The sequence below is a fragment of the Nocardia sp. alder85J genome (assembly GCF_020176955.2).
In the GTDB taxonomy this organism is placed as follows: domain Bacteria; phylum Actinomycetota; class Actinomycetes; order Mycobacteriales; family Mycobacteriaceae; genus Nocardia.
Genome location: NZ_JAIUCZ020000001.1, coordinates 1,086,925 through 1,142,489, shown reverse-complemented (window position 1 = coordinate 1,142,489; position 55,565 = coordinate 1,086,925). Strand labels below are relative to the sequence as shown.

Genomic DNA, 55,565 nt, shown 5'->3' with positions numbered 1-55,565 from the left:
GATAACTCCCGCCGCCTGTTCGGCATGAGCATAGACAGGGTCACCAGCCCGGCAAGCCAGCATCAACAGCGGTTTACCAGCCCCTGCCCGGGAGGCGGCTTGGAAATCCTTGTTCGCCGCCACCAACTTCCCGAACGCATTACCGGAAAGTATCATGTTCTGCCAGTCGGGGTTGTCGTCGGTACCGAGGTTCGCGTCGATGCGGAAGCCCCTCGAATCCGCGTGGGCCTGCACATAAAGCATCCCGTCCTGGGCATCATCGGCCCAAGGCGCGGGCTGGCCGGGTCCTGCTTCTGCCCAGTAGGGCTCGCCCCCGTCGACTGGGGTGACACGCTGCTCGGGGTAGAATTCGGTGTCGCCCAACCGATTCGGCTGCCGCGACCATGCCGAGTAAGCCTCCTCGTCCGGAAAAGATACGCCGGGGTCCCCCTCTCTCGCGGTCGGAAAAGAAATCCCGAAAATGTTCCCTTCATGATCCACCAACGGATTGACACGTATGTCACTGACATGAAGCAGCGCGCCCTGAGAATCGCTCACATCGAAGCTGTATCGGCCCCGGTTGATGACCTCCGCGCCGTCCGCGTCAACGTTCCTCGCACTGTTCACGGCAGTACGAAGCGTGCCCGCGAGCCCATCGATCCGGTTGCCGATCGACCGAGCACCGGTATCGAGCGATTGTGCGATCAACTCGGTTGCCTCGCACATGGCTCGAGTCGGCCCAGCACCCGCACCGGACATCGGCTCGCCTACCACACCGCCGGTGACGCGCCCTGGGGATTACACAAGAAGGGCATCACTGATAAATCCTCCGCGCACCAGGGGCTTCAGCCGCTTCACCGCGTCACACGCGGGGCGGACATCGAACACCACAGGCTAACTATGCGAAGTTCGGGCCCGCAACCAGAGGTGGGCACCATGAGATAGTGGTGCTACCGGAGTTGGAAATAACGTAAGGACCAGGCGCTGTGGGAAAACTTCCACCCGAAGCTGTCCGGCACAACAACTGGTTCGTGCTGGTCGATCCCGTCTGGAACCGCACCGATCCTGCCGCCGCCCCGTCCGTGGACGTCATCGTGGGCGGCTGGGAACTGCACATTGATGGCACGACCGGACCGTTTCGGCCGAATCCACGCTACCGCCCCAGCGCCGCGAGCGTGCCGACCGATCCGATCGACGCCGTACTGCGCCTGATCGCTGACGGGCAACGGCTCGGCACCGAACTGGTCGACGCCATCCGGGACTCGATCGTGGAAATCGGCTGCGATGCGCACAACCAGCCACTACTGGGCACCGCCCCCGACCAGACACCCTGCGTCGTCGTCGCCACCGCCGAACTCCAAAAGACCCACATTGACGTCGAGCGCTGGATTCCAGTCCACGGCAGCACACTCATCGACATCATCCCGACCAGCGCCGACGTTCTCCTCAACCCCACCGGTGTCGCTCCTTTCCGGCTCCGAACAGACACTCTCCGCGTCGCCCCGGCCGATCACGGCAGCTGAGACGAGCAACGTGCCGAGCCCGGACCCACGCAAGCGAGAAGGCGCCGACACCTTGCGGCTCAGTGCACTTCGTTGATCCGGAGCAGATTGCCGGAGGGGTCGCGGACCGCGCAGTCGCGCACGCCGTAGGGCTGGTCGGCGGGTTCCTGGACGACATCGGCGCCGCCGGCGCGCAGCCGTTCGAAGGTGGCGTCGAGGTCCTTCGTCGCGAAGGTCATGATGCCGTAGGTGCCCTTGGCCATCATGCGGGCGATGGTGGCGCGCTCGTCGTCGGTGTGACCGGGGTCGGCCTCCGGCGGATACAGCACGATGGACGTTCCGGGCTGACCCGGGGAACCCACGGTGATCCAGTGCATTCCATTGAACCCGACATCGTTGCGCACCTCGAAACCGAGCAGGTCCCGGTAGAACGCCAGCGTCGCGTCCGGGTCCGTATGCGGGAGGAAGGCCGAAGCGAGGGTGATATCCATGTCCCCCAGGCTAGATGCCGATCGGTAGCCTAAGCTTCTCGATTCCTGATCGGTCTGGTCACCTGTTTCGCCACACAGGCCGGAATTCCCTCGACCTCCCCGATCGCGTCGCGCCGGTACACACTCGGCGGCACCCCGACCAGTTCGGTGAATCGAGTGCTGAAGGTACCCAACGAGGAACAACCCACCGCGAAACAGACCTCGGTGACGCTCATGTCGCCGCGGCGCAACAACGCCATCGCCCGCTCGATCCGGCGGGTCATCAGATAACTGTACGGTGACTCCCCGTACGCGATGCGAAACTGGCGGCTGAGGTGGCCCGCCGACATGTGCGCGTCGCGGGCCAGCGCCTCCACATCCAGCGGCTGCTCGAAATCCCGGTCGATACGATCCCGGACCCGCCGCAGCCGCACGAGATCACCGGGATGCTGCGCGGCCGACTTGCTGCTCACCCCGACATGGTGCCATGCCGGGACCCCGGATGCCCAGCGGCCCCGGTCGCACCCGCTACAGCGTGCCGTTCTCGATATCCCGTTTCAGCGCGAGCTGATACGCCCGATGCGAGGCCGTCCCGTTGTCTGCGGTGAACTGGATCAGGGCCGGATCGGCGAGGAAGGTGAGGCGCTCGTCGACCGTCGTGGTGCCGTCACCGTTGTCGGTGAAGGTGATCCGCTGGTGGGTGGTGATGTTCGGGACGTCCCAGCTGTCGCTGGTGTAGTAGTGCTCGGCGGCATGCACGCGCTGCTGCGCCTGGGTGTGACCGGGAAAGGTCACCGGCCCCATCGGAATATCCTCCAGCGCAGTGAAATCGGTGACCCGGACGCCGTCCTCGTCACAGGTGCGGTGGGTAATGACATCCTTCAGGAACGGATGGCGGCCGATATCGTTGCGGATATCGGAGTACACCGCCCACACCTTGTCCAGCCCGGCGGCGATGGTGATCGGCAGATCGGCCTCGACCGAGGCCCGGCCATCGCTCGAATCCCCCTGTTCCGCTTCATAGATCGACCAGCTGGCCTGCCATTCCGGCGTGTACCCGTTGGCCGACTCGCTACAGGACGGCGCCGGCTCCGCATGCGCCACAGGCGAACTCAGCGCCGACGCCACCACAGTCAGCGCGCACCCCATCACGAACTTCACGGTCGGGACCTTACCCGACCGGGAGTCGGCTATTCCCGGATTTCCTGGTGCCGGCGCGAAGGGGTTTCGGACCGGCGAAAACAACGGGTTACGGATTTCCGTCACCTTTTCGGCGATCGCCACCGGAACCTCGCGTATCGGCGAGCAACTCGTCCAGCAGCCGTTCGGCCCGTTCGGCGCGTCGCAGCGTCTGCACTCGTGCCTCGTCGGCGGCGGTGAGCCGCTCGGCGAACTCCCGCTGGGCCTGTTCGAGCGTTGTGGCCGCCTCGGACCGCACTGTGGCGACATCGGCGGCGGCCTGTCGGCGCAACTCGGCGAGTTCGGCTCGCACGGTATCGGTCTCGGCCCGAGCGCGGGTCAACTCCTGTTTGCCCTCGGCCACGGCCTGGGTGCGTTCGGCCACCGCCGCCTCGGCCCGGGTGATGGCCCGCTCGGCATCCGCGACCCGTTGGACCGCCAGATCGCGTTCCGCGGCCGCCGCGGTGACCTGCTGGGCCGCTTCGCGCTTCGCGCGCTCGGCCTCGGCGGCCGCCTTCTGCCGGGCCAGCCCGATCTCCTCGGCCGCCTGCTCCCGGGCCCGCTGCACCTCGTCGGCGGCCGCACGCCGCGCGGAGCGCGCCTCCGCCTCCGCCGCGGTCCGCGCCTCGAACACCTCGTCGGCGGCCTGTTTGGCAACCTTCTCGACCTCGCGCACCGCATCGTCGCGCGCGGTGAGGGCCTCGGCGATCCGGGCCTCCGCGGATTCGGCGGCGACAGCGGCATCTTCGGCCGCCGCTTCCGCGGCGTCCCGCGAGTCCTCGGCCTCCCGGCGCGCCTGCTCGGCGGCGACGGTCGCCATCTCCGCCTCGGCGATCCGCCGCGCGGCATCCGCCTGCACCGCCTGGATCTGCGCCTCGGCCACCGCCGGATCCGCCAGCGTGGACAGCTCGGCGACCGCGGCTTTCAGGGTGCCGTCCACCTGCCCCGCCAGCGCACGGAACTGAACGAGCAGCTCATCGGCCCGCAACCGCGCCGCGGTCGCCGGACCCTGTTGCGTCACAGTGACGTTGGCGGCGGGTGCCTCGACCCCCTGCTGTTGCCGCTGCCGCTCCCGCCAGGCTCGCCACCGGGTGTGCTCCGGGTGATCACAGTATTCCGACGGCCGCCCGGGTCCACCCGCGCGCGTGATGGGCCGCGAACAGCCCGGATAGTTGCAAACGTTCGACACCGGTAAATCGTAGCGTTGGTTTCGTCATATCAAACGGATTGACACGCAACGAAACCCACCGCCGTATTTCCGGACGATTCCACCCTGACCGCCGATAAGTGAACCTTATCGGCGGTCAGGCTGCGGCTATCCCCTGCACGACCGTGGTTTTGATTCGTTTACGTTTGGTCGCAGCCAACGCTACGTATCCAATACGTAATTCCTCGAAAACTGTGGTCGGTGGTACGACCGTGCCATTCTCGGCGAACGCGTGAATCCGTCGTCAGGCGGTGATCACGGCAGCGACGGCCTCGGCGGCGCGCTTGGGCGGGCGTCGCAGGATCGTGGCGAGGTCGTCGGTCGGGGTGCTGGTCCAGCCGGCACGGAACGCGCGGTAGACACCGAGCAGGATGTCGACCAGATCAGCGGGGAAGCCTTGCGCGGCAACGGTGGCGGCGAACTCGTCGTCGGTGACGGGCCGATAGTCGATCGGCTTACCGGTGGTCGCGGCGGCGAGTGCGGCCAGATCGGTCCAGTCGATGCTGTCGGAGGCGGTGAGCGTGTAGAGGTTGCCGCGGTGCTCGTCCGAGACGAGTACCCGCGCGGTGGCCTCGGCGAGGTCATCGATGTGAGCCGGCGCTGTGCGCGCCCGACCGGCCGGGGCCGCGAGTGTCCCGCTCGCCATCGCGGTCGTCACATCGCGGCCGACGGTGTGAGCCAGGCCGTAGGTGGTGCGCACGATCGTCGCATCGGCCGACAGGCTGCGCAGCAATGCCTCCGACTCGACGAAGTCGGACATGATCGGCAACGGGTACAAGTCCGGGTCCGGCCAGCTCGTATAGACGATGCGCCCGACGCCGGCCTCGACCGCCGCCCGGATCGCGACAGCGTGCTGGCCTGCCCGGCGCTCGGCCGGGGTGCCGTAATTGGTGCCGTTGATCAACACCGACGTCGCACCCTCGAACGCCGAGGCCAGCGACGCCGGGTCGTCGAAGTCGACCCGGCGCACCCGGACTCCGGTCGCGGCGAGCCCGGCAGCGGAGCCGGGATCGCGAGTTCCGGCCACGATGTCGGCCTCGGGTGCCAGCCGGCGCAGCTGGTCGAGAACCGGCCGACCGAAAAGTTCGCCGTTGGCTCCGGTGACAAGAAACATACGAGCTCCTGTTAGTCTGACGGACAAAACCGGGTCACATGACCCGGTTAGAACTATGCGGGTCAGATGACCCGTTTGTCAACGAGGGGATTCCGCCGGTGAACGACCACATCCTGCGCGCCGACGCGCGCGACAACCGCGCCAAAATCCTCACCGCGGCTCGGTCGGCCTTCGATGCCCTGGGCCCGCAGGCCAATCTGCGCGAGATCGCCCGCCGCGCCGACGTCGCACAAGGCACCGTGCACCGCCATTTCCCGACCAAACAGGCGCTGTTCTCGGCGATCATCACCGAACGATTGCGGGAGCTGACGCAACTGGCGCGACAGTTGCGAGCCGAACACGACGCCGACACGGCATTCATCACGTTTCTCACCACGACCGTCGAACAAGCGCGCCACAACCGGTCGCTGGCATCGGTGTTCGAGGAGGCCGACGGCGGCGAGGACATGCAGACCGCCGGGCGAGAGATGAACGCCGAACTCGCGCTCCTGCTCGACCGGGCCCAGGCCGAGGGAACGATCCGCGACGACATCGATCTCGCCGACGTCCACGCCATCGCCGCCGCCGTCCTGGCCGTCGATACCCACCCGGCAGCCCACCCCGCAGACCGCGCCAAACGCGTTGCCATCGTGCTCGACGGCCTGCGCCCACCCGGCCGTCGAGCATGACCTCGCCACCGCCCGCGACTCGAGCTCCGTCGACAAGACCTCCGGCAAACCGGCCAGCCGCCCGGAGTCGGACAGTCCGCCACCACAGCGGCGCTCGTTCCGTCGGTGGTCGCGTCGAAGGCATAATGGTGCTCGGCGGAACGGGGTGCCGGCTCGAGCACTCGACCGGGTGGGGGTGTGATGGGACGGGTGTTGCGGCGACCCGGTCGTCGATCGATCGGCATCGGGATACTCGGGATGGCGGGGGTGGCTGTGCTCGTCGCTTGCCTGGTGTCCGGACATTCGACGCAGGTCCCGGCGGCCACGCCGGCCGCGCACCCGACCACGACCGCCGGTCCGCTCGTCACCGGATTCCAGCCGGACTCGGTGACTTTCGCGACCGTCGACGAAGGTTGGGCACTCGGTCACCTGCTCCCCTGCGCCGCCGCGCTGTGTCCGCAGATACGGCACACCACCGACGGCGGACACAGCTGGCAAGCGGTCACGACGCCGCCGATTCCGTTCGGACCGGGTCCGGGCAAGGTCGATGTGTCCGCCCGCAGGCTGCTGTTCGCCGATGCACGCAATGGCTGGGCGATCGTCGAGGACGCGCTGTGGGTTACCCACGATGGCGCGAGCAGTTGGTACCGCCTGGGTCCCGCTCCCGCGGACATCGAGGTGTCGAACGGGCTGGTGCGGATAGCGGCGGCGGACCGCGAGGGCGTCGTGATCCGTTCCGGTCCGGTCGCATTCGACGACTGGAGCGAGACCAGGATCGCCGCTGGTCTCACCGATGTCGAGCACTCGTACGTACGGCTGCACCTGCGCGGCGACGGCGGGTGGGTAGTGGTGAGTCAGGGCGAGACGACGGCAGGCGCCCGGCTTACCGCCGGTCGATGGGTGCCATGGAATCCGCCGTGCGCGCCGGCCAGCCCGCTGACGGTGGATACGACCCCCGCACAGGATCTGGTGGCGATCTGTAGCGCCGCACCCGGGTCCACCGACACAGGTCAGCGGCTGCTGGTGTCGAACAACGGCGGAGACAGCTTCACAGAAATCGCGACCGTCCCGCAGAATCTTCGGTATGCGCAGCTGGCGGGCGCGTTCACCGCGTCGGACCTCGTCTTCTGCAACGACAATGCCCTGTCGACGTCATTCGATGGCGGTGGTCACTGGACGGTCACCTACCCGGGCCAGGACGAGGACAGCCTCTCATCCGAATTCATCACGGCGAGCCGAGGTTTCGTGGTCGAATCCGAAGTGATCCACGGCTATCCGGTGGCACTGTGGCCCAGGCGGATGTTGCTGACCGACGACGGCGGACACTCATGGACGCCGGTGAATTTCGGCGGCTGAGCCACCGCCCGATCCGATCGGCACCGAAGAAACCTTCGGGAATCCGCGGCATCCCACTGCAGGAACACATCGACCTCACCGGCGGCGACCAGCATGGCGCCGTGGCACGCCCTCACCCACTGCGACAGCGACCCGCCGGTATCGCATGCGGAGATCAAGTCGTTCGCCGGGCGCAGCCGCCGAGCGATCAGGGTCGGACGTTCACGCTGGCCCGGCTGATGAGGTGCTCCATCAGCGTCATCAGGACGGTCTTCACCGCGCCGCGGTCGCGGGCGTCGCAGAAGACCACGGGTGTGTACCCGTCGAGATCCAGAGCGTCACGAACCTCGTCGGTGGTATACACCGGGGCACCTTCGAAACAGTTCACCGCGATGGTGAACGTCACCCCCCGCTTCTCGAAGAAATCGATCGCCGCGAACGAACTCTCCAACCGGCGGGTATCCGCGATCACCACCGCGCCCAGGGCACCACGAGCCAATTCATCCCACAGGAACCAGAACCGATCCTGACCCGGAGTACCGAACAGATACAGCACCAGACCCGAATCGATCGTGATACGCCCGAAATCCAACGCGACAGTCGTGGTCTTCTTACCCTCCACACCGGAGAGATCGTCGACACCCACCGACGTCTCGGTGATCAACTCCTCCGTACGCAGAGGCGCCACCTCACTGATCGACGCCACCATCGTGGTCTTACCGACCCCGAAACCACCGGCGATCAGGATCTTCACGGAAGCGGCCAGCTGTTGTTGCCCGGCCGCGGGGTCAGAGTCTACGAATGCCATCGAGAACCGCTCGCAATAGATGTACGTCGTGGGGCCCGATCTCGGTGTTGAGAGGGGCCCGGAAGTTGAGGTAGCCGTCACCGATCAGGTCGCCGACGACGATCTTGGTGACCGCGAGGGGAAGGCGCAGATGCGCCGACACCTCCGCGACGGAGTGCGCAATCCGGCACAGCCGCAGGACGTCTGCGTACTCCGGTTCGGTGTACCGCAGCTGTGGTGGCCGATCGGCGACCACCACGAGGGTGAGCATGTCGAGGTCATGACCAGCACCGACGGTACGGCCCCGGGTCACCGCGTAGGGACGCAGCAACGGAGCGTCTTCGTCGAACCAGGAAGTGTCGTAGTGCGTCATGGCATCCTGCCGTCACGGCATTCGAGGCGGAACTTGCCCGGCCAGACCACGCGAACGAGGAGCCGTCGACAGATAGTTACCCAACCGCTGCACCGTGATGTTCATCTCGTACGCGACCATACCCAGATTCGCGTCGTCGTTGGCCTGGATCGCCAGGCACGCGTTGGCGCCGGCGGCGGTCACGAACAGGACCGCGGACTCGAGTTCGATGACCGCCTGCCGCACCGCACCACCGCGGAACCGGGTCCCGGCACTGCGGGCCAGCCCATAGAGAGTGGAGGACATGGCGCCGAAGTGTTCGGCGTCCTCCCGGGTCATCGAGGTGCACCGGCCCAGCAGCAACCCGTCGGTGGAATGCACCACGGCGTAGCGGACACCGGCGAGACGGTCGACGAGATCATCGAGCAGCCAGTTCAAATCACCTGCGGTAGAAGAAGTCACCTTCGCCTTCCTGTTCGTTCGGGAGCACGGGATTCGCGGATACCTGGTCAGGGTCCGGACGCATGCGGCGGCCGTTGCGGGTACCGTTCTCGATCGCCGACATCAGGTCGCGAGCCTGGTCGGCGGTACGTGATGGTTCCGAATTGTACTGTTCGGCAACGGGGTCGTTGGCCAGTTCCGGTGCGAGACTGGCCTGCCGGCGTCGGCGCGGCAGGGGCACGCGAGGATCGCCGTTGCCGCCGACCGGGCGAGACGCCGGAGCGATCGGCTCGGCAGGCTGCTGCTGAGTGGGCCGTTCACGGACCGGGCGCTTGGACTGCGGGGGCTGGTACGTGGTGTCGATCGCCGGGATGTGGTGCCGCCCGGTGTCGAAGACCGAACGACCGAAGTCGAAGCTCGGTTGCTCCTGACTCGTGAAGGGATCGACCGGATCCGCCTGCGGCATATACGCGGTGGTGGTGCCGGAAGATTCGAGCGACGGCATCGAGTAGGTACCGGTCACCGCGGCGGGACCGTCCGGGTCGTGCCGTACGGGTACGCGGTCGCGGAGGTGGTCGGCGACCGGGGTGTCGGTAGTGCTCAAGCTGACCGGGATCAGCACGATCGCCCGGATACCCCCGTAGTCGGAATCGGTGAGCCGCACCGAGATCCCGTGCCGGGTCGCCAACTGCGCCACCACGAACAAACCCAAACGAGAATCCGCCGACAACGTCGCCAAACCGAAATCCGGGGGATTACGCAACATCTCGTTGACGCGCTCCAACTCCTCCGCGGGCATCCCCATACCCTGATCACTGATCTCGACGACCACACCCTTACCCACACTGTTACCGGTCACATCCACCCGCGACTGCGGCGGGGAGAACGCGGTCGCATTGTCGACCAACTCCGCCAGCAAGTGCATGAGGTCGGCGACCACATTGCCCATCACGAACACCCGTGGCAACCGATGCGTGTTCACCCGCGCATAGTCCAGAGTCTCCGCGACCGCCGACCGCACCAGCTCCATCAACGGCACCGGACGCCGCCACTGCCGGCCCGGCTTACCACCACCGAGAATGATCAGATTCTCCGCATTACGACGCTCACGCGTAGCCAAATGATCCAACCGGAAGAAAGTATCCAGCAGGGCCGGGTCCTCCTGCCGCGACTCCGCCTGATCCAGCAACTCCAACTGCCGGGCCACCACGATCTGACTACGGTGCGCGATGTTCAGGAACACCGCCCGCACACCCTCCCGAGTCCGGGCCTCGGTGATCGCCGCCGACACCGCAGCAGTGTGCGCACGATTGAAAGCCTGCGCCACCTCACCGATCTCGTCGGAACCGAAGTCCAGGGCGGCGGCTTCGGCGGCGGGATCGACCTGCTCCCCGGCATCGATCTTGCGCATGGTTTCCGGCAGCTTCACCTCCGCCAGCGCGAGTGTCTCGGTCCGCAGTCGACGCAACCGGCTGATGATCCGATTAGCCAGCAAAATCGCGATCGCGAACGCCACGATCGCCAACGCGATCGCACTACCACCACTGACCAACACCGCACGCGACCGCGAATGCGCCAAATCCGCGGCACTGCTGTTACTGCGGCCGTTCTGCTGGAGGATGATCTCGAAAAGCCCCTCGCCCACCGAGTTCGCGGCCGCCCGCCACTGCTCGATCGGCATCGGAAGTGGTTCCGCGGCACCGATCTTCGTCGGCGACCACGGCAGCAGGGCATTCTCCATCTGCGACACCTGCGCCATCGCCGGTCCCGCGAGCAGATCCTTCAGCAGCTTCGCGTCGGCGTCGTCCAGATCGTTCGTCAGCTGGTTGAGCAGCGAGTGATACAGGCCGACATTGTTGCTGAACTCCGTCAGCAACTTCGGCGACAGATCGCCTCCGGCCGCCGCGACGGTGAGCGCGCTGGACCGCGAGTTCGCCTCGAGCGCCTGGAACAGCTTCAGCGAGGTCAATTGATAGATGGCGGTCTCGATGGTCGGCGCGCTCTCGCCGACGATCTTGCTGCCCTTGTCGACGCCGTCGAGGATCGCGGTATAGAAGTTGTACACATCGGGGATCGGCACCGCGCCCGCGTCGACACCCGCACGCACGCCGGGCAATTGCACGTCCACCAGCTTGCGGAAGGCGTCCATTTTCGCGGCCATGTCGGCGCCGCCGACCCGCTGCATGGGCGACCCGACGGCGGCCAGGCTGGCCAGCTGCCTGTCCAGGCGCACCCGCGCCGCGGCCAGCGCGCTCGGATCGGCATCCTGCCCGGACAGATGCGCGATCGACTGTAACCGCTCGCCCTCTTCGGCGGTCATCAGCTCCTTGGTGAAGGCGAGACTGCCCGCCATGGACCGCGAGAAGTCCTCGGCGTTACCGGCCTCGCCCTCGAGGTAGATGGTGTAGCCGACGCCGATTCCGAACAGCGTGAGGCTCGGAACGAACGCGATAGCGAGAATGCGAGTGCGGATTCCGGACAGTCTGACTCTCTGCACCGGCGAAGTGTAACCACACCGACCGCCTTCCGCAGTCGAAAATTAGTCGACCGCTTAGCAAATCGGCGCCACCCGCCCCCGAATCCGACACGGACGTGCCCGCCGCGACCCCCACCCGGACGCGGACAGGCTCCCCTAGCAGCACAACGCCTCGACGACACCGCCGGGAACGATCTCGTCGAGCCGGTCGAAGCACGTTTCACTGGCGCAGATAGGACAGTGACGCGGCGCTGCACGCGCGGCCGGCGCCCCGGCATCGGCGCACTCCGCGCGTGGGATGTACAGTCACCCGGCGGGAACCCGATCGGGCGGAGCCGCTGTCGTCCCGGAACAACAATTAGGCATTCGATCAGCATTCGACGGCGGCGTCGCATGCGGCGCTCCGGCCGGGGCGCGACCATCACGGGCCGGCCGAGTACGATCCATCGTCCTGTCCACGACTCGAAATGCCTTGTCTGCGAACGAGTTATCAGCGAGGCAGCGATGCGCTGCCGGACGGCGAGAGCGAGTTCGCCTGTTACGGTGCCGGTTCGGCTCACGTGGACCGGCTGGTGGGCGCGGTACCGCGACAAACCTGCTCGAGGCCAAAGCGACTCACGGACCCAGACGGGCGGCACGGCCGTGCAGATAGCGCTGCTGCGGCAGGCTCGTCGCCTTGCCGGCCGCGGTCGTGTAGCTCGCACGGGCCCGCTCGTCATCTCCGGACAGTTCGAGCAGATGCGCGCGGACGGCGTGCAGGCGGTGGTCGTCGCCGATGCGGGGGTCGTGGGCGAGGGTGTCGATCAGGGCGAGTCCGGCGGCCGGGCCGGTGGTCATGGCGACGGCGACAGCGTAGTTGAGGGTGACGATCGGATTGCCGGTGAGTCGCATCAGGCGCCGGTAGAGCGCCGCGATCTGCGGCCAGTCGGTGGACGGGTAGTCCGGCGCTTCGTCGTGCAGCGCGGAGATCGCCGCCTGAAGCTGGTAGGGGCCGGTGCCGCCGTGGGGCAGGGCCTGGGTGAGCAGGGCGATGCCCTCGGCGATGGCGGCCCGGTTCCAGGTCCGGCGATCCTGTTCGGCGAGCGGGACGAGTTCGCCGCCGGGGCCGGTGCGGGCCGGACGGCGAGCGTCGGTGAGCAGCATCAGCGCCAGCAGCCCGGTCACCTCGCTGTCGCCGGGCAGCAACCGGTGCACGATGCGCGCCAATCGGATTGCCTCACCGGACAATTCCACTCGATACAGGTGCGGCCCGGAGGTGGCGGTGTAGCCCTCGGTGAAGATCAGGTAGAGCGTGTGCAGCACCGCGGCGAGCCGGTCGGCCCGATCGGTGGCCGTCGGCGGGGCGAACACGGCGCCGCTGTCCTTCACCGCTTTCTTCGCCCGGCCGATGCGCCGGGCCATGGTGGTTTCGGGTACCAGGAACGCGCGGGCGACCTCTGCGGTGGTCAGGCCGCCGACCGCGCGCAGGGTCAGGGCGATCTGCGACGGCGGCGACAGGGCCGGATGGCAGCACAGGAACAGCAGGATCAGCGTGTCGTCGGTGTCCGCGGGCGGCCGATCGGCGGGCGGCGCCAGGCGTTGTTCGGGCCGTGCCCGCGCGGCGAGGTCGTCCTCGCGACGCCGGCGGGCCTGCTCGCTGCGCAGCAGATCGGTCAGCCGGCGGGCGGCGACGGTGATCAGCCAGGCCCGGGGGTTGCCGGGGAGGTCGGCGGCGGACCACTGGATCGCGGCCGCCGCCAAGGCCTCCTGCACCGCGTCCTCGGCGAGGTCGAAGTGCCCGTAACGGCGGACCAGGGCGCCGAGGACCTGCGGTGCGAGGGTGCGCAGCAGGTCCTCGAAGCGCCGGTCGGGCACGGGTGTCACAACTCCAGGTCGGCGCGGCCTTCGAGGATCGGGCGGACATCGGCGTAGGCGGTGACCTGCTCGGGCCCCGGGCAGCGGTTCAGCCCGGCGGCGATCTCGGTGGCCCGGTCGAAGCTCTCGCATTCGACGATCCAGTACCCGGCCAGCACCTCCTGGGTCTCGGCGTAGGGTCCGTCGGTCACGAACGGGACGCCGTCGCGGGAACCGACTCGGCGGGTGTGCGCCGGGGCCGCGAGCCCCCGGGTCTCCACCAGCTCGCCGGAGGCCTCCAGTTCCTTCGCGAAGGACTCCATGAACGCGCCCATCGCGGCGAAGTCGTCCGGGGTCCAGACCGGGCCGTCGGTGGCCGCGCCGATCATGGCGTCGTAGTCCCGCTGGCTGCCGTAGGCCGAGATCATGTATTTCATGACTGCTCCTTTGTCGTCGACGGCACCGGGTGCGCCGCTCATGGGTGACGTCGGAGTCGAGCACCATTCTCGGACACGGCTCGGATCCGTCGTGGGCCTGGGGTACGGTCCGGTGGTCACGTCGATGTCCGAGAGCGGGGCCGAATGCCGATCAGCAACCAGCAGGTGATCTCCCACCCCTTCCTCCGCGTCCTCTACGAGGACGACTACTACCCCGATCACGTGGTGGATCGAGGCAAGGCGATCCTGTTGCGGTTGTGCGAGCGTATCGAGGCCGAACAGCCCGCCGACCTGGACGCGCTGTACGCGCTCACCCAGGCCGCCACCGAGGAGTTCAACGCGCTGGAGGAGGAATTCGATTCGGCGGGTAGCGAAATCGAGACCGTGGCCCGCGAGGAGATCGGCGAGAACTTCTGGTTCGTGGCCTGCGCGTACGGCTTCGAGGATGCGGATGCCGAGGAATTGATCGCCGGCCGGGACTGGTGACTCGCGTCAGGCGGTCAATCGGTCGACGAGAAAGGCGATGATCTCGTCCCGCGCCGCGGCGGTCGGCTCCCCCACCGCATCGATCAGGTGCGCGGTGACCACACTGTGCGGACACCCGACGATCTGCGAGAAGAACGGCGGCGGAACGGGATTCGCCGCCGCGTCGGGCAGCACCCGCGGCTGGAAACGCGGGCCCAGCGCCGCGGCATAGGCGGCGAAACGCTGCGCGGTGCAGAAGCGGTCACCCTCGAAGCGGTAGGCGCGCACCACGAGATCGTCGCGCTCGAGCCGCTCCCGCACGGCGGTGAGCTCCTCGGGTGAGATCTCCAGTCCGCCGGGATCATTCAGCGGCAGCGACGGCTGGCACAGTACCGGCGCCAGCATCGCGGGCTCGAGCATCATGGTGAGCGCGAAATTGCCGGTGAAGCACATACCCAGCGCCCCGACCCCGGCACCACCGCATTCGCGATGCGCCAGCGCGGCCAGCGCCCGCAACCACACCGCGACCGGACTGGACCGCCCCGCGCCGAACGCCCGGAACTCCGCGCTGACACAGGCTCGCTTCATGATCGCCGCACCGGCCTCGGCCTCCGGATAGGCGCCGTCGCGGCCGAACAGCGACGGCAGGTAGACGGTGAGCCCGGCGTCGCGCACCCAGCGCGCGAAGCGCGCCACATCCGGGCTGATACCGGGCATTTCCGCCATCACGACGACCCCCGGCCCGGCGCCACCGACGTACACCGTGCGGGTCACGCCGTCGAGTGTGATCGAGCGCGCGGTGAAATCGGCCAGGTCGTCATCGAGTGAATCCTGGGGAAGAGAGTGCTGCATCCCTGAAATCTGCCGCAGCGGGTCAGCACACACCACTGGCCGGATCGACACTCTTCGGTCTAATCTCGCCAGATGATCACCCACCTACCGCTGAACGGCGTGCTGGAAGGGGCGCTCGGCCTCGGCCTCGACATCATCGACACCGCCGCCGGGATCGCCGGCGACAGCGCGGGCGGGCGGCTGCGGCAGCGCGTCGCATCACTGGACGGCCGGCCGGTCCGGTCCGGCAGCGGCCGCCTGATCGCCGTCGACACCGAAATCCCGCTCGGCGCGGCGACATTCGGTCCCGGCGACATCCTGGTACTGCCCGGCCCGTCCGCGTCCAGCGAAACACGGGTGAACGAACTGCTGGCCGACCCCCTGACCGCACAAGCCGTCGGCATCATCCGCCGCGCCGCCGAATCCGGCGCCACGATAGCCGCCTCCTGCTCGGCCACCTTCGTACTCGGCGCCTCGGGCCTGCTGTCCGGCCGAGCCGCCACCACCACCTGGTGGCTGGCGCCGCTGTTCGCCCGCCGCTTCCCCGATGTCACCCTGCACACCGATCGCATGGTGGTCGACACCGGCGAAATCCTCACCGCCGGCGCCGCTTTCGCCCACGCGGACCTGCTGCTGACGCTGGTGGCCCGCCTCGGCGGCGGCACCCTGTCCGAACAGGTGGCCCGCTATCTGGTGCTGGACGCCCGCATGTCGCAGTCGCGCTACATGGTGCTCGAACACCTGCGAACCACCGACCCGGCCCTGCACGCCGTGCAACAGTACGTCCAGGCCAACCTGCACCGCCAACTGTCTCTCGCCGAATTGGCCGCCGCCGCAGCGGTTTCCCCCCGCACCCTGACCCGCCGCCTCCACGACCGCCTCGGGCTCTCACCCACCCAGTACGTCCATCGCCTCCGAGTCGGCCGGGCCGCCACCCTCCTCAGCACCACCCGCCAACCCGTCGACGCGATCGCAGGCGCGGTAGGTTACGCCGACCCGGCCGCCTTCCGTCGCATCTACCGCCGGCACACCGGGGAGACCCCGACCGCCACCCGCGGCCGCGCGATCGGATCGGCCTCGGCTGCGTCCGAGTAGGCCGACTGTGTCGTCCGCACCGACGTGATCGCCGAACTCCGTTCCCCTGTAGGTGATTTCAGACCGGCGCGGACGACGAGCAACGCGGTTCACAGAAGCCGCCGATCTTCTGCTCGAGCAATTCGGCCAGCCGCAGCGGGGTGCGGTCCTCGAACATCGGGCCGATGAGCTGCACGCCCACCGGCAGACCTTCGGGGGATCGGCCTGCCGGTATCGCGGTGGCGGGCAGGCCGGGCATGGTGGCCACACCGGCCCAGACGAGCTGGTCGAAATACGGGTACTCGACGCCGTCGATGTCGATCCGGCGTTGCAGTAGATCGGGGCCGTGCTCGTGCGGGAACGCGGGTGTCGGCGTGATCGGGCACACCACGACGTCGAATTCGGCGAACAGCTGCCGCCAGCCGTGACGGTGGAGTTCGCGACGGTTGTTCGCCTCGATCCAGTCGCGGTGGGTCGACACCATGCCGCGCAGCCGCGCCGCGTCGAGACCGCGATCGTCCGCGCTCAGCCCAGCGGCGCGATTCCGCAGTTGCTCGTACGTGTCGACGGGGAAACGCGCAACAGTGCCGGAGAACAGCAACCGCGTGTATACCGTCGCGGCTTCGGCCGGATCGGGCAGCAGCGGACTGTACCGTTCGACATGGGCGCCGCCGTCGACCAGCGCATCGGCGACCCGGTTCACGCCCGCCCGCACCGCGGACCCGGTCGGAATGAGCGGATGATCGTCGAGGACCAGGACACGGAACTCGGCGAGCCGCTCGTGACGGGCGGGCGGCAGGGTCACGTCGTACGCGACACCGTGCGTGAGCGGGTCGGGTCCGGCCATCACCTCGAGCAGGAGTGTCAGGTCGCGCGCGGTGCGAGCCATCGGACCGACGACCGCGAGGTCGAGATCGACAGGCAAGGCCGGCCCGGGCGGCGCGACCATGCCGCGGGTCGCCGCCAGCCCGAGTGTCGGCTTGTGCGCGTACACACCGCAGAAATGCGCCGGGGTGCGCAGCGAACCGGCGATGTCGGAACCGATGGACAGCGCACCGAATCCGCACGCCAGGGCCGCCGCCGAACCGCCGGACGATCCGCCCGGCGTGCGAGCGTGATCCCACGGATTGACGGTGATGCCGTAGATCTCGTTGTAGCTCTGCATATCCTGAAGTCCCAACGGCACATTCGTCTTCCCGAGCACCACCGCGCCGGCGGCCTTCAGCCGCGACACCTGCACCGCGTCCTCCGCCGGCACGTAGTCGGCGTGCTGTGGCATACCCCAGGTAGTGGGCAGCCCCGCGATGTCGTAGGACTCCTTGACCGTCACCGGAATACCGAGCAGCGGCAACTCCTCGCCACCGGCCCGCGCCCGGTCGGCCCGACGCGCGGCATCCCGCGCGCGGTCGAAATCCGGCACACAGATCGCGTTGATCACCTCGTCGTACCGCTCGATGCGGGTGATCGCCTCCTCGGTCAATTCCACCGATGTCACTGCACCAGCCCGCAAAGCGGCCGAAAGTTCTTCCGCCGAAACACAATTCCAATCCATGGATCCGACGCTATCGGCCCGCCGCAGGGGCCATGAAATGCCGATTTGCACAACGGGAAAGTCGAACGGACCACCTGTGCCGGTCGAGTCGCCCCCGCCTTCTGCCGCCGACAGGGACCCACCCCAGGTCACAGCGCCGGACGCGGGCCGACCCCATCGGGAAGGGCATGAAACCCGATCTCGCACAACGGGATAGATATCTCGGCATCGTGCCCCCCATGATGTCGGCGGGCGCGAGAGGCGGCGGTGGGCACCACGAAACCTTCGCGGCCCGGCGACCGGCCGACCCGGCCGCATCTACCGCGGGCGTACCGCGTAGGTCAGGTGTGTGACTCGCGGTGAGGGCTCGGAACGGATCGGTTCCAGGGCGATCTTGGCGGCGTCGATTCCGTCGAACAGGCGGGTGCCCGCGCCGAAGAGTACCGGGGAGAGGGCGATCGAGAATTCGTCGATCAGGCCCGCGTTGAGGTATTGCAGGATCGTCTCGCTGCCGCCGGCGATGCGGACGTCGCGGTTGCCTGCGGCGTCGCGGGCCTGGTCCAGGGCGCTGTGGATGCCGTCGTTCACGAAGTGGAAGGTGGTGTCGCCCGGGCGTTTCCAGGGGTCGCGCTGCTGGTGGGTGAGGACGAAGACGGGGGTGTGGAAGGGGGCTTCCTCCGGCCAGGAACCTTCGCCGAGGTCGAACATGTTCTTGCCCATGATGCTCGCGCCGGTGCGTTCGAAGGTCCGCGTGGCGATGTCGTTGTCCAGACCTTCCTCGCCGCCTTCACCCAGACCGAGGCTTTTCTGGAAGAATCGCTGCGGGAAGATCCACGACTGGAGTTCCATCCACTGGTTCACCCCGCGGGAGAGCAACGGATTCTGTTCCAGCTGTTCGGGTGTGGCGAATATGCCGTCCATCGACTCAGGGGCGGTGTAGCCGTCCAGGGACATCGATACGCTGAAGAACACTTTTCCGGGCATCAGTGGGTTTCCTTCCGGAGGAATTCGGTGAGGTAGGCCGCCAGGTTGCCGAGCGTCTGCTCGCCGCCTTCGATCGCGTGGTATTTGTGCACGGCCTCGTCGCGCAGTTCCGCGGTGGGGAAGATCGTGCGCATCACGAGCCGGGTCGTGGCGCCGTGCGGCGTGAAGGCCAGGGTCGACTCGAAGGCGTCCGGGTCGTCGCGAAATTCGCCGTGGCGCAACGCGATCCATTCCGGCGGGACGATCTCGGTCCAGCTGATCCACTCGGGGTAATCGGTGCCGTCCGGGCCGTGCAGCACGAAGATCCATTCGCCGCCGACGCGGAATTCGAAAGTCTTCGTGGTGGTGGTGAATCCCTCCGGACCCCACCACTGCGACAGGTGCCGGACCTCGGTGAACGCCTCGAACACCAGCTCCCGGGGCGCATCGATGACTCGGGAGATCACGATCTCCCGGTCTGCCGTGTCCGGATCCGCGCGCGTCTGCTGTCGTGCCATCGGTCAGTCCTCCTCTCGTGCCTGTTTCAGGTCCTGGACATAGCTGTCCAGCCGGTCGAAACTCTCGTTCCAGTACCGCTGGAAACCACCGACCCACTCGTGGACCGGCCGCAGCCCGCGGGCATCCAGGCCGTAGAGACGCTGCTTGCCGGCGCCGCGGAACCGCACCAACCCCACCTCCCGCAGCACCCGCAGGTGTTTGGACGCCCCGGGCTGGCTCATCCCGAGCTCCTGGGCCAGGTCGGCCACCGGCCGCTCACCCGCGCGCAGCAACGCGAGGATCTCCCGGCGCTGCGGCTCGGCGATCGCGTTGAACACGTCCGAGGTGGTCGCTGCTCGTGCCATGACGGCTATCATATTCCGATATCGGTATACGTCAACCGGGCGGTCACCCGTCGGTGACGCCCTGTTCGGGCTCGGCTGCCGACGTGATGTCCTCGCGACGCGGCAGCAGCAGCGGGCCGGCGAGGATGAGCAGGCCGGCTACCGCGAGAGCGGTTCGGGGGCTGGTGAATCCGGCGAGGACGGCGCCGAGGGCGCTGAAGACCGCGATCGATGCCTCGGTTCCGATGGACCAGGCCGTGAGAGTGCGCGCCACCAGGTGCTGGGGGTCGCCCCGCTACTCGGTGTTACTATGTACCAGTAGCTAGCATTACTTAGTACTAGGAAAGGGGACGGGATGTCCGGGCGAGATGCTCCTGCCATCGAGGTGCGGGGGCTGGAGAAATCCTTCGGGGACCTGCACGTACTGCGGGGTGTGGATTTCGAGGTGGCCGCGGGCGGTATCTTCGCCCTGCTCGGGTCGAACGGGGCGGGCAAGACCACGGTGGTGCGGATCCTGTCCACGCTGCTGCGGGCCGATGCGGGAGCGGCCCGGGTGCACGGATTCGACGTCGCCGCACAGCCGGCGAAGGTGCGCGAATCCATCAGTCTCACCGGGCAATTCGCGGCGGTTGACGAAATCCTCAGCGGGCGTGAGAATCTCGTGCTGATCGCCCGGCTCCGGCATCTGCGGCAGCCGGGCGCGGTGGCCGACGAACTGCTGGCGCGGTTTTCGCTGACCGACGCCGCGGCGCGGCGGGTGTCGACGTATTCCGGCGGGATGCGGCGGCGGCTCGACATCGCGATGAGTCTCATCGGGAATCCGCCGGTGGTATTTCTCGACGAACCGACCTCCGGGCTCGATCCGCAAGCGCGGCTGGAGGTGTGGCACGCGGTACGCGAACTCGCCGCGCACGGCACCACGGTGCTGCTCACCACGCAATATCTCGACGAGGCCGAACAACTCGCCGACCGGATCGCGATCCTGCACGAGGGCCGCATCATCGTCGACGGCACGCTCGCCGAACTGAAGCGGCTGCATCCGCCGGCGAAGGTCGAATACGTCGAGAAACAGCCCACTCTGGAGGACATCTTCTTCGCCGTCGTCGGCGCGCGAGACGACAGCAACACCGGTGAATAGGAAATCACGATGACCGAGTACTTCTTCGGCGACACCGCCGTCCTGCTGGGCCGGTCGCTGCGTCACATCACCCGCAGCGTCGACACCATCATCACCACCACGATCATGCCGATCGCCTTCCTGCTGCTGTTCGTCTACGTATTCGGCGGCGCGATCGACACCGGCACGCATTCGTACGTGAACTATCTGCTGCCCGGGATTCTGCTGATCACGATCGCCACGGGTATCTCCTACACGGCGTTCCGGCTGTTCCTCGACATGAAGAACGGGATATTCGAACGCTTCCAGTCCATGCCGATCGCGCGGTCGGCGGTGTTGTGGGCCCATGTACTGACCTCATTGGTCGCGACGCTGATCTCCGTGGTGGTCGTGGTGCTCGTCGCATTGCTCATGGGCTTCCGCTCGGGCGCGGGTGCCGGGGCCTGGCTGGCGATCGCGGGCATCCTGTTGTTGTTCACGCTGGCGTTGACCTGGCTGGCCGTAATCCCCGGGCTGACAGCGCAATCCGCGGACGGCGCGAGCGCGTTCTCCTATCCGCTGATCTTCCTGCCGTTCCTCAGTTCGGCGTTCGTGCCGACCGCGACGATGCCGGGTCCGGTGCGGGCCTTCGCCGAACACCAGCCGGTGACCTCGATCGTGAACGCGATCCGCGACCTGTTCGCGCGGCAGCCGGTGGGTTCCGGCATCTGGATCGCGCTCGCCTGGTGTGTGGGCCTGCTCGTCGTCGCCTACGGCCTCGCCATGGTCACCTACCGGCGCAAGATCTCCTGATCCAGCTCGCCCGCACCGGGACACGCGCTACCCCTGACCGGTGAGCATACCGATCAGCCCGTGGGGCGCGGTGGCGCCGTACATGACCTCCTGCTGGAGGACGGCGTCGGCCGCCTCCGCGGCGCTGCGGGTGAACATGGCCGGTTCGTACTCGGCCACGGCGGTCTCGAAGTCGCCCGGGTGCGCGGCGAGCGCTCGGCCGAGTTCGGCGCCGTCGTACATGGCCAGGTTGGCGCCCTCGCCGGACGGCGGCATCAGGTGGGCGGCGTCGCCGAGCAGCGTCACACCGGGGACGTGGTCCCAGCGGTGCGTCTCGGGCAGGGTGTAGAGCGGGCGGAACACCGGCGCGCTGTCGGCCGCGGTGATCAGCGTGGTGAGTTCCGGTGCCCAGCCGTCGAATTCGGCCGCGATGCGCGCGGTGGCCGCGGCGGGATCGGTGAAGTCGATGCCGGCGAACCAGTCCAGCGGCCGGACCAGCGCCAGGTAGGTGTGCAGGGTGCCGCCGCTCTCGCGGTGCGCCGCGATGCCCGTGCCCGGCGCGAGCGCGGCCATCGCACCCTCGCCGACCACCTTCGCCGCGACGGGGTGCCGGGTGTCGGCGGCGAACAGGTACGCCTCGACGTAGGACACCCCGGTGTATTCGGGTACCGCGGCCGACAGCAGCGGCCGCACCCGGGACCAGGCGCCGTCGGCGCCGACCAGCAGGTCCGTGGTGACGGTGGCGCCGTCGGCGAAGGTCACCTCGTGGCGGCCGCCGCCGAGGCCGCGAGTGGCGGTGACCTTGTGCCCCCACCGGACGGTGCCCGCGGGCAGCGAGTCGACGAGGATCCGCCGCAGTTCGCCGCGTTGCACCTCGGGCCGGTTGCCGGTGCCGTCGTCGGGCTGGTCGAGCAGGACGGTGCCGTCGGTGGCGAGCACCCGGTTCGCCTCGCGGCCGGGCAGGATCAGCGCGCGGAACTCGTCGAGCAGGCCCGCCGCCGCGAGAGCCGGCCGGCCGTTGTGGTCGTGGATGTCGAGCATGCCGCCCTGCGTGCGCGCCGACGGCGACGGTTCCGCCTCGTAGACGACAGCGGGGATGCCGTGGACGTGCAGGACGCGGGCGAGGGTGAGGCCGCCGAGTCCGGCGCCGACGATCGTGACGGGTGTGTGCATGGTGAGCTCCTCCGGGACCATCCCTGGTATGTCGTTCCATTCTGGTATGTCGTTCCAATGTTGGAACAACGCTCCACACCGTGTCAAGATGAGCGGCATGACAACGCGGACCCGCCGGTCACAGCGGCGCACGGAGGCGCTCTCCCGGGAGCGCATCGTCGCGGCCGCGGTCGAAGTGCTCGACGCGACCGGTGAGAGCGGGCTGACCTTCCGGGTGCTGACCGAGCGCCTGGCCACCGGCCCGGGTGCGATCTACTGGCATGTGGCGAACAAGGGCGAGTTGCTCGCCGCCGCCACCGAGGCCGTGGTCACCGCCGCCGTCGCACCCGCTGTGCTCGCGGCCGCTGCGCCTACCGAGCCCGGCGCATCGGCCGCGCCCGGTACGGCTGCCGAGACCGGCACGTCCACAGGTGCCGAGGGCAGCGCGCCGCACACGGCCCAGCGGGCCACCGCCGCGCCTCGCGAGACGATCCGCACGGTCGCGCTCGGCCTCTACGACGCGATCGATACGCACCCGTGGCTCGCCACGCAGATCGCCGTGCAAGTGTCGGCCGGTCCCGGGGAGTCGGTGGCGCCCTTGATCTTCGAAACCATCGGCAGGCAGGTCCGCGCGCTCGGCGCACCCGAGCCGAGCCGGTTCGTCGTGACCTCGGTGCTGGTGCACTACATCCTCGGCGCCGCCGGTCAGAACGCCGCCAATGCCCGCAGTGCGGCGGCCGGCCGGGGCCGCGCCGAATTCCTCGACTCCGCCGCGGCGACCTGGCAGCGGCTCGATCCGGACGACTACCCGTTCCTGCGGTCCGTGGCGGACCAGATGCGCGTGCACGACGACCGCGAGCAGTTCCTCGCGGGTATCGATCTGGTGCTGGCCGGTATCGCCACCCTCGGCTGACACCGCCGCCACCCTCTAGGGTGAGGGCCATGGGAGCACCACTCGGCCGCCGCCGTGGGCCGATCGGGCTGTGGAGCCGGCTGCACGAGATCTGGCTGGAGTCGGCGCGGGCGGGCGCCCCGATGCCCGGCGAGCCGACGCTGGCGGCCCGGCTGGATGCCAGCCGGCCCGCGATCCGGGAGGCGCTGGTGCGGCTGGAGGAACGCGGGTACATCCATCGCCGCCAGGGCGCCGACACCCTGGTCAACCGGCGGATGCTCGAGGTGTCGGCGCGCATCGACGAGCAGATCGACCGCGCCGAGCTGATTGCCTCCACCGGTCGGCGCGCGTCGATGACGGTGGTGGACAACACGATCGGGACGCCGACGGCCGCGGAGTCGCAGCGCTACGAGGTGGCGGACGACCGGCCGCTGCTGCGGGTCACCAAACTCTGGTGCGCCGACGATGTCCCGGTGATCCTGGCCCACGACGCGGTCCTGCTCGCGGAACCGATCTCCGAGGAGATCGATGGCGGCGTACCGATTTTCGATATCGCCAGGCGGTGGGGCAGCGGCGCCCCGGAATGGGAGATCGTGCATCCGGCCGCGGTCGCCGCGCCGGACACCGACGCCGCCCTGCTGGGTATCGAGCCGGGCCGGCCCGCTCTTGCCCTGACCGTGGTCGGCGTCGGCAGCCGCGGCGACACCGCCTACTGGGCGTCGGAGTTGCATGCCACGGAGGCCTTCCAGCACACGCTGATCCGGCTGGTCCGCCGCTGACGCTCGTCAGACGGGAGCGAGCACCGGCGCCAGGTTCGGCCACACCTCCGTCACGAACAGCCGCAGCGAGCGCCGGGTGTGCTCGGGGCTCAGCCGGGGGAACTGGACCAGCAGGTCGAGCCGGTCGACCCCGGTGACGGCGAGATAGTCCAGCAGCATCGCGGTCACCTCGGCGGGCGAGCCGAGCAGGACGTTCGCCCGCAGCAGGCTGTCGTCGATCGTTGCCGCGTCGGCAGCCACAGCCGCGTCGGCAGCCACAGCCGCGTCGGCAGCCACAGCCGCCTCGGCAGCCACAGCCGCCTCGGCGGCCAGATAGCCCGCGGCGACGGCGTCGCGGGTGTAGCGCGCGTCCGGACCGGCGATCATCGGGCCGTACAGCTCGAAGGCCGGGGCGAACTCCGCCAGCGCCCGGTCCCTGGTGTCGGCGATGTGCACCGCGCGCACCCCGCGCACCGAGCCGGTGCCGCCGGCGTCGCGGTAGAGCCGGATGTGATCGGCCTGCGAATGCGCGTTCTCCGCCTGTCCCACCACGTAATTGAGCCCGTGGCGGGCGGCGTGCCGGACCGACTCCGGATCGCGGCAGGCGGCCCACATGTTGGCGCGCACCCGGGCGCCGTCGTCGAAGGTCAGGGTCGGCAGCCCGGAATCGGGGTCGCCGTCGAGCAGCCGGAGGATGTCGTCGACGCAGTCGCGGTACCGCTGCTGCCGGCGCACCCGTTCCTCGCCCTGGTGGCCGGTGCCCTGGCCCAGGCCGAAATCGGCGCGGCCGCCGGAGAGCAGATCGAGCATGCACATCTCCTCCGCGGCGCGGGCCGCGGGCAGGTCCGGCAGCACCTTCACCCCGGTGCCGAAACGCATGCCCGGAATTTCGGCGGCGGCCCGGGTGAGCAGCATCTCCGGATGCGGGATGCGGCCGAAGAATCGGTTGCCGTGCCGCACGTAATGGTGCTCGCCCACCCAGACGGATCCGAAGCCGAGTTCGGCGGCGAGCCGGAAATCGTCCAGGGCCCGTTCGACCAGTTGCGCCGTCGAGATGTCCGGGGTCTCCCACATCTGATACAGCAGGCCGATCGGCAGTCGTGATTCGTGCGACGTTGCGGGGTCGCGGGATTCGATGGTCATACACGCGCCTCTCGAGAAATACTCGTCAGCGACGCTAACACATGTCTGACAAGTTTTCCGGGTGCGCCGGAACGGCTTGTGTTACGGGATCATTGCCGACGCTAAAAACGTGTTGCATCACGGCTCCGGACGCGCGAAACGGACATCCGTGGTCATACGATCGGGGCGTCGGATGGTCGGACCGGTCAGACCAAGTGGAGGTGTCCATGGTTCCGCAACAGCCCGCGCTGGGTCGTCGCACCGCCTCGGTCGGCGCGGAGATCGTCGCGCACTTCGAGCGGCAGATCTCGAGCGGTGAGCTCGCCCCGGGCGCCAGGCTGCCCTCGGAGCGCGAATTGGCGTTGTCGCTCAACGTGTCCCGCACCTCGCTGCGGGAGGCGATGCACGAGCTCGAGGTCAAGAACATGGTGGTCCGGCGACCCGGCCGGGGCACGGTGGTGGCCGAGCCCGGCGCGAGGGCCACCGACCTCTACGAGCGCATCTCCGCCGCCGAGCGGACCCTGCGCGATGTCGCCGAACTGCGCGAGACGATCGAACCGAAGTTCGCCGAACTGGCCGCCGCCCGGATCACCGGCGCCACGCTGCTGGCGCTGGAAACCGTGCTGGAGAAGACGAGAACCCCACTGTCCCGAGCGGAGTCGATCGCACTGGACATCGAGTTCCACATGCTGATCGCTCAGGCGTCACAGAACCGGCTGCTGGTCGCGCTCGGCACCCTGGCCAACGAATGGACCGCCTCGACCCGGGCGCTGTCGCATGCCGACTCCCGGGCCCGGCAATTGTCGCACGAGGGTCATCAGCGCATTTATCTCGCGGTGCGCGAGCGCGACCCGGAATCCGCGCGGATCGCCATGTTGCGGCATCTCTCCGAAGTCGCGGAACTCACCCGCGAAAATCACCCATCGTTCTGATCGACGACGATCGGCACTTCGTCCAATCATTATTCAGAAAAGGCTCGGCCCATGCATTCGGTACGTTCACATCGGCGTCTCCTGCGCGCGGCGATCGCGGTCGTCACCGCCGTCGTGGCGCTGTCCGCGACAGCGTGCAGCAACAATTCCTCCAGTTCTCCGGCGAGCGCCGGGAAAATGACCGTCATATTGCCCTGGTATGCCGATCCTGAAGGCGGCGGGTATTTCGCCGCGCAATCCGAGAACCTCTACAAGAACGCCGGGCTGGACGTGACCCTGCAACCGGGCGGCCCGCAGGTGTCGGCCACCCAGCTGGTCGCCTCCGGCCGCGCGCAGATCGGCCACACCGACGCCGCGGGCATCGTGCAGGCGCAGCAGCAGGGCATTCCGATCGTCGCGGTCGCGGCGCTGTACCAGGACAATCCGGTCGGCATCCTGTCGCACAGCGATCAGAACATCACCTCCTTCGACCAGATGAAGGGCCGCACGCTGGTGAGCCAGGCCGGCGCGCTGTACCCGGTGTGGCTGGACAAGCAGCTCGGCGTGCCGATGCAGACCATGCAGTACCAGGGTTCGATCGCGAACTTCCTCAAGGATCCGAAGCTGTTGCAGCAGGGCTGGCCCACCAACGAGGTGCGCCAGGCCGAGGAATCCGGTGTCCCGGTGAATTTCACGCCGTACTCCGATTCCGGCTTCAACCCCTACAACGACGTGCTGTTCACCTCCAAGAGCTACTTCGACCAGCACAAGGACGATCTGAAGAAGTTCCTCCAGGCCAGCATGACCGGCTGGCACGACTACATGGGTGATGTCACCGTCGCCGGCGACGCCAACAAGGCGATCCTCGCCGCGAACAGCGAGCAGACTGCCAAGTCGATCTGGTATGCCTGGGACAAGCAGCGCAAGTACGTGACCGCCGGCGACGGCGCGAAGCAGCTCGGCGCGATGTCCGAGGACCGCTGGAAGACCCTGCTGGACCAGTTGCAGAAGCTCGGCCAGCTCACCAAGGCGCCCGCGACCTCGGATCTCTACGACGCGAGTCTGCTGCCGACGGTCGCCGCACCGGCGTCGCTGCCGGCGGCCCCGAGCGGATCGTACTGACATGACCGTCACCTCGCAGACCCGCGCCCTGGTGTCGTTCACCGGCGCGGACAAGGTGTACGGCAACGGTTTCCGTGCGCTCGCCCCGATCGACCTGGAGGTGGCGCGGGGCGAGATCACGGTGCTGGTCGGGCCGTCCGGCTGCGGGAAGACCACGCTGCTGCGGATGGCGGCGGGCCTGACCGAGCCGACCTCCGGCGCCATGTCCCGCGACACCGACCGGCTGTCGTACGTGTTCCAGGACCCGACCCTGCTGGCCTGGCGCACCGTGCAGGCCAATGTGGAGGTGATCGCCAAACTCCAGAAGGTGCCGCGCGCCGAACGCCGGGCGCGGGCGGCCGAGGCGATCCGGATGGTCGGGCTGGACGGATTCCAGAAGTCCTATCCGCGGGAACTGTCCGGTGGCATGAAAATGCGTGCGTCGCTGGCCCGTTCGGTGACCAGCGAGCCGGAACTGCTGCTCATGGACGAGCCGTTCGCCGCGCTGGACGAGTTCACCCGGGAGAAGATGGGCGCCGAACTGCTGCGACTGTGGCGGGACAGGCGGTTCAGCGTCCTGTTCATCACCCACTCCATCTACGAGGCCTGCACGCTGGGGCACCGGATCGCCATCATGGACACCGGGCCGGGACACATCGTCGAGGTGATCGACTCGCCCAGCCCGCCGTCGGTGGATCCCGGGCACGAGCGCGACGAACCGGCGCTGCGCGCGCTCCAGCAGCAGATCTCGATCATGCTCGGGAGTTTCCGCGAATGACGGTCATCGACAACATCTTCCACGCGGTCGCCGGCGCCGCACCGCAGCGCCGCAGCGGGACGACGGTCACGCTCACCGGCCGGGTCCGCCGGCTGCTGCCGCCGATCGGCGCGTTCGTGCTGGGAATCGCGTTGTGGCAGTTGATCATCGGAGTGTTCGACATTCCGTCGTACATGCTGCCGTCGCCGCGGACGCTGCTGGACACCCTCTGGGACGAACGCACCTCGATCTGGCAGCCCACCTGGGTGACGGTCCGGGAGTCCTATCTGGCCTTCGGACTGGCCACGGTCGCCGGGGTGGCGATCGCGCTGGTGATGTCGCGCTGGCGCCTGACCGAGCGCGGTTTCTATCCGTATCTCATCGTGTTGCAGACGATTCCGATCGTGGCGATCGCGCCGCTGTTCGTCGTCTGGATCGGCGCGGGGCAGACCACCAACATGCTGGTGGGCGCGATGATCGCGCTGTTCCCGGTGGCGGCGAACACCCTGCACGGGCTGAAGTCGATCGACCGGAATCTGGTGCAGCTCTACACCATGGCCGGGGCGCCGCCGCGGGTCACGCTGTTCTCGCTGCGGCTGCCCGGCGCCTCGCCGTCGATCCTGACCGGCATGCGGATCGCCGCGGGGTCCTCGGTCATCGGCGCGATCGTCGGTGAGTTCGTGGCCGGGGTCGGCGGTGGTCAGGGCGGGCTGGGCTACATCATCACGCAGAGCGCCGTGCAGTTGCGCACCCCGCAGCTGTTCGTGGCGGTGGTGATGGCCAGCGTGGTGTCGCTGGCGCTGTTCGCCGTCGTGGTCGTGCTGGAACGGCTGCTGCTCTCGCGGTGGCACGAATCGGCCCTCGCTGACGACGAGTGAGCCTGCGCCACAGCGTAATTGCGCCGACGAGGAATCAGGAGACAGGCATGGCACGAATATTCCGGTTGGCCCACCTCACCACCACGGAGGTGGCGGCCATCGACAAGTCCGACGCGGTCGTGGTGCAGCCCATCGGTGCGGTCGAACAGCACGGCCCGCATCTGCCGCTGATCACCGACGCGATGCATGCCGAGGCGATCGCGTGCGCGGCGGTCGAGTCGTTGCCGGACGACTCGAACGTCTGGGTGCTGCCGACGCTGCACTACGGCAAGTCCACCGAGCACCTCGGCCGCGCGGGCACCATCGCGATGTCGGCGGCGACGCTGACCGCGGTCTGCACCGATCTCGGTGATTCGCTGGCGGCCAGCGGTTTTCGCAAACTGGTGTTCGTCAACGGGCACGGCGGGCAGCCCGGTCTGCTCGACGTGGTGGCGCGCGACATCCGCTATCGGACCGGGCTGGAGGTGTTCCCGGTGATGCCGATGCGCTTCCCGGCGCCGCCGGAGGTGGATCCGTCCCTGGACGGCTTCGACATCCACGGCGGTTTCGGCGAGACCTCGCTGATGCTGGCGATCGCCCCCGAATTGGTGCACCAGGAGCGGGGTTTCCCCGACGGGCAGCAGGCCGCGGCCGCGTTCGCCCGCTACAAGCACCTGACACTGGAAGGGGTGCTGCCGACCGCCTGGCTGACCGACGACCTCTCCGAATCGGGGATCATCGGCGATCCGACCGCCGCCAGCGCCGATATCGGGAAGCTGATCCTGGCCTCGGCGGCGGCGCAGCTGGCCGAGGCGTTGCTCGAGGTGCGCGAGTTCGCCTTCCCCGCGCGCGGCGGGCAGCGATGACCGCCTCCGGCGCCGTGCTCGGCGCCCACCATCTGGCCTCGACCCCGGAGACCGTGCTCTGGGGCGAGCTGCCGTGCGCGGCGGATGCCGCGGCGGCGCGAATCGCGCCGGGCGAGACGATCACCATCGACACCGTGAGTCACGAGGGCATCCTGCCCGATCAGGGGCGTGACCCCCGGGAGTTCTTCGCCCGGTTCGGGGTGCCGGCCGACCGGGTGCCCGCCGACGCGGTGGAGATCGCCGCGTCGCTGCCCCGGTCGGCGGCTTCCGGCCCGCACGTGGTCACCGGCCCGATCGCGGTGCGCGGTGCGGCGGCCGGAGATCTGCTCGCGGTCACCGTGGTCGACCTGGCCCGCCGGGCCGATTTCGGGATCGTGTCGGCGCGGCACGGCCGGGGCGCACTGCCGGACAGCTATCCCGACGGCCCGGTGCACAGCGTGTTCTGCCGGGCCGACGGCGACGAAGGGTCACTGCCGCTGCGCCAGGACGAGGCCGCCTATCGCGGCGCGGGCCGGGCGATCCGCTTCCCGCTGCGGCCGTTCCTCGGCATCGTCGGGGTGGCGGCGGCCGGACCGGTCCGGCCGAATTCCATCCCGCCGGGGCTGTACGGCGGAAATCTGGACATCACCTGTCTCACCGTCGGCTCGACCCTGTATCTGCCGGTGCAGGTCGAGGAGGCGCTGTTGTACGTGGGTGATCCGCACTACGCGCAGGGCGACGGCGAGGTCGCGCTGACGGCCTTCGAGGCCCCGCTGCGCGCGACGCTGCGGGTCGAGGTGGTGCCCGGGGCGGCCCGGATCGCCGGCGGCCGCCCGTACGCGGAGACGGCCGATCTGCTGATCGCGATCGGCCTGGACCAGGATCTGGACGAGGCGTGCCGGGAGAGTGTGCGGGCCGCGCTGGACCTGCTCACCCACCGCTACGACGTGCCCGGCGAGCTGGCCTACGCCTATCTCAGCGCGGCCGCCGACGTGCGCATCTCGCAGGTGGTGGACCAGGTGAAGGGCTGTCACACGGTGATCCGCAAGGCCGATTTCCGGGAGCTGGACGGTCGATCGCTGTGACGGCCACGGCCTCCGCCGACGCTGTCGAACGGTCCCCGGGCCTCGATTCAGCCGGATCCGGACCCGGTTGCGCAACAGCCGTTTCCGGCCGTACTCACCAGGTCTGGTCGGCGGAACGGACCAGCATCTCGTTGACCGCGACCCGCCGATCCCGGCCGACCATGTAGGTGACCGCGTCAGCGATGTCCTCGGGGGCGAGCCGTTCGATGGCGCCGACCTGGGCCTGCACACTCTCGCGCAGTTCGGCGCGGGTGTGCGTGGCCAGGTCGGTGTCGACGGTGCCGGGCTCGACCACGCCGACGCGCACGCGCTGCGGTTGCAGTTCCTGCCGCAGTGCCTCGCTGAACGCGTTCACGCCGAATTTGGTGAGGTTGTAGACGGCGTTCCCGGCGCGGGCCACCCGCCCGGCGGTGGAGCTGATGGTGACGATGTCGGCGACCCGGCGCGGTCCGGTGGCCGCGGATTTCACCAGATGCGGAATTGCGGCCTGTGTAACGTACAGCGTCCCGGTGAGATTCACATCGATCATGCTTTCCCATTCGCCCTCGGGCGCCTCGGCCACCGGGCCGACCAGCATCACCCCGGCGTTGTTGACGACGATGTCCAGCCGTCCGAACGCCGCGATCGCGTGCTCGACCGCGCGCAGGGCCTGCGCCCGCTCGGTGATGTCGGCCGCGAACGCCTCGGCCACCCCGCCGCGCTCGCGGATCTGCGCCGCGACCTGTTCCAGCGGGCCGGGACGGCGGCCCACCAGCACGACCGCCGCACCCGCTGCCGCGAGGTCGCGCGCGATGGCCGCGCCGATGCCGGTTCCGGCACCGGTGACCAGCGCCGCTGTTTCTGCCAGTTGTGCCATGACGGATCTCCGTTCGAGACGAATGCCCGTTTCCCGGGCTCTCGCCAGCATAACGGACCTCCGTTCCGTTAACAACGGACCGTTGTTCTGTTAAGGTTGCCCCGTGTCGGAACCGCTTCCCTTCCGGCGGGCCCGCCGGCCCGAACAGGTCGAGTTGCGCCGCGCGGCGATCTTCACCGCGGCGCGGGAGGCGCTCGCGGGCCGTTCGGTGCGCGAGATCACGCTGCGCGAACTCGCCGAGGGTGCGGGCGTCGCCAAATCCCATGTGCTGCGCTATTTCGACAGCCGTGAGGCGGTGTTCCTGGAACTGCTCGCCGAGGACTGGGCGGCCTGGCTGGACGACCTGGCCGACCGGATCGGCACCGCCGCCGTCCCGGCCGGCGATCCGGCGCAGCGGCTGGGATCGCTGCTGGCCGAGACATTGCGGGCGCGGCCGGTGCTCTGCGACCTGTTCGCCGCCATGTCGGGCGAGTTGGAGGCCAACGTCTCACTCGCGTCGGCGCGGGCCTTCAAGCGGCGCGGCTACGACTACACCACCCGCCTCGCCGAACTCGCCGCCCGCGCCGCACCCGGCCTGTCCGAGGCCGCCGCGATCGCGTTCGCCCGCGCGCTGATCGCCGGCGTGGCCGGACTGTGGCCGTTCACCAATCCCAACGAGATCGTCGCCACCGCCAGCCTGGAATTCGGGCAGCGACTCGGGCCGGACCGGTTCGAGCGCGAATTGCGGGACACCGCAACGGCACTGATCATCGGCTTCCGTGCACGCGGGGGCTGAGCAGGGCTTCCGGCCTGGCGGGGGGCGGTCGCCGAGGGTGCGGGAGTCCGGCGGGTGGCGGTCGTCAGCGGCGGTGAAGCCACCACCGACATCACGGTGACCGGGGAGAGCAGCCTCCGACGCCTTCCGGACCGTCTTCGCGGCAGCGCAGAGCCGAACGCGTGCACGCGGGCGATCCCGGTCAGCCCTGGCGGTGGTGTACGAGCAGGCGAGTGAGCAGGTCGATCAGTACGGCGCGGTCCGCGTCGGGCAGTGGTTCGAGCATCCGCTCCTGCACCGTGTCGAGTTCGCGCTCGATGCTCCGCAATTGCGCGCCGCCGGCCGCGGTCAGGCTCACGATATTGCGCCGCCGGTCGGCCGGATCCGGTGTGCGCTCGACGAATCCGCGGTCGGCGAGTTCGTTGATCGCCGCCACCACATCGCTGCGATCCATGGTGCAGTGCCGGCCCAGATCCGCCTGGCTGGCCGGCCCGAACTCGTCGAGTGCGGCCAGGATCCGATAGTGGTAGCCGCGCCCGCCCAGCGTGGCGAAGGCGCCGGAGGACAGCCGGTGCGCGTGCACCGCCAACTGGGTGAGCAACCAGGTCGGCTTCACGGTCAGGCGCGCGGGGATCTTCTCCACCGATTCAGCCTACATAGTTGGCGCCGCCAACGAACACGACTATAGTTGGCGTCACCAACATTGGTATCACCAACGAAAGAAGCAGACGTCATGTCCACCGATTCCGCCCTCGCCGACCGTCTCGACATCACCGATCTGTTCACCCGACTGGGCCGCCTGCTCGACGAGCGCCGGTGGGACGACCTCGGCACCGTCTACGCCGAGGATGTGGCGGTGAACTCGCCGCGCATGCAGGTGCGCGGCCTCACCGAAGTGCTCGGCTTCGTGCGCACCGGCACCGCCGCCGAGGGCGAGCACACCCAGCACACCACCACCGACGTCCTGGTGGACGTCGAGGGCGATCGGGCTACCGCCTCGGCGAATTCGTTCGTGTACTACTACCGCGACGGCGAACGGCCGCACCAGACCAGCGGCCTGCGGCTGGCCGTCGTCGCGAGCCGGACGCCGGCGGGCTGGCGGATCAGCGAATCGCGGATCTCACTGGCGTGGACGACCAAGGACTGATCATCCGCGGCCCGCTTCGGCGGGAGCGCAGCCCGGCGCCGCGATTCCGCCGAAGAGGTTGTCCAGCAGGCGATCCGCGAAAGCGGTGGTCAGCGGCTGGGCGGGCATCAGCAGCCGGTGGTAGCAGGCGCCCCACAGCTGATCCACCACCGTCTCCGGATCCACGTCGGCGCGAAGCAACCCCTGCCGGCGAGCGCCGGACAAGCGCTCGACGGCCAGCCGGCGGCGCGGCCGGACATACTGCTCGGCCAGCGCGGCGGCCAGTTCCGGATCGCGCTGCGCGGTGCCGATGATCTCCGCGATCACCTGGCCGCGCTCGCGCAGCAGTCCGACGAACGCGTGCAATTGCGTGGTGAGGTCGGCGCGGATGTCGCCGGTGTCCGGGAACGCCAGTACCGGCTCGAGCGCGTCGAAGTAGGCCTCGAAGGCGAGACTGCCCGGTGACGCCCACCACTTGTAGAGGGTCGTCTTGCTCACCCCGGCCCGGGCGGCCACCTTCTCGAAGGTGACGTTGCGGACGCCGTCGGTGAACAGCAGATCGGCGGCGGCCGCGAGGGTCGCGCGGCGCACATCCTCGGCCCGGCGGCGGCCCCGGCCCGGCTCCAACAATGGAAAGACATTGTCGGCCTCGTTCGTTCGCATCTCGGTCGGCCCCTCGTCTCGCCCGGCTCCGGGTCTCCATTCTGGTGCCATACACCCGTCAAAACTATATAGACGTTCCGTTCACATAATCGCCGAGCCGGCGAGGTGTCCTAGCCTGGACGGCATGGCATCCGACCACGGCAGGCCCACCCGCTCCCCCGCGACCCCGCTGACGCCGATCCCGAACGAGGTCCGCCCATCGGCGGCGGAGGAGGCGAGAACCGTTGCCGCCTCGACGAATACGGCCACGCTCGCGACGCTGACCGGCGAGGGCGACCCCTGGGCCTCGTTCGTCACCTTCGGCCTGCTCGAGGGGCAGCCGGTGCTGTGCCTGTCGGTGATGGCCGAGCACGGCCGCAACCTGGCCGCCGATCCGCGCGCGAGCCTGGCGATCGTCGCCCCCGACGTGCCGTCGGACCCGCTGGCCGCGGCGCGGGTCACGCTGGCCGGCGTGGTGCAGCGCCCCGAGGGGGACGAACTGGCCGCCGCCCGCGCGGCCCACCTGGCGGCGGTACCGGCCGCCGAGATCTACATCGACTTCACCGATTTCACGCTCTGGGTGCTGCGGGTGCGGCGGGTCCGCTGGGTCGGCGGCTACGGCCGGATGGATTCGGCGACGGCCGAGGCGTACGCGACCGCCGCCCCGGATCCGATCACCCCCACCGCCGCCCGCGCGGTCGCCCACCTCAACGACGACCATGCCGACGCCCTGCTGGACATGGCCCGCACCCTCGGCGGCTACCCCGACGCCACCGCGGCCGTCTGCGACCGCGCCGACCGCTACGGCCTGGACCTGCGGGTGCAGACTCCGCGTGGCCCGGCCGCCACCCGCGTCGGCTATACCGCACCGCTCACCTCACCCGGCGAACTGCGCTCCGCCACAGTCGAATTGACGCAACTGGCCCGCGCCGGCCGATGACGCCCCCGGGCGGGACGGCCACTCGGGGAACACGGTCACGAATGCCGAAAAAGGCACCGGCAGTGTATTTTTCGAACCTCCTCGGCCAGGGCTGTCGGCACCACGAGTAGACCGGCAGCGGTGTCCGTACCGGTCCACGCGCGGCGGGCGGACCTTCCGATGCCGACCGGCGGGCGGTGGCCGGAAGGCGATGCGGCAGCCGGAAATGCGCCAGGCATGTCACACTTGCCGGGTGACCGAGCCGCTGCCCGCGCGCCGGCGCGGCCCGCGGACCGACGCGCTGCGCAACGACGCCCTGATCCTGCGGGCCGCCGCGCGGGTGCTGGCGCAGGATCCGGCCGCGACCATGCAGCGCATCGCGGACGAGGCGGGTGTCGTCCGGCTCACCGTCTACCGGCGCTACCGCACCCGGGATGCGTTGCGCACGGCCGTGTTCGAGGTGGCGGCCGCGGAGGCGGGGCAGGCCGTCGAGCGGGCGCGGTCCCGGCAGGCCGACACCCTCACGACGCTGCGGGCCCTGATCGTCGAGATGGCCCGCATCGCCCAGCGATATCCGCTGATCGTCGTCGGCACCGACCTGAAACCCCTGCCGGGGCAGGGACGGCGGCCGGCGCCGCCGCCCGCCACGCGCGCCTTGCACCGCACCGTGCACGAGTTGGTGCTGCGCGGGCAGCAGGAGGGGGTGTTGCGGACGGATCTGCCCGCCGAGCTGTTCCCGCTGGCCATGACGGGGACACTCAACACCGCCGTCCGGTTCACCGCCGCCCTCGGTCTGGACCCCGAGGCGCTCGGCGCGCAGATCGCCGATCTGGTGCTGTCCGGGACGACGCCGCGAACCGCTGCGGCACAACCGGTTTCAGGCCAGTGACACCAGGCGGGCGCCGCCGTCGGCCTCGACCACCGTGCCGGTGATCGTGCGGTTGGTGGCGACCGCGACGGTGATGTCGGCGATGTCCTCGGCGGTGGCGATGTGCCGCGCGGGCAGCGCCTGCGCCGCCCGCGCGAAGTAGTCGCGCCGGACTTCCTCGGGCAGGCCGCTCCACCAGGGCGTGTCGACGAATCCCGGCGAGATGCCGTTGACCCGGATCGGAGCCAGTTCGGCGGCAAGGGGTTTCACCATCGCCTCGACCGCGCCGTTCACCGCGGCGATGCCCGCGGTGCCCGGCATGCCCGCGCGAGCGGTGACCGCGCCGATCAGGGTGATCGAGCCGGTCGGCGCGAGCCGCGGCAGCACCGCCTGGATCGTGGCGAGGTGCCCCCAGAACTTGGCGTCGAAGGCGCGCCGGAGCATGGTGTGGTCCAGTTCGGCGATCGGGCCGGCGCCCTCACTGCCGGCCAGTGTTACCACCAGCCAGTCGACGGCGCCGATCACCGCGGCGACCGCTGCTATCGCGGCCCGGTCGGCGCCGTCGGCCCGGTGGCCGATCAGCTCCGGGTCGGTACCGGCGACCTCGTCCAGGCGCTGCTTGCCGCGGCCGACGATGTGCACGGTCGCGCCGCGGTCGCGCAATTGCCGCGCGGTGGCCAGGCCGATGCCGGAGGTGCCGCCGACCACGAGTGCTACAGGGGAATTCATCGGGGAGATCCCTTCGATCACTGCGGGAGTTCCATTTCGAACCGAACCGTCTCGGTTCGATTTACGCTAACATCGGTTCCGATGAACGACAAGCCCACCGCCCGCCCGGGGCGCAAACGCAGCGACGACAGCCGGATGGCGATCCTCACCGCCGCCTTCGAACTCACCGCCGAACGCGGCTATGCCGGGTTGACGATCGAGGGCATCGCCACTCGCTCCGGCGCCGGCAAACAGACCATCTACCGCTGGTGGCCGTCGAAAGCCGATGTGCTGCTGGACGCGATGGCCACCAAGGCCGACCTGTACGTGCCGATCCCCGACGAAGGCAGCTACGCCGCGGACCTGCGGAAATTCCTGGCCGACAGCTTCGCCCTCGGCCGCGACGAGACCGTGGTGGCGGCGCTGCGGGCCCTGATGGCCCACGCCCAGGTCGACACCGAATTCGGCCTGCGCTGGCGCGGAGAGTTCCTGCAACGCCGCCGCGACGCGCTGCTGACCATCGTCGAACGCGCGCGCGTCCGCGGCGAGACACCGCCGGGCCTGACCCCGGATACGGTGGCGGACATCGTCTTCGGCACCATCTGGTACCGCCTGCTGGCCACCGACCGGCCCGTATCCGCCGGCCTGGCCGAGGAACTCGTCGCCGCCGTCACCCGCCCCGATACCCGAGGAGCAGGCGCGATCGCGGTGCGGTAATCCGGGTTCCGGATCTGGAACGCCGGGCTGATCCCCGCGTGCGCGCAGGCGTCGGGCAACACCCGGCGACAGGACCCGTCGGTGAACTCGTCATCATCCAGCAACGCGGTGCGAGGTCCGGAAATCGCTTGTCCCGCACCCGCCACGGCGGCGAAGATCACCGGTGTGACCACCGACCTCCCTGCCGCCCGGCCCACCGGCATCGACGTGCCCAGCGCACTGGCCGCCCTGCTGACGGTGGTGCTGTGGTCCTCGGCGTTCGTCGCCATCCGCGACGCCGGCCCCACCCTGTCCCCCGCCCCCATGGCCCTGCTGCGCCTCGCGGTCGCCGCGGTCGCGCTGACGGTGCCTGTGATGGCCCGCGGCGGCGTGGCGGCCCGCCTGCCGCGCACCCCCCGGCCGTGGCTGCTGATCACCGGCTACGCGGTGCTGTGGCTGGCCGCCTACACCGTCGCCCTGAACACCGGCGAACGCCACGTCGACGCCGGCACCGCCGCCCTCCTGGTCAACCTGGCCCCGCTGCTGGTCGCCTTCACCGCCGCGGCCCTGTTCGGCGAACGCCTCACCCGCTGGCTGATCGCCGGCGCCGCGATCTCCCTGACCGGCGTGGCGATCATCGCCTTCGGCACCGGCAGCGGCCACCGCGACAGCCTCGGCGTCCTGCTGTGCCTGCTCGCCGCCGTCCTCTACGCCGCCGGCGTGCTGGTACAGAAACCCGCTCTGCGCCACGTGGATCCGCTCACCGCGATCTGGCTGGGCTGCGTGATCGGCACCGTGGTCCTGCTCCCGTGGACCCCACACCTGCTCACCGAACTGTCCACCGCCCCCACCCGCACCATCGCCGACGGCATCTACCTCGGATTGGTCCCCACCGCACTGGGTTTCACCCTCTGGTCCTTCGCCCTGCGCCGCACCGACGCCGGCCGTCTCACCGCGAGCACCTACGCGGTCCCCGCCGTCTCCACCCTGATGTCCTGGGTGATACTGGGCGAAACCCCCGCCCCCGTGGTCTTCGCAGGCGGCGTCCTCTGCCTCCTGGGCGTCGCCGTCTCCCGCCGCCGCAGCGCCCGTCCGACACCGAATACCGTGACAGCGCAACGATAACCGGGCGCTTCGCGGCAGAGCGCCGGTGCAGTGGTCGCGCTGGAGATCAGCGGCCGACGCGGAGGTGGCAGTCGGATTCGTCGCCTGCGGGTCAGGAGTTATCGGGACACGGTCGCGGGGATCGGGTTGTGGCGATGATGAGGGCGCTGACGGCGAGTGGGGGTAGTGCCCACAGTGCGGCGGTGCTGTAGCCGTTCGGGGTGGGAAGCAGTGTGCAGGCGGGGGTGGCGGCGGCGAGCAGGAAGCCGGCGAGTGCGCTGCCGATGCTCATTCCGATGCTGCGGGCGATCTGATTGATCGAGAGCACGCTGGCTGTCTCTTCATGGGGCACATCGACGAGGACGAGTTTCGGCATCACGGCGAAGACGCCTCCGACGGCGAACCCGAGCAGTGCGATGGCGGTGAGGACTGCGGGCAGTGACCGGTGGTCGGCGGCGAACAGCAGGGCGCCGGCGACGGCGATCGCCACCGAGAGCGTGTAGGTCCACCGTTCCGTGATGCCCGCGACCAGATGTGGGACCGCTTTTCCCGCGACGAACCCGAGCAGCGAGAACGGGATCAGTGCTGCGCCCGCGGCGACACCGGGAAGGGAGAATCCGTAGTGGGCGCCCGCAGGGGTCTGCACGTAGCGGGTGAACAGGCTGAACAGCAGGTACAGACTCGTCCCGGCCACGAGTATCGCCAGGTTCGCGCGCAGGACGGGCCCTTGGACGAGCAGTCGCAGGTTCACCAGCGGCGTCGTGGCGCGCAGTTCGACGAATGCCCACACGACCAGGACCACGGCGGAGGCGGCGAGGATGCCACCGGCCGGCCATGCGGTCGCCCATATCGAGGGTTCGGCGACGACCACGAGAAGTCCGAGGGTGCCGACGGCGAGCAGCAGTGCACCGGTGACGTCGATGCGGGGCAGCTTTCCGGGCGCTTCGAGAGGCAGTGTCCGCCAGGCGATGACGAACGCGGCCGCGGACAGGAACACTCCGAGTCCGTATGCCGCGCACAGTCCCGCGAGTTGGTCGATCAGGCTGATCGCCGGGTAGCCGACCCCGATGCCGACGGTCGTCGCGACCGACAACGCGGCGATCGTCGACGCGGAGCGCTCGGCCGGCAGGTGTGTGCGGGCAACACTCATCAGCAGCGCCCCGACCGCGACCGCGAGCCCCTGGAGGCCGCGTCCGATGAGCAACGCCGCGAACGGAAGCGGGAGCACCGTCAGCAGCCCGCCCGCCATGACCAGGGCCAGGGTGGCCAGGATCGTGACGCGACGGTACGGGCCGCCGCCGAGCCTGCCCAGCACCGGGCCCGCGATCGCGCCGCTGAACAGGGTCACCGTCAGGGTCCACTGCGCCGCGGCGAGGGACGTGTGCATTCCCGTGGCGACCGCGGTGATGAGGGGCGCTCCCACGCTGCCGATCACCGCTCCGGCCAAGGCCGTGCACACCAGTGCGGTGCCGAGCGATCCGTCCCGCCGGGCGGCGACGTCGCCGTGGGTGTTCATCGATTCGTCTCGGTGGTGATGTGCGCGAACAGACCCGACTGGATCCGGGTGCGGACACCCTCGGCCCACGCGGCGTCGACGTTCTCGACATCCATTGCGGCACCGGCGTTCAGCAGCATCCCGAAGGCGAGGAATGTTTTCACGGTCACCGGTTCGAGTCCGGTGCCCTCTTCGGCTGTGCGCCACATCCGCGCGAAACACGATCGCACCGCGTCCCTCACCTCCGGGTCGCCACATGCGGCGAAACCCTGAAGCTGCAACAACAACCCGGTCCGATCGGCCAGCAGGTCGAAGTACTGGGCGCCCATCGCCGACAGCGACGCCAAGCCGGCCTTCCCCTCGCCCGCCTCTCGCATGCCGTCACCGACACGTTCGAACGCCGCCCGGACCAGTTCCAGGAACAGGGCTTTCTTCGTCCCGAACATCCGGAACACATACGCCTGCGTGATCCCCGCATCCCTCGCGATCGCCTCCGTCGACGCCCCGTGCAACCCGTGTTCCGCGAATTCCTTCGCGGCGATGGCCAGCACCTGGGCGCGCCGTTCGGTCCCACTCATCCGTTCGGCCACGCCGCCAAGTTACCAGTTACTAACTACTAAACAAGTGTGACATCGCCTACCCCGCCACCCACTCGGTCACACCGGGGGGAGTCTCACAGGACCGGCACAGGTGGCCGGTGTTGCGGTCCTGCAGGACGATGAACGGTACTCGGCACAGGTCGCCGAAGGGCCGGTTTTCGCTTTCTCCGACCCGCTCTCAGGCACTGTCACCTGGCCGGATGTAGGCGCGCGGTGCGCATTCCGGCCTTCGGGTTGCGACCTGTTCGGGCAGTGCACACCTCGCTTGTCCACCGAGAACCAGAACCGACTTCGTGGATATCGGGGGCCGGCCGGAACTCGGCGGACACGAAGGCAACCGCTCGAATGTGTTCAGGCGTTGTGGGCAACGGGCAACTCGATCAGGTCGCGCCCGCTGGATCCGGGCGGCCACCCCTGTTCGGCGGCAGTACTTTTCACAGGGGCTCACCCCCGCCCGGGCAGCATGGCCAGGGCCTGTGACCGCTGGGCGACCAGGCCGTCGTAGGTGCCGTTGCGCTCGGCCCAGCGGTGCATGAGGACGCCCTGGACCAGGATCTCGTGTGGGGTGGGTTCGGTGTGGAGCAGGTCCATCACCTCGGTGGCGTAGTCGGCCAGCGGGATCGCGTGCGGGTTGATCCGGGTGTGTTCGGGCTGGATGGCGACGGCCGGGGGGACGAGTTCGCTGACCTCGACGCCTGTTCCCGCCAGCTGGGCGCGCAGGGCTTCGGAGTAGGCGTGGACACCCGCCTTCGAGGCGGCGTAGCTGGGCATGACCGGGAATGGGAGGAAGGCGATTCCGGAGGTGACGGTGATGATCGTGCCGGCGCCGCGGGTGAGCAGATGTGCGGTGAAGGCGTCGATGACGCGGATGGTGCCCAGCAGGTTGGTGGCGATCGTCTGCTCGGCGGCCGTGATGTGCGCGGGATCGTGCAGATCTTCGGGGATCATGACGCCGGACATCGTCACGATGGTGTCGAGATCGGGGTGGTCACGCAGGATGGCGTCACGAGCGGCCGTGACGCTGTCGGGATCGGTCACGTCGATGGTGACGGTGGCGAAGCCCTCGGCTCCGATGCGGTCGAGCAGGTCGGTGCGGCGGCCGCCGACGATGACGGTACTGCCCGCCGCGGCGAACCGCCGGGCCAGTTCGAGACCGATTCCCGAGGTGGCGCCGGCGATGAAGACGGTGCGGGTGGTGATGTCCATGGAATTCTCCGATCGGATCCGGTCTGTTCGGGTCAGGTCGAGTGTCGATCGGTGCTGTGCGCGGCGGTAGTGCCCCGGTGATCCGGGGTCCCCACGGGACCCCCCTCGCCACTTCGGCGGCGAACTACCATCCGACTATGGGCGACGACGATCGCGGCAGCCTTCTCGGCGGTTATCTGCGTGCTCGCCGGGCGCTGGTCACGCCGGAACAGGCGGGGATCGCGCCGGGTCCGAACCGCCGCGTTCCCGGCCTGCGCCGGGAAGAGGTGGCTCTGCTCGCGGGCATCAGCGCCGATTACTACCTGCGGCTCGAACGCGGCCGCGACAAGAATCCCTCGATCCAGGTCCTCGAATCGCTGGCGCGGGTGCTGCACCTCGACGAGCTGGAACAGGAGTATCTGCTCGGGCTGGCCGCGGCACGCCCGAGACGGCAACGGCGGAGCAAACCGGAGCGGGTGCCCGCGCGGCTGCATCACCTGCTGGCGAGCATCCAGATTCCCGCTTTCGTGGAGGGCCGGGCGTTCGATGTGCTGGCCGCCAACCGATTCGCGGTCGCGCTGTCACCACGGCTGCAACCCGGTCACAATCGCCTGCGTTCGCTGCTGCTCGATCCCGAAGAGCAAGCGTTCCAACAGGACTGGGCACGCTCCACGCAGGGGTTCATCGCCGCGTTCCGGAAGTCGATCGGCGACGACACCGACGATCCGCGATTCGTGGAGCTCGTCGGCGAATTGGCCTTGTCCAGCGAGCGATTCCGGACCCTGTGGGCCCGGCACGACATCCGTGAGCTCGAAGGCGGCACCACCACCGTCAATCACCCGCTGGTCGGCGAATTGCACCTGCATCGGGACAAACTTCCCGTGGACGGGTTGCTGCTGGTTCTCTACTACGCCGAACAGGGCAGTGCGAGCGAGGAGAAACTGCGCCTGCTCGCCGGCACGGCCACGGCACCGGCCGGACAGAGCAGCGCCGCGAACACCGGCCGCTGACCGTTCGTTCGGTACGAGAGCCGTCTCGGCGGCGGCGGAGACGACCCGCCCGACCGGGCGGCATGCGCCCTGCGGCCGGGACGACCATGGGCGGAGTTCCGGCACGCCGATCACCGGCCCTCCGGGCGGGAGGTGAGAAGGTGGGAGGGATGACGATCGAATCGCAGCAACAACCCGCCGCCGCGGCGGGAAACGTGGTGGCCGTACCCGATTCCGTACAAGCGGAATTGCGCCGCGGAGTACGCAGCGTCCTGGTGGACGCGGCGGCGCTGCGGCTGGTGCGGGAGCGGTTCGACGACGAACAGGCCGGTGCGCTGCGCCGATACCTGGAGGCGTCCCAGTCGCCGAATACCGTGCGCGCCTACCGATCCGACTGGATCGCATGGTCGGCATGGTGTGCCGCCGAGGGCCGCCGGGCGCTGCCGGCGGACGCGCTGGATGTCGCGGTGTATCTGGCGGCCGCCGCCGACGCCCGCAAGCAGTCCGGCACATGGGCTTTCAGCGCGGCGACCCTGGAACGCAAGAGCGCGGCGATCGCGGCGGTCCACGCCGCCAACGGACTTCCGTCCCCCACCAGGACCGACGTGGTGCGCCTGACCCTGCGCGGCATCCGCCGCACCCGCCGCACCCAACCGGCCCGGAAACGCCCGGTCCTGCTGCACACCCTGGAACAGTTGCTGGCCGGACTGCCCGGACCCGGCCGGCCCACCGAGCCGGCGCGCCGCCGCGACGCCCTGGCCCTGCTGGCCGGATTCGCCGGCGCGCTGCGGCGCAGCGAGCTGGCCGGGCTCCGCATCGGCGACGCGCGGGTGGACATCGATCACGCCAGCGGCGAACCGATCCTGCTGATCCAGTTGCCGCTCACCAAAACCGACCCCACCGGCGCCGCCGCCCAGCGCGTGGCCCTGCCGCGCGGGCAACGCCCGCACACCTGCCCGGTCTGCGCCTTCGCGGATTGGTTGCGGCTACGCGAAATCCACGCCAACGGCGGCGACCGGGCCGTGTGGTCCTGGCTGACCACCCATGCCGCACAGGGCGATCCGACCATCCACCGCTGCCACGGCTTCACCGGCACCACCCTCACCGATCCGGAACTGCCACTGTTCCCGGCGATCTCACGGCACGGCGGCATCGCCGACACCGCGATGTCCGGCCGCGCGGTAGCGGAACTGGTGAAGCGGTACGCGGCACGAGCGGGCCTGGATCCGGCACTGTTCTCCGGCCATTCGCTGCGCGCCGGCTTCGCCACCCAGGCCGCACTGGGCGGCGCCAGCGACCGCGAGATCATGCGACAGGGCCGCTGGTCCAACCCCCGCACCGTGCACGGATACATCCGGACCGCGAATCCGTTGGAGGACAACGCCGTCACCAAACTGGGGTTGTAGTGCCACTTGTGGACCAACGTGCCGCCGGCCGCCGATTCCAGCGGGACGAGCCGTTGTGCACAGTGGGAACACCGATTCCACCGGTCATTCCGCACGCACGCTATCACCACGGCGCGGCCACTGACCATCCATGTCGAACACACCGACATCGACGGCAACACCCACATCACCGTGTTCGACCGCGGCATCGCACGCCTGGTCGCCCACGAGGGCGACCACCTCCACGGCCACCTATACCTCGACCGCATGAAGCCCGGCACCGAACCCATCTCCGTCGAGCAATACCGAGGCACCGGCACGAACTGGACCTACTGACACGGTGGCAGGCTGCCCACCGCAACCGTGCCCGCGGCGCCGGTCATGCTCTGCCGGGCGATGCCGTAGGAGAAGTCGCCACCGTCGGCGCCCCACCCGAACAGCATGCCACGATCACACCATGGCCGGTGGCCGTGCATCGAACACAGTCGCGCTCGACAGGGGTTGCATCCTGTACCGAGGTACAGGTTTACCGTCGAGCCATGACGATTTCACCGGCTCGCGATGACTGGGTGCCGTCGTCGTGCACCCTGCCCAGCGTGGAGCAGCCCATCCGGGTCGCCGAGTTCGACCGGTTCTTGACCACCTCCGCCCGCACCGTCCGTCGCCCCGGCCCGGCCAGACTCGAGGTGATCGTGGACCCGGACGCCGAGACCAGGGCACGAGCGCTGGCCGGCCGCGAGAGCAACTGCTGCTCCTTCTTCACCTTCGACTTCATCACCAGCACTGAGGGTTTGGTGATCGGCATCGAGGTACCGCCGGCCTACATCGGAGTACTGGACGCCTTCGCCGTGCGCACCCGGGCCACGATCGAGGCGGCCCGGTGAGCGGGTTGCGCATTAGTGAGTTGGCGGCCGCGGCCGGGGTGAACACCCAGACCCTGCGCTACTACGAACGCCGAGGTCTGCTCGCCGAGCCGGACCGAACCCTGGGTGGGCACCGGCTGTATCCGCGGGATTCGGTGACGGTGCTGCGGGTGATCAAGGCCGCCCAGCGGCTCGGGTTCACTCTGGAGGAGATCGCCGACCTGCTCGACGGCACGCGCGTCGGTTCGCGCCGTCGCGCTGATGCGGGCTTACGAGCGCGGGTGACCGTGAAGCTGGCCGAGATCGACGCCAAGCTCACCGAACTCACCGCGGTCCGCGACACGTTGGCCGCCGCGCTGGCTGCCGGGTGCGAGGATCTGCTGGTGTGCAGCGAATCCCCTTCCTGCCCTGTCCCGTTCGACACCACCACTGCTGCGGAGGGTGCGGGAGGCCGCTGTGGCTGCTGAGCAGGCGCTCGTCGGCCTCGGCGTCGTGGACTGTTCTGGCCGGGGCTGCGCGCTCGCCGTGGCTGCATCGGCACCGATACGAGCGGCGGATCGTGGGCGAGGACCGCTTGCGGGTGCGCGACGGCGTCGGCCGACTCGGGATGGCAGCCATCGAAGCTGAGGCGGAGCTGACCACCGAGGGCGTGACAGGCCGGCTGTCACAGTGAGCGAGAATCGTTGCGCCCACGAGACGAGCGACCGTCGTGCACTGGTGAACATCGGCCGGGGAGGCATGTCGACGGGTCGAATTCGAGGCTCGGGCAGCGGGTCGGTAGGTCCCTCAACAGGCTCCCGCCGGTGGTTCGAGGCGGAAGAATCGGCTGCGCCGCCGCGTTCCGTCGCGGCGGACGAGATCGTCTTGGCGCACGCCGAGCGGTAGGTTCGCAAGGACACCGCACCGTCGTCGAGTCGTTCGGCCGGTAGGTTCAGGGGCCAGATCACGGTTGCGTGGTGACCGGATATGGTCGACGTGGCAACGCCATTCGCCTGGACGGACACCCAGACTTCGGAGAGCGTCGCCGCCGGGCTCGGCGGCGGATGCGGGGAGTCACCACGGCCCCGACCGGCACTGCTCGCCGGCACGGGCCTGACCGCCGCCTTCGGGGGATTCGAACAGTTCGGTGTGCATGCCAGTGGCCGAAAGCCGGTGCGCCGTCGCCGGGCTGTTCGGACACCGCACGCAATTGAGCCAGCTGGCGCTACTACGCAACAGGAGGACGGCGCGGCGGTGGCCGGATCCTGGTGTCAGAACACCGGATCGGCCAAGGTGGTGATGGTTCGGCTGATGCGGTCGGCTGCCTTGGAGTCTCCGGTGGCGGCGTGGATCCGGTGCTGCCAGTGCAGGCAGTCCAGGACGACCGAGCGGGTGTCGGAGTCGATCAGGGCCCGTGGGACCAGTTGGCCGATGATGCCGTTGAGCCAGCCGACGGCGTCGGCGGCGGCGCTGAGTTCGTCCTGTTCGAACATGCGCTGGCCGAAGTTCACCGTTACCGCGGCCCAGCTGGGGACGAAATCGCCGGCCTGCACCGGGGTGCCGGTGGCGGGCTGCTGTGCGGCGGCCGCGAAGATGGCGTGGGCCTCCAGGCCGAGTAGGAGCTGATCGCGGTCCGGAACTCCGAATTGCAACCGCGCCAGCGTTTTCGCGAGTCCGGGGCAGGGCCGGGTGTGACAGCGCATGGCCGGCACCAGGATTCGGTCCTCCGGGGTCGATGCCGTGAAACTCGGTGGCAGGCCGTCGCATTCGGCGGCGCCGAGTACGCGGGCGAGGGTGGGCTGGTGGCAGCGGATGTACTCCGATCCCGGGCACTCGATCGAACCGCCGGTGGCCATGACCAGCTTGTGCGCCGCGCGGGCCAGGTCGTGGCGGCCGGCCGCGGTGTGCACGGCCTGGGAGACGTTCGCCGCCACCCGCAGGGCGATCGCGTGCGCCGACTCCAGCGCCGCGGGGTCGATCGTGCGGAACATGCTCAGGTAGGCCCGGACCGACCAGTCCGCGGCCGCCGCAGCGAGATCCGGATCGCCACCGATCATCAACTGGACGCGGCCGACGTGGGCGAGCACCCGCGCGGTGGATTCCAGCGGCCGGCCCGGGTCGAGCGCGGACAGCGCGGCGTGCTGGGCATCGACGATGGCCGACAGCGGCCGCCGGGCCGCGGCGTGCACCCGCGCCCGCCGCAGCACGACATCCGCTATCAGCTCTCCGGTCTCCTCCTCGCCCTGTCTGGTGTAGGTCGCCTCGGCGCCGTCGAGGGCCGCCGTCGCGGCCTCGTAATCGCCCATTTCCAAATACCATTCACCGAGCGTGTACAGCATCGAACCCAGTTGATACCAATTATCCGAATGCTGCGGAGCGGTCATGATCAGCTCCCGCGCCAGGGTGCACGCCAGCTCGTAATGGGCGGCGGCAGCGTGGCGGTCGTGTTCGTGTAAGCACCAGGCTTCCCGTTCCAGCCGAAGCACTTCCCTCATGTCCGGCGGCGAAGAATCAGGCGACATCACCCCATCATGACAGCCGGTGAAAGGCGCCGAATTCAGTGCGGCGGTGCACAATGCACAGTGAAATATTCACCCGGATCGGCCCGGCGCCGCATCACCGGGGAGCCGGTGTCCGCATCGTTCCGTTCGGAAAGAAGGTAATTCGAGTAGATCGCCGGAGAACACCGATCGGACCGCGACGAAATTTGCGGCACCGCCGCATCGGAAGCCGGTCGATCCGCGGTCCCGACTCGGCTCCGAAAATGCTTGTTCGGTACAATACTCGGCCAGCCGGCTGCGCTTTGTGATATCTGGAACAATTCCGCGGCTCCGCATTGTGAGCCGACACCGAGTCGGTTCGCGTGGCCGTCAGGTCCGGCACCCCGCCGACCGCCCCGCCGCCGGCTGTTGGCACGATTCCCGGATGCAGAAGGATGTAGTGGAGACAGTGCCCGATGTGACCGGGCTGGTCGGATATCGCTACCGCGCGGACGACTACTACGAGGTCGGGCGGGAGAAGATCCGCGAGTACGCGCGGGCCGTGCAGGATTTCCACCCGGCGCACTGGCGTGAGGCGGCTGCCGCGGCGCGCGGCTACAGCGGCCTGATCGCGCCGACGACGTTCCTGTCGATCGCCGCGATGCTGGCCAACCGCCGGCTGTCCGAGACGGTGCTGGCCGGTTACGACGTCGTCGTGCAGACGGATCAGGTGTTCGAGATGTACAAGCCGGTGCTCGCCGGCGACCGGCTGGTCAGCGATGTCGAGCTCAGTTCGGTGCGCCGCATCGCGGGCCGGGATCTGCTCACCATCACCAACACCTTCGTCGACGACAGCGACGAGGTCGTGCAGATCATGCACACCACCGTGGTCGGCATCACCGGCGCGGACATCGATGCCGGGGTCCGGAGCGCGATCGAGCGCGTGATCATGAGCGGACTAGCCACACCCTCGCAGGATGCCGCCGAGTCCGAGGAGCTACGGAACGCGATCCCGCAACCGGAGACCAGCACCCGACTTTCGCCGATCTCCCGAACGCGCCTGCCGCGGACCACGATCCGATTCGAGGACCTCACCGTCGGCGACGAACTCCCGGTGCGCACCGTGCGCCTGACCCGAGGCGATCTGGTGAACTACGCCGGCGTCTCCGGCGACGCCAACCCGATCCACTGGCACGAACACGTCGCCGGCCTCGCGGGCCTGCCGGACGTGATCGCCCACGGCATGCTCACCATGGGCCTGGGAGCCGGCTTCGTCACCGAATGGCTCGGCGACCCCGGCGCGGTGCTCAGGTACGGGGTCCGCCTGTCCAACTACACCGTCATCGAGAACGACTCCGCCGGCGCCGTCGAGTTCACCGGCCGCGTCAAATCACTCGACCCCGAGACCGGCACCGCCGTCGTCGTCCTCGTCGCGAAGTCCGACGGCCGCAAGGTATTCGGCCTCGCCACCGCGGAGATCCGCCTGGCCTGACCGAGACCGCCGGTCCGGCGCCTCCGAGGCCGGCCCACGACCCCCTCACGGGGAGATCCCGTCGAACTGCATCACCCAGTACGGGCTACCGGTGTTCGTATTCCATTGGGAGACATAGAGGGTCACGTCGGTCGGAGAGGTGGACAGGGGGTGGATGCAGCCGCCGTAGAGTTGGGGGAACGACGGAATCCAGAACTGCCACCAGGGGACCTGGCCGCGGATCTGTTGTTTCGGGGCGGTCCAGACCTGGTCGACGGCGGGGGCGGTGCGGGTGGAGATGCAGTAGCCGGTGACGTCGAAATAGGCCATGACCCAGGTGCCTTGGATGTTCTTCACGCTCAGTTCGCCGATCGGGCCCAGGCCGTTGAACAGGGGGGTCGGGGTGGGGTTGCCCCAGGTCCAGGCGTGGCCGTTCCAGCCCCAGTACTGGTAGTCGGCTTTGACGGTGAGTTGCTGCCACGGGACCCGCAGCAGGATGGGGCCGTTGCGGTTGTGGTTGCGGCCCCATTCCTTCGACAGGATGTAGAGGTAGCCGTCGTCGTTGTTGTTGCCGAGGCCGGCGAAGGTCTGCATCATCAGCGGGGACCAGCCCTGGTAGCCGTCGGTGCCGTCGTTCTTCCAGATCGTGGCGTAGTCGGTCCAGGTGCGGCCGTCGTCGTCGGAGTAGGCCAGGCCGCAGAACAGGGCGCCGTACTGGTCGTTCGCGGCGTTCCAGTCGTGGACGCTGGTGTAGGTCAGCCAGGTTCGCCCGGAGGGGTCGACGAAGGCGTCGTTGGGGATGCGGCTCACTTCGACGCCGTAGCCGTTGTCGGCGTTGTGGGTGTATTTCAGGATCTGCGCCGCTTGCCCGCCACCGGGGGCGGCGTCGAATGTGGTGGTGGCGTCGGGGGGTTGCGGTGAGTAGAGCAGGGTCGGGGATCCGAGCCAGGTGCCGCTGCCGTCGCTGTCGCCGGTGAAGGTGTCGCCGAAGAGGAAACCCGTGTGGCCGGTGGCGAATCGGCTGCGGTCGTACGGGATGCCCAGGTCGGCGCCGCCGACTCCGAACTGCCCGGCGGTGCTGCCGCTGAAACCGTTGATCGCGGTACCCCAGTGCGCTGACATTCCGATCCTCCTCGATCTCTCGGGACACCCGGGGCGACGGACGCCGGACTCGCGGGGAGGCCGGTGTTTCGTCGTCGGAGGGAGATACGCGTGATGGGGCCGGTGCTGCCGGAGAGCCGACTGTCATGCCGTGAATGTGCCGACGGCGGGCGGGCTCTCCGCCGCGGCTCGAATCATGCTGTCCGGCCACGAGTTTCTCCTGGCGTTCGCGCCGAAAACTCTACCAGCCGAATGGTAGCTCCTGGTCGGCTCACATGTAGCTGGTTCGGCCGGGCGGAGCCTGTCCGTCAGCGTGCGGCCCGCTCCCGCAGCGCCTGCTTCTTGGCGCGGTTGCCGCAGGTCCCCATCGAGCACCAGCGGCGGGTGCCAGGCCGGGACAGGTCGAGGAACAGCGCCTGGCAGTCCCGGCCCTCGCAGACGCGCAGGCGCGGGAGCAGGTCGGCGGCGGTGACCAGGTCCAGGGCGTCACGGGCGATGAGAGTGAGGGTCGCGGCGGTCGGGTCGGAAGCCGTCCAGTGCAGGTGGCCGCGCGAATCCAGGTGCGGGGCAGGGGGTTTCCCGGCGGCGAGGTCGTTGAGCAGGGTGCGGGTGGCGGGCGGGCCGGACGCGGGGCCGGTGGCGCGGGCGCAGGCGATCAGGGTGTGGACCGCCTCGCGCAGGCGCCGGGCGGTGTCGACCGCGGCGGGGTCCGGCAGGGCGGGGCAGGGTCCGCACCGGGTGATCCAGGCGGCCAGCGCGGCCGCGTCGGGGAGTTCGTCGGTCTCGCCCGGGGCGCCGCGGTGCCGCAGGGTGCGCAGGAAGTCCAGGCACAGGCGGCCGGCGCCGTGCCGGAACCGGGGAGCGGGGGCGGTCACGCCGACCACCCTACGCCGGAACCGGTTTGACTGGTACCTTACGAGAACCAGTTCAACCGGTTCTCAGTGAGGTCGTGATGTCGGTACCCGATTCTTCGTCGCCCACCGCCTCGTTGTCGCGGTGGGCGATCCTCGCGCTGGCGCTCGCCTGCGGGGTGGCCGTGGCCAACGTGTACTTCCCGCAGGCGCTGGCGCCCGCGATCGCCACCGGGCTGCACATCGCCCCGCATACCGCCGCGCTGGCCGTCACGGCCACGCAGATCGGTTATGCCGCAGGCATCTTCCTGTTCGTGCCACTGGGCGACCGGGTACCGTACCGGCCACTGCTGACCGCCCTGCTGGTGCTGACCGCCGCCGGGTCGCTACTGGCGGCGCTGGCGCCCTCGCCGGGGGTGCTGCTGGCCGCGGCGGCCGCGATCGGGCTGACCACGGTGGTGCCGCAGATCCTCATCCCGATGACCGTGGGACTGGTCGCGCCGGATCGGCGCGGCGCGGTCACCGGCACCCTGCTCAGCGGGCTGATCGGCGGAATTCTGCTGGCGCGCACATTCTCCGGGACACTCGCCGAGTGGGCGGGCTGGCGGGCGCCCTACGCGGTCGCGGCGGTGGCGGCGCTGCTGCTGGCGCCGCTGGTCCGGCGGATCGCGCCGGTGCGGCCGCCGGCGTCGCGCCGGTCCTATCCGGCGCTGCTGGCCGGGAGTGTGCGCCTGCTGGGCGAATACGCGGAGTTGCGGCGGTCGGCGTTCTATCAGGCGGTGGTGTTCGCGGCGTTCACCGCGGCGTGGACGGCGCTGGCGCTGTGGATCACCGGGCCGCGGTACCGGCTGGGCACGGCGGTGGTGGGGCTGGTCGCGCTGGTCGGCGCGGCCAGCATGTTCGTCACGCCGTGGGCGGGGCGGATCGCGGATCGGCGCGGGCCGGATCGGGTCACCTCGCTGGCGCTGGGCACGATGTTCGTCGCGGTCGGCGTGCTGTGGCTCGGCGACCTCGGCGGGCCCGCCGGGCTGGTCGCGGTGACGGCCGGGATGCTGCTGCTGGACGTGGCCACACAGTCGGGGCAGGTCGCCAATCAGGCGCGAATCTTCGCGCTGCCCGGCGATATTCGCGGCCGGCTCAATACCGCGTACATGACCTGCGCCTTCCTCGGCGGCAGCGCCGGGTCCTGGCTGGGGGTGCGGGCCTTCGAACGGTTCGGCTGGAACGGGGTGTGCGCGCTGGTGCTGGCCGCCGCGGTGGCGGCCACCGGACGGCATCTGGCCCGGCTGCCGGTCCGCGCCCGCACAGCGGACGAGGCGGCGACCGTGCCGGTCGGCACGACGGTGGCACCCCGCATCGACGCGCCCTCGGCGGGGCCGGCTGGGACCCCGGCCGAGACGGCCACCGGCGGCGAGGTGGATGCGGGGTGCCCTCGGGGGATCACCGGCGACACGGCCGCGACCGTACTGGACAGGCGACCAGCCGATGGGTGAGAATGCCGCTCGCCGGCCCCGCCTTCGACGATGAGGATTCCATGCCCGCACTGACCCGCCGCCACGCACTCGCCGTCCTCGCCGCCGGAACCACCGCAGCACTGTCCGCCCCCGCCCTGCCCGCCGCGGCCGCCCCGGCCCCGGCGGCGGTGCCGCCGCTGGGCAAGGACTTCCTGTGGGGTGTCGCCAGCGCCGGGTTCCAGTGCGAAGGCCATGCGCCGGACAGCAATTGGGCCCGGTACGCGGCGGGTTCGGCGCACGAGCCGTACCGCGACTCGGTGGACTTCTACACCCACTACGAGGACGACATCGCGCTGGCGGCCGGGCTCGGCGTCGGCGTGTACCGGTTCAGCGTGGAATGGGCTCGGGTGCAACCACATCCGGACGGCTGGGACGAGGCGGGCTTCGCCTTCTACGACCGGGTGCTGGCAACCCTGGCGCGGCACGGGATCCGGCCCATGATCACCCTCGACCACTGGGTCTATCCGGGCTGGGTGGCCGATCGCGGCGGCTGGGCGGGCGCGGGCATGCTCGACGCGTGGCTGGCCAACGCGCGCACCGTGATCGATCGGTACGCCGGCCACGATCCGCTGTGGGTGACCGTCAACGAGCCGACCGCGTATCTGCTCAACGAGGTCGGCAACGGCGGGCTGGCCGCCGCCGACGTCCCGGTGATGCAGGAGAAGCTGATCGCGGCGCACCTCGGCGCCTACGACCACATCCACGCGGTGCAACCCGGCGCGCTGGTCACCAGCAACCTCGCCTACATCGCCGGCGCCGCGGAGCCGGCCGTGAACGAGCCGATGCTCGATCGGATCGCGGCGAAACTGGACTACGTCGGCATCGACTACTACTACGGGTTCAGCCCGCAGTCGATCCAGCAGGTGTCGACGGCGGGCTTCGACGGGCTGTGGAATCTGCCGCTGCAAGCGGAGGGCATCTATTACGCGGTGCGGCACTACGCCCGCCGGTTCCCGGGGCTGCCGCTGTACATCGTGGAGAACGGGATGCCGACCCGCGACGAACAGCCCCGCGCCGACGGCTACACCCGCGGCGACGATCTGCGCGACACCCTCTACTGGATCCAGCGCGCGGTCGCCGACGGCATCGACGTGCTCGGCTACAACTATTGGAGCCTCACCGACAACTACGAATGGGGCAGCTACACACCGCGTTTCGGGCTGTACAGCGTCGACGTGCGGGCGGGGGGCACGCTGACCCGCCGGCCCACCGACGCCGTGGCCGCCTACACCGGGCTGATCCACGGCGGCGGCGTGCCCGCCGGGTACCGGCCCACCCGCGGCCCGGTCGCCTGCTCGCTGGTGGACACCCCGGACAGCTGCACCGATCCGGTCACCGTGCCGAGCTGATCGCGCGCACAGCCGCCACCCGGCCGGCACACAGGCGATTCTCGACGGGCACACAGCGGATCCGGGCCGGACGAACAGCGTGTCCGAACCGGACGCACAGCGCATTTGCGCCGGGTGCGCGGTGTGGCCGCGGCCGGCGCCGACGGCGGCGCGATCCCCTGCCGGGTACCCGACCAGCGCCGATCCATGGTTGTGAGCGGACCCAGCGGCGCTGACAAGCGTGTCGTCTCTTGTCCAGGACACTGCGCACCGACTTGTCGGGCCGCCGACAACGGTCTTACCGTTTCTGCATCGGGACCGCAATACCCAGCGGAGGTGGAATCGTGGATCGGCGCATCATCGGACTGCTGGTACTGCTGTTCACTGCGGTCGCAGTGCTCCCGGCGGTACCCGCCGCCGCCGAGCCGGGCGTACCGCCCTCGCCGCATGCGGTGGCGGCGGCGCTGATCGCCGCCGCCCGGCCCGCCGACGACGGCACCCGTGCCACCGCGGCCGAACCCGGCGCGGACCGGTTCATCGACGTCACCGTGCACTCGGCCGCGATGGATTCCGATATCACCGTGAAAGTGCTTCGCGCACACGACACCTGGGCGCCAGCGCCGACGCTGTACCTGCTCAACGGCTCCAGTGGCGGCGACGGGGACAACAACGGCGGCTGGACCGATCAGACCGACATGGTCGGCTTCTTCGCCGACAAGCAGGTGAACGTGGTGGTGCCGATCGGCGGCCGCGGCAGCTATTTCACCGATTGGCGCGCCGACGACCCGGTGCTGGGACGGCCGCTGTGGACCACCTTCCTCACCGAGGAACTGCCACCGGTGATCGACTCGGCGCTGCACACCACCGGGGTCGCGGCGATCGCGGGGGTGTCCATGTCGGGTACCTCGGTATTCCAGCTGGCGATGGCCGCACCGGGGCTGTACAAGGCGATCGGCTCCTACAGCGGGTGCGTGGAGACCAGCGATCCGACGGGCCAGGCGATGGTTAGCGCCGTGGTCGGGAGCTGGTCGGGTAATCCGGTGAACATGTGGGGGCCGCCCGGCGACCCCGCCTGGGCGGCCAACGACCCGTACCTGCACGCGGATCGGTTGCGCGGCACCGCGATCTACGTGTCCAGCGGCACCGGCTGGCCCGGACCACTGGACACCCTCTACGGCCCCGGCATCGGCGGCGACGGCATCAAACTGATCGGCCAGCTGCTCGGCGGCGCCCTGCTGGAGACGGTGACCGACACCTGCACCCAGGGGTTGCGCGCCCGGTTCGCGGCGCTACAGATCCCGGCGACCTTCCAGATGCGGCCCAGCGGCACCCATTCCTGGGGGTACTGGCAGCAGGATCTGCACGACTCCTGGCCGATGTTCGCCGACGCGCTGGCCACCGATCCCGCCTGAGCGCCGGACACGGGCCGGTCATTCTCAGAATTCTCCCAGGCTCAGGCCAGGATGCTCACCGGCACGACTGAGAGACTCCCGCGGTGACAGCGACGACAGCCGACACGACCCTGCCCGAATCGACCGACTCCGAACCGATCGAAACCCCAGGTCCGCCGCCCGCACGCCGCTGGGAGCGGCTCGCGTTGATCGTGCTGCTGCTCGGCACCGCCGTGGCCTACCTGTGGAACATCACCGTGAACCGGATGGGCAACAGCTTCTACGCCGCGGCCGCCTGGTCCGGCTCCCGCAGCTGGAAGGCCGTGCTGTTCGGCTCCCTGGACCCGTCGAACTTCATCACCGTCGACAAGCCGCCGGTCTCGCAGTGGGTGATGGGCATCTCCGGGCAACTGTTCGGCTTCTCCAGC

The 55,565-nt window shown here is 69.3% G+C and carries 61 protein-coding genes (2 of these 61 only partly in view); 31 read left to right on the top strand and 30 right to left on the bottom strand.

The genetic code is table 11. From position 1 onward, the window contains the following. Positions 1-705 carry the 5' portion of a hypothetical protein gene (locus LBW94_RS05265; protein ID WP_225060802.1) on the bottom strand. The gene continues 168 nt to the left of window position 1, outside the view, so 705 of the gene's 873 nt are visible here — the first part of the coding sequence; its start codon is at positions 703-705; its stop codon lies off the left edge, out of view. Between the two features lie 305 nt (positions 706-1,010). Between LBW94_RS05265 and LBW94_RS05260 the strand changes: the two genes are divergently transcribed. After that, the gene (locus LBW94_RS05260) at positions 1,011-1,502 is read left to right on the top strand and encodes a type VII secretion system-associated protein (RefSeq protein ID WP_225060803.1); all 492 of its coding nucleotides are present in this window, start codon (positions 1,011-1,013) and stop codon (positions 1,500-1,502) included. A 59-nt stretch (positions 1,503-1,561) separates the two neighbouring features. On the opposite strand, the gene LBW94_RS05255 is transcribed toward LBW94_RS05260, so the two are convergent. From LBW94_RS05255 to LBW94_RS05235, 5 genes are all read right to left on the bottom strand, one after another. After that, complete coding sequence (locus LBW94_RS05255) at positions 1,562-1,972, bottom strand: VOC family protein (protein ID WP_225060804.1); 411 nt, start codon at positions 1,970-1,972, stop codon at positions 1,562-1,564. Between the two features lie 29 nt (positions 1,973-2,001). Further along, on the bottom strand, positions 2,002-2,424 hold the full coding sequence (locus tag LBW94_RS05250; RefSeq protein WP_225060805.1) for a helix-turn-helix transcriptional regulator: 423 nt from the start codon (positions 2,422-2,424) through the stop codon (positions 2,002-2,004). 55 nt (positions 2,425-2,479) lie between these two features. Then, positions 2,480-3,112 (bottom strand): hypothetical protein, encoded by a 633-nt coding sequence (locus LBW94_RS05245; RefSeq protein WP_225060806.1) that lies wholly within the window; start codon positions 3,110-3,112, stop codon positions 2,480-2,482. Between the two features lie 88 nt (positions 3,113-3,200). Then, positions 3,201-4,319 carry a hypothetical protein gene (locus tag LBW94_RS05240; protein WP_225060807.1) on the bottom strand — a complete coding sequence of 373 codons (1,119 nt, stop codon included), beginning with the start codon at positions 4,317-4,319 and terminating at the stop codon, positions 3,201-3,203. A 262-nt stretch (positions 4,320-4,581) separates the two neighbouring features. After that, a complete protein-coding gene (locus tag LBW94_RS05235) occupies positions 4,582-5,451 on the bottom strand; it encodes an NmrA family NAD(P)-binding protein (RefSeq protein ID WP_225060808.1) in 870 nt (289 codons plus the stop codon). A 98-nt stretch (positions 5,452-5,549) separates the two neighbouring features. Here LBW94_RS05235 and LBW94_RS05230 point away from each other — a divergent pair, with 98 nt between their 5' ends. Both LBW94_RS05230 and LBW94_RS05225 read left to right on the top strand, forming a co-directional pair. Then, positions 5,550-6,119 carry a TetR/AcrR family transcriptional regulator gene (locus tag LBW94_RS05230; protein ID WP_225060809.1) on the top strand — a complete coding sequence of 190 codons (570 nt, stop codon included), beginning with the start codon at positions 5,550-5,552 and terminating at the stop codon, positions 6,117-6,119. Positions 6,120-6,365: 246 nt separating this feature from the next. After that, positions 6,366-7,454, top strand: a complete 1,089-nt coding sequence (locus LBW94_RS05225; protein WP_225060810.1) for a sialidase family protein — start codon at positions 6,366-6,368, stop codon at positions 7,452-7,454. 187 nt (positions 7,455-7,641) lie between these two features. On the opposite strand, the gene LBW94_RS05220 is transcribed toward LBW94_RS05225, so the two are convergent. The 6 genes from LBW94_RS05220 to LBW94_RS05195 form a co-directional block, all read right to left on the bottom strand. Continuing rightward, entirely contained in the window at positions 7,642-8,241 is a 600-nt protein-coding gene (locus LBW94_RS05220) for a GTP-binding protein (RefSeq protein WP_266269915.1), read from the bottom strand. Further along, positions 8,222-8,593, bottom strand: a complete 372-nt coding sequence (locus tag LBW94_RS05215; RefSeq protein ID WP_266269913.1) for a DUF742 domain-containing protein — start codon at positions 8,591-8,593, stop codon at positions 8,222-8,224. The genes LBW94_RS05220 and LBW94_RS05215 overlap by 20 nt, the downstream gene beginning before the upstream one ends. 12 nt (positions 8,594-8,605) lie before the next feature. Continuing rightward, a complete protein-coding gene (locus tag LBW94_RS05210; RefSeq protein WP_225062809.1) occupies positions 8,606-9,034 on the bottom strand; it encodes a roadblock/LC7 domain-containing protein in 429 nt (142 codons plus the stop codon). Beyond that, positions 9,012-11,510 carry a nitrate- and nitrite sensing domain-containing protein gene (locus LBW94_RS05205; RefSeq protein WP_225058742.1) on the bottom strand — a complete coding sequence of 833 codons (2,499 nt, stop codon included), beginning with the start codon at positions 11,508-11,510 and terminating at the stop codon, positions 9,012-9,014. Before LBW94_RS05205 ends, LBW94_RS05210 begins: the two co-directional genes overlap by 23 nt. Positions 11,511-12,104: 594 nt before the next feature. Then, on the bottom strand, positions 12,105-13,343 hold the full coding sequence (locus LBW94_RS05200) for an RNA polymerase sigma factor (protein WP_416276853.1): 1,239 nt from the start codon (positions 13,341-13,343) through the stop codon (positions 12,105-12,107). Between the two features lie 5 nt (positions 13,344-13,348). Then, positions 13,349-13,759 carry a YciI family protein gene (locus tag LBW94_RS05195; protein ID WP_225058740.1) on the bottom strand — a complete coding sequence of 137 codons (411 nt, stop codon included), beginning with the start codon at positions 13,757-13,759 and terminating at the stop codon, positions 13,349-13,351. A 144-nt stretch (positions 13,760-13,903) separates the two neighbouring features. On the opposite strand from LBW94_RS05195, the gene LBW94_RS05190 reads away from it, so the two are divergent. Continuing rightward, entirely contained in the window at positions 13,904-14,245 is a 342-nt protein-coding gene (locus LBW94_RS05190) for a DUF5713 family protein (protein WP_225058739.1), read from the top strand. 6 nt (positions 14,246-14,251) lie between these two features. Here the strand turns inward: LBW94_RS05190 and LBW94_RS05185 are convergent, their stop codons facing one another. Continuing rightward, on the bottom strand, positions 14,252-15,076 hold the full coding sequence (locus LBW94_RS05185) for a dienelactone hydrolase family protein (protein ID WP_225058738.1): 825 nt from the start codon (positions 15,074-15,076) through the stop codon (positions 14,252-14,254). A 72-nt stretch (positions 15,077-15,148) separates the two neighbouring features. Between LBW94_RS05185 and LBW94_RS05180 the strand changes: the two genes are divergently transcribed. After that, positions 15,149-16,150, top strand: a complete 1,002-nt coding sequence (locus LBW94_RS05180) for a GlxA family transcriptional regulator (protein ID WP_225058737.1) — start codon at positions 15,149-15,151, stop codon at positions 16,148-16,150. 58 nt (positions 16,151-16,208) lie between these two features. On the opposite strand, the gene LBW94_RS05175 is transcribed toward LBW94_RS05180, so the two are convergent. The 5 genes from LBW94_RS05175 to LBW94_RS05155 form a co-directional block, all read right to left on the bottom strand. Beyond that, on the bottom strand, positions 16,209-17,681 hold the full coding sequence (locus LBW94_RS05175; RefSeq protein WP_225058736.1) for an amidase: 1,473 nt from the start codon (positions 17,679-17,681) through the stop codon (positions 16,209-16,211). A gap of 297 nt (positions 17,682-17,978) precedes the next feature. Further along, a complete protein-coding gene (locus LBW94_RS05170) occupies positions 17,979-18,644 on the bottom strand; it encodes a dihydrofolate reductase family protein (RefSeq protein ID WP_225058735.1) in 666 nt (221 codons plus the stop codon). After that, a complete protein-coding gene (locus LBW94_RS05165; RefSeq protein ID WP_225058734.1) occupies positions 18,644-19,141 on the bottom strand; it encodes an SRPBCC domain-containing protein in 498 nt (165 codons plus the stop codon). Before LBW94_RS05165 ends, LBW94_RS05170 begins: the two co-directional genes overlap by 1 nt. A 3-nt stretch (positions 19,142-19,144) precedes the next feature. Beyond that, positions 19,145-19,486, bottom strand: coding sequence for an ArsR/SmtB family transcription factor (locus LBW94_RS05160; protein ID WP_225058733.1), 342 nt, complete (start codon positions 19,484-19,486; stop codon positions 19,145-19,147). Positions 19,487-19,529: 43 nt separating this feature from the next. Then, positions 19,530-19,739, bottom strand: coding sequence for a hypothetical protein (locus tag LBW94_RS05155; protein ID WP_225058732.1), 210 nt, complete (start codon positions 19,737-19,739; stop codon positions 19,530-19,532). A gap of 81 nt (positions 19,740-19,820) precedes the next feature. Between LBW94_RS05155 and LBW94_RS05150 the strand changes: the two genes are divergently transcribed. Further along, positions 19,821-20,603 carry an ABC transporter ATP-binding protein gene (locus tag LBW94_RS05150; RefSeq protein WP_225058731.1) on the top strand — a complete coding sequence of 261 codons (783 nt, stop codon included), beginning with the start codon at positions 19,821-19,823 and terminating at the stop codon, positions 20,601-20,603. Between the two features lie 9 nt (positions 20,604-20,612). Beyond that, on the top strand, positions 20,613-21,374 hold the full coding sequence (locus LBW94_RS05145) for an ABC transporter permease (protein ID WP_225058730.1): 762 nt from the start codon (positions 20,613-20,615) through the stop codon (positions 21,372-21,374). A 27-nt stretch (positions 21,375-21,401) separates the two neighbouring features. Here the strand turns inward: LBW94_RS05145 and LBW94_RS05140 are convergent, their stop codons facing one another. After that, positions 21,402-22,526, bottom strand: coding sequence for an FAD-dependent oxidoreductase (locus LBW94_RS05140; protein ID WP_225058729.1), 1,125 nt, complete (start codon positions 22,524-22,526; stop codon positions 21,402-21,404). Between the two features lie 97 nt (positions 22,527-22,623). Between LBW94_RS05140 and LBW94_RS05135 the strand changes: the two genes are divergently transcribed. Together LBW94_RS05135 and LBW94_RS05130 are read left to right on the top strand one after the other, a co-directional pair. Beyond that, complete coding sequence (locus tag LBW94_RS05135; protein ID WP_225058728.1) at positions 22,624-23,418, top strand: TetR/AcrR family transcriptional regulator C-terminal domain-containing protein; 795 nt, start codon at positions 22,624-22,626, stop codon at positions 23,416-23,418. 29 nt (positions 23,419-23,447) lie between these two features. Next, a complete protein-coding gene (locus LBW94_RS05130; RefSeq protein WP_225058727.1) occupies positions 23,448-24,176 on the top strand; it encodes a GntR family transcriptional regulator in 729 nt (242 codons plus the stop codon). A gap of 6 nt (positions 24,177-24,182) precedes the next feature. Here LBW94_RS05130 and LBW94_RS05125 read toward each other — a convergent pair whose 3' ends face one another. Continuing rightward, on the bottom strand, positions 24,183-25,298 hold the full coding sequence (locus tag LBW94_RS05125) for an LLM class flavin-dependent oxidoreductase (RefSeq protein ID WP_225058726.1): 1,116 nt from the start codon (positions 25,296-25,298) through the stop codon (positions 24,183-24,185). A 206-nt stretch (positions 25,299-25,504) separates the two neighbouring features. On the opposite strand from LBW94_RS05125, the gene LBW94_RS05120 reads away from it, so the two are divergent. From LBW94_RS05120 to LBW94_RS05095, 6 genes are read left to right on the top strand one after another with little or no spacing between them, the layout of a single operon-like run. Continuing rightward, the gene (locus tag LBW94_RS05120) at positions 25,505-26,209 is read left to right on the top strand and encodes a FadR/GntR family transcriptional regulator (protein WP_225058725.1); all 705 of its coding nucleotides are present in this window, start codon (positions 25,505-25,507) and stop codon (positions 26,207-26,209) included. Positions 26,210-26,260: 51 nt separating this feature from the next. Next, on the top strand, positions 26,261-27,310 hold the full coding sequence (locus tag LBW94_RS05115; RefSeq protein WP_225058724.1) for an ABC transporter substrate-binding protein: 1,050 nt from the start codon (positions 26,261-26,263) through the stop codon (positions 27,308-27,310). Between the two features lies 1 nt (position 27,311). Next, positions 27,312-28,067, top strand: a complete 756-nt coding sequence (locus LBW94_RS05110) for an ABC transporter ATP-binding protein (protein WP_225058723.1) — start codon at positions 27,312-27,314, stop codon at positions 28,065-28,067. Continuing rightward, complete coding sequence (locus LBW94_RS05105) at positions 28,064-28,924, top strand: ABC transporter permease (RefSeq protein ID WP_225058722.1); 861 nt, start codon at positions 28,064-28,066, stop codon at positions 28,922-28,924. The genes LBW94_RS05110 and LBW94_RS05105 overlap by 4 nt, the downstream gene beginning before the upstream one ends. A gap of 47 nt (positions 28,925-28,971) precedes the next feature. After that, positions 28,972-29,769, top strand: coding sequence for a creatininase family protein (locus LBW94_RS05100; RefSeq protein ID WP_225058721.1), 798 nt, complete (start codon positions 28,972-28,974; stop codon positions 29,767-29,769). Beyond that, a complete protein-coding gene (locus LBW94_RS05095; protein WP_225058720.1) occupies positions 29,766-30,833 on the top strand; it encodes an acetamidase/formamidase family protein in 1,068 nt (355 codons plus the stop codon). The genes LBW94_RS05100 and LBW94_RS05095 overlap by 4 nt, the downstream gene beginning before the upstream one ends. A 94-nt stretch (positions 30,834-30,927) precedes the next feature. On the opposite strand, the gene LBW94_RS05090 is transcribed toward LBW94_RS05095, so the two are convergent. Continuing rightward, on the bottom strand, positions 30,928-31,689 hold the full coding sequence (locus LBW94_RS05090) for an SDR family NAD(P)-dependent oxidoreductase (protein ID WP_225058719.1): 762 nt from the start codon (positions 31,687-31,689) through the stop codon (positions 30,928-30,930). A 103-nt stretch (positions 31,690-31,792) separates the two neighbouring features. On the opposite strand from LBW94_RS05090, the gene LBW94_RS05085 reads away from it, so the two are divergent. Next, positions 31,793-32,464 (top strand): TetR family transcriptional regulator, encoded by a 672-nt coding sequence (locus LBW94_RS05085; protein WP_225058718.1) that lies wholly within the window; start codon positions 31,793-31,795, stop codon positions 32,462-32,464. A gap of 181 nt (positions 32,465-32,645) precedes the next feature. Here LBW94_RS05085 and LBW94_RS05080 read toward each other — a convergent pair whose 3' ends face one another. Continuing rightward, positions 32,646-33,086 (bottom strand): MarR family winged helix-turn-helix transcriptional regulator, encoded by a 441-nt coding sequence (locus LBW94_RS05080; protein ID WP_225058717.1) that lies wholly within the window; start codon positions 33,084-33,086, stop codon positions 32,646-32,648. 90 nt (positions 33,087-33,176) lie between these two features. On the opposite strand from LBW94_RS05080, the gene LBW94_RS05075 reads away from it, so the two are divergent. Continuing rightward, on the top strand, positions 33,177-33,590 hold the full coding sequence (locus tag LBW94_RS05075; RefSeq protein ID WP_225058716.1) for a nuclear transport factor 2 family protein: 414 nt from the start codon (positions 33,177-33,179) through the stop codon (positions 33,588-33,590). Here LBW94_RS05075 and LBW94_RS05070 read toward each other — a convergent pair whose 3' ends face one another. Then, positions 33,591-34,232: a TetR-like C-terminal domain-containing protein gene (locus LBW94_RS05070; RefSeq protein ID WP_225058715.1), complete on the bottom strand. Its 642-nt coding sequence runs from the start codon at positions 34,230-34,232 to the stop codon at positions 33,591-33,593. It abuts the gene before it with no gap. 124 nt (positions 34,233-34,356) lie between these two features. Here LBW94_RS05070 and LBW94_RS05065 point away from each other — a divergent pair, with 124 nt between their 5' ends. Next, complete coding sequence (locus LBW94_RS05065; RefSeq protein WP_225058714.1) at positions 34,357-35,151, top strand: DUF2470 domain-containing protein; 795 nt, start codon at positions 34,357-34,359, stop codon at positions 35,149-35,151. A gap of 232 nt (positions 35,152-35,383) precedes the next feature. After that, a complete protein-coding gene (locus LBW94_RS05060) occupies positions 35,384-36,019 on the top strand; it encodes a TetR/AcrR family transcriptional regulator (RefSeq protein WP_225058713.1) in 636 nt (211 codons plus the stop codon). Here LBW94_RS05060 and LBW94_RS05055 read toward each other — a convergent pair. Further along, positions 36,008-36,727, bottom strand: coding sequence for an SDR family oxidoreductase (locus tag LBW94_RS05055; protein ID WP_225058712.1), 720 nt, complete (start codon positions 36,725-36,727; stop codon positions 36,008-36,010). The two genes, LBW94_RS05060 and LBW94_RS05055, sit on opposite strands and share 12 nt — an antisense overlap. A gap of 81 nt (positions 36,728-36,808) precedes the next feature. Here LBW94_RS05055 and LBW94_RS05050 point away from each other — a divergent pair, with 81 nt between their 5' ends. Both LBW94_RS05050 and LBW94_RS05045 read left to right on the top strand, forming a co-directional pair. Beyond that, positions 36,809-37,423: a TetR/AcrR family transcriptional regulator gene (locus tag LBW94_RS05050; RefSeq protein WP_225058711.1), complete on the top strand. Its 615-nt coding sequence runs from the start codon at positions 36,809-36,811 to the stop codon at positions 37,421-37,423. 165 nt (positions 37,424-37,588) lie between these two features. After that, positions 37,589-38,527, top strand: coding sequence for a DMT family transporter (locus LBW94_RS05045; RefSeq protein WP_225058710.1), 939 nt, complete (start codon positions 37,589-37,591; stop codon positions 38,525-38,527). Between the two features lie 91 nt (positions 38,528-38,618). Here LBW94_RS05045 and LBW94_RS05040 read toward each other — a convergent pair whose 3' ends face one another. The 3 genes from LBW94_RS05040 to LBW94_RS05030 form a co-directional block, all read right to left on the bottom strand. Then, the gene (locus LBW94_RS05040) at positions 38,619-40,022 is read right to left on the bottom strand and encodes an MFS transporter (RefSeq protein ID WP_225058709.1); all 1,404 of its coding nucleotides are present in this window, start codon (positions 40,020-40,022) and stop codon (positions 38,619-38,621) included. Next, positions 40,019-40,591, bottom strand: a complete 573-nt coding sequence (locus LBW94_RS05035; protein ID WP_225058708.1) for a TetR/AcrR family transcriptional regulator — start codon at positions 40,589-40,591, stop codon at positions 40,019-40,021. Before LBW94_RS05035 ends, LBW94_RS05040 begins: the two co-directional genes overlap by 4 nt. 453 nt (positions 40,592-41,044) lie before the next feature. Further along, positions 41,045-41,806 carry an SDR family oxidoreductase gene (locus LBW94_RS05030; protein ID WP_225058707.1) on the bottom strand — a complete coding sequence of 254 codons (762 nt, stop codon included), beginning with the start codon at positions 41,804-41,806 and terminating at the stop codon, positions 41,045-41,047. Between the two features lie 137 nt (positions 41,807-41,943). Here LBW94_RS05030 and LBW94_RS05025 point away from each other — a divergent pair, with 137 nt between their 5' ends. From LBW94_RS05025 to LBW94_RS05005, 5 genes are all read left to right on the top strand, one after another. Further along, positions 41,944-42,795: a helix-turn-helix domain-containing protein gene (locus LBW94_RS05025; protein ID WP_225058706.1), complete on the top strand. Its 852-nt coding sequence runs from the start codon at positions 41,944-41,946 to the stop codon at positions 42,793-42,795. Between the two features lie 149 nt (positions 42,796-42,944). Then, positions 42,945-44,180, top strand: coding sequence for a site-specific integrase (locus LBW94_RS05020; protein WP_225058705.1), 1,236 nt, complete (start codon positions 42,945-42,947; stop codon positions 44,178-44,180). Positions 44,181-44,198: 18 nt separating this feature from the next. Continuing rightward, a complete protein-coding gene (locus LBW94_RS05015; protein ID WP_225058704.1) occupies positions 44,199-44,495 on the top strand; it encodes a peptide deformylase in 297 nt (98 codons plus the stop codon). Positions 44,496-44,698: 203 nt separating this feature from the next. Next, positions 44,699-45,043 (top strand): hypothetical protein, encoded by a 345-nt coding sequence (locus LBW94_RS05010; RefSeq protein WP_225058703.1) that lies wholly within the window; start codon positions 44,699-44,701, stop codon positions 45,041-45,043. Then, positions 45,040-45,489: a MerR family transcriptional regulator gene (locus tag LBW94_RS05005; RefSeq protein ID WP_225058702.1), complete on the top strand. Its 450-nt coding sequence runs from the start codon at positions 45,040-45,042 to the stop codon at positions 45,487-45,489. The genes LBW94_RS05010 and LBW94_RS05005 overlap by 4 nt, the downstream gene beginning before the upstream one ends. 783 nt (positions 45,490-46,272) lie before the next feature. Here LBW94_RS05005 and LBW94_RS05000 read toward each other — a convergent pair. Then, on the bottom strand, positions 46,273-47,496 hold the full coding sequence (locus tag LBW94_RS05000) for a hypothetical protein (RefSeq protein WP_225058701.1): 1,224 nt from the start codon (positions 47,494-47,496) through the stop codon (positions 46,273-46,275). Positions 47,497-47,926: 430 nt separating this feature from the next. Between LBW94_RS05000 and LBW94_RS04995 the strand changes: the two genes are divergently transcribed. Further along, positions 47,927-48,973: a fused (3R)-hydroxyacyl-ACP dehydratase subunits HadA/HadB gene (locus LBW94_RS04995; protein ID WP_225058700.1), complete on the top strand. Its 1,047-nt coding sequence runs from the start codon at positions 47,927-47,929 to the stop codon at positions 48,971-48,973. 45 nt (positions 48,974-49,018) lie between these two features. Here the strand turns inward: LBW94_RS04995 and LBW94_RS04990 are convergent, their stop codons facing one another. Further along, on the bottom strand, positions 49,019-50,074 hold the full coding sequence (locus LBW94_RS04990) for a DUF4185 domain-containing protein (RefSeq protein WP_225058699.1): 1,056 nt from the start codon (positions 50,072-50,074) through the stop codon (positions 49,019-49,021). A gap of 287 nt (positions 50,075-50,361) precedes the next feature. Further along, positions 50,362-50,928, bottom strand: coding sequence for a CGNR zinc finger domain-containing protein (locus LBW94_RS04985; protein WP_225058698.1), 567 nt, complete (start codon positions 50,926-50,928; stop codon positions 50,362-50,364). A 77-nt stretch (positions 50,929-51,005) separates the two neighbouring features. Between LBW94_RS04985 and LBW94_RS04980 the strand changes: the two genes are divergently transcribed. From LBW94_RS04980 to LBW94_RS04965, 4 genes are all read left to right on the top strand, one after another. Beyond that, on the top strand, positions 51,006-52,397 hold the full coding sequence (locus LBW94_RS04980; protein WP_225058697.1) for an MFS transporter: 1,392 nt from the start codon (positions 51,006-51,008) through the stop codon (positions 52,395-52,397). Positions 52,398-52,438: 41 nt separating this feature from the next. After that, positions 52,439-53,767, top strand: coding sequence for a glycoside hydrolase family 1 protein (locus LBW94_RS04975; protein ID WP_225058696.1), 1,329 nt, complete (start codon positions 52,439-52,441; stop codon positions 53,765-53,767). A 323-nt stretch (positions 53,768-54,090) separates the two neighbouring features. Beyond that, complete coding sequence (locus tag LBW94_RS04970; protein WP_225058695.1) at positions 54,091-55,158, top strand: alpha/beta hydrolase; 1,068 nt, start codon at positions 54,091-54,093, stop codon at positions 55,156-55,158. Positions 55,159-55,241: 83 nt separating this feature from the next. Then, on the top strand, positions 55,242-55,565 hold the 5' end (the start) of the coding sequence (locus tag LBW94_RS04965; protein ID WP_225058694.1) for an ArnT family glycosyltransferase. It continues 1,692 nt past the right edge of the window; 324 of the gene's 2,016 nt are visible here — the first part of the coding sequence; the start codon lies at positions 55,242-55,244; its stop codon lies off the right edge, out of view.

Coding starts and splice junctions, on each gene's coding strand:
- LBW94_RS05165 (WP_225058734.1), bottom strand. CDS start 19,141: ATGGCACGACAGCAGACGCGCGCGGATCCGGACACGGCAGACCGGGAG.
- LBW94_RS05160 (WP_225058733.1), bottom strand. CDS start 19,486: ATGGCACGAGCAGCGACCACCTCGGACGTGTTCAACGCGATCGCCGAG.
- LBW94_RS05175 (WP_225058736.1), bottom strand. CDS start 17,681: ATGGATTGGAATTGTGTTTCGGCGGAAGAACTTTCGGCCGCTTTGCGG.
- LBW94_RS05185 (WP_225058738.1), bottom strand. CDS start 15,076: ATGCAGCACTCTCTTCCCCAGGATTCACTCGATGACGACCTGGCCGAT.
- LBW94_RS05025 (WP_225058706.1), top strand. CDS start 41,944: ATGGGCGACGACGATCGCGGCAGCCTTCTCGGCGGTTATCTGCGTGCT.
- LBW94_RS05145 (WP_225058730.1), top strand. CDS start 20,613: ATGACCGAGTACTTCTTCGGCGACACCGCCGTCCTGCTGGGCCGGTCG.
- LBW94_RS05055 (WP_225058712.1), bottom strand. CDS start 36,727: ATGAATTCCCCTGTAGCACTCGTGGTCGGCGGCACCTCCGGCATCGGC.
- LBW94_RS05235 (WP_225060808.1), bottom strand. CDS start 5,451: ATGTTTCTTGTCACCGGAGCCAACGGCGAACTTTTCGGTCGGCCGGTT.
- LBW94_RS05000 (WP_225058701.1), bottom strand. CDS start 47,496: ATGAGGGAAGTGCTTCGGCTGGAACGGGAAGCCTGGTGCTTACACGAA.
- LBW94_RS05095 (WP_225058720.1), top strand. CDS start 29,766: ATGACCGCCTCCGGCGCCGTGCTCGGCGCCCACCATCTGGCCTCGACC.
- LBW94_RS05180 (WP_225058737.1), top strand. CDS start 15,149: ATGATCACCCACCTACCGCTGAACGGCGTGCTGGAAGGGGCGCTCGGC.
- LBW94_RS05050 (WP_225058711.1), top strand. CDS start 36,809: ATGAACGACAAGCCCACCGCCCGCCCGGGGCGCAAACGCAGCGACGAC.
- LBW94_RS05135 (WP_225058728.1), top strand. CDS start 22,624: ATGACAACGCGGACCCGCCGGTCACAGCGGCGCACGGAGGCGCTCTCC.
- LBW94_RS05020 (WP_225058705.1), top strand. CDS start 42,945: ATGACGATCGAATCGCAGCAACAACCCGCCGCCGCGGCGGGAAACGTG.
- LBW94_RS05220 (WP_266269915.1), bottom strand. CDS start 8,241: ATGGCATTCGTAGACTCTGACCCCGCGGCCGGGCAACAACAGCTGGCC.
- LBW94_RS05215 (WP_266269913.1), bottom strand. CDS start 8,593: ATGACGCACTACGACACTTCCTGGTTCGACGAAGACGCTCCGTTGCTG.
- LBW94_RS05010 (WP_225058703.1), top strand. CDS start 44,699: ATGACGATTTCACCGGCTCGCGATGACTGGGTGCCGTCGTCGTGCACC.
- LBW94_RS05090 (WP_225058719.1), bottom strand. CDS start 31,689: ATGGCACAACTGGCAGAAACAGCGGCGCTGGTCACCGGTGCCGGAACC.
- LBW94_RS05120 (WP_225058725.1), top strand. CDS start 25,505: ATGGTTCCGCAACAGCCCGCGCTGGGTCGTCGCACCGCCTCGGTCGGC.
- LBW94_RS05030 (WP_225058707.1), bottom strand. CDS start 41,806: ATGGACATCACCACCCGCACCGTCTTCATCGCCGGCGCCACCTCGGGA.
- LBW94_RS04975 (WP_225058696.1), top strand. CDS start 52,439: ATGCCCGCACTGACCCGCCGCCACGCACTCGCCGTCCTCGCCGCCGGA.
- LBW94_RS05075 (WP_225058716.1), top strand. CDS start 33,177: ATGTCCACCGATTCCGCCCTCGCCGACCGTCTCGACATCACCGATCTG.
- LBW94_RS04990 (WP_225058699.1), bottom strand. CDS start 50,074: ATGTCAGCGCACTGGGGTACCGCGATCAACGGTTTCAGCGGCAGCACC.
- LBW94_RS05130 (WP_225058727.1), top strand. CDS start 23,448: ATGGGAGCACCACTCGGCCGCCGCCGTGGGCCGATCGGGCTGTGGAGC.
- LBW94_RS05110 (WP_225058723.1), top strand. CDS start 27,312: ATGACCGTCACCTCGCAGACCCGCGCCCTGGTGTCGTTCACCGGCGCG.
- LBW94_RS05255 (WP_225060804.1), bottom strand. CDS start 1,972: ATGGATATCACCCTCGCTTCGGCCTTCCTCCCGCATACGGACCCGGAC.
- LBW94_RS05190 (WP_225058739.1), top strand. CDS start 13,904: ATGCCGATCAGCAACCAGCAGGTGATCTCCCACCCCTTCCTCCGCGTC.
- LBW94_RS04980 (WP_225058697.1), top strand. CDS start 51,006: ATGTCGGTACCCGATTCTTCGTCGCCCACCGCCTCGTTGTCGCGGTGG.
- LBW94_RS05125 (WP_225058726.1), bottom strand. CDS start 25,298: ATGACCATCGAATCCCGCGACCCCGCAACGTCGCACGAATCACGACTG.
- LBW94_RS05105 (WP_225058722.1), top strand. CDS start 28,064: ATGACGGTCATCGACAACATCTTCCACGCGGTCGCCGGCGCCGCACCG.
- LBW94_RS05065 (WP_225058714.1), top strand. CDS start 34,357: ATGGCATCCGACCACGGCAGGCCCACCCGCTCCCCCGCGACCCCGCTG.
- LBW94_RS05150 (WP_225058731.1), top strand. CDS start 19,821: ATGTCCGGGCGAGATGCTCCTGCCATCGAGGTGCGGGGGCTGGAGAAA.
- LBW94_RS05170 (WP_225058735.1), bottom strand. CDS start 18,644: ATGCCCGGAAAAGTGTTCTTCAGCGTATCGATGTCCCTGGACGGCTAC.
- LBW94_RS05195 (WP_225058740.1), bottom strand. CDS start 13,759: ATGAAATACATGATCTCGGCCTACGGCAGCCAGCGGGACTACGACGCC.
- LBW94_RS05115 (WP_225058724.1), top strand. CDS start 26,261: ATGCATTCGGTACGTTCACATCGGCGTCTCCTGCGCGCGGCGATCGCG.
- LBW94_RS04995 (WP_225058700.1), top strand. CDS start 47,927: ATGCAGAAGGATGTAGTGGAGACAGTGCCCGATGTGACCGGGCTGGTC.
- LBW94_RS05140 (WP_225058729.1), bottom strand. CDS start 22,526: ATGCACACACCCGTCACGATCGTCGGCGCCGGACTCGGCGGCCTCACC.
- LBW94_RS05040 (WP_225058709.1), bottom strand. CDS start 40,022: ATGAACACCCACGGCGACGTCGCCGCCCGGCGGGACGGATCGCTCGGC.
- LBW94_RS05070 (WP_225058715.1), bottom strand. CDS start 34,232: ATGCGAACGAACGAGGCCGACAATGTCTTTCCATTGTTGGAGCCGGGC.
- LBW94_RS05100 (WP_225058721.1), top strand. CDS start 28,972: ATGGCACGAATATTCCGGTTGGCCCACCTCACCACCACGGAGGTGGCG.